At 71.7% G+C, this 57,306-nt stretch carries 53 protein-coding genes, 2 tRNA genes and 1 pseudogene (2 of these 56 running past the window's edge); 40 read left to right on the top strand and 16 right to left on the bottom strand.

The window, feature by feature from the left end:
• Positions 1–167: the start of a hypothetical protein gene (locus N801_RS02475; protein ID WP_156996418.1), read on the bottom strand. 1,153 nt of this gene lie to the left of the window's left edge; the window shows 167 of its 1,320 coding nt (coding positions 1–167); the start codon lies at positions 165–167; its stop codon lies off the left edge, out of view.
• Between the two features lie 67 nt (positions 168–234).
• Here N801_RS02475 and N801_RS02480 point away from each other — a divergent pair, with 67 nt between their 5' ends.
• The 4 genes from N801_RS02480 to gatB all read left to right on the top strand — a co-directional run bounded on the left by N801_RS02480 (position 235) and on the right by gatB (position 4,237).
• A complete protein-coding gene (locus tag N801_RS02480; protein ID WP_156996420.1) occupies positions 235–786 on the top strand; it encodes a hypothetical protein in 552 nt (183 codons plus the stop codon).
• Between the two features lie 10 nt (positions 787–796).
• Positions 797–1,093 carry an Asp-tRNA(Asn)/Glu-tRNA(Gln) amidotransferase subunit GatC gene (gene gatC / locus N801_RS02485; RefSeq protein ID WP_035932487.1) on the top strand — a complete coding sequence of 99 codons (297 nt, stop codon included), beginning with the start codon at positions 797–799 and terminating at the stop codon, positions 1,091–1,093.
• Between the two features lie 86 nt (positions 1,094–1,179).
• Positions 1,180–2,712: an Asp-tRNA(Asn)/Glu-tRNA(Gln) amidotransferase subunit GatA gene (gatA, locus tag N801_RS02490; RefSeq protein ID WP_035932489.1), complete on the top strand. Its 1,533-nt coding sequence runs from the start codon at positions 1,180–1,182 to the stop codon at positions 2,710–2,712.
• A 1-nt stretch (position 2,713) separates the two neighbouring features.
• Positions 2,714–4,237, top strand: a complete 1,524-nt coding sequence (gene gatB, locus N801_RS02495; RefSeq protein ID WP_035932615.1) for an Asp-tRNA(Asn)/Glu-tRNA(Gln) amidotransferase subunit GatB — start codon at positions 2,714–2,716, stop codon at positions 4,235–4,237.
• A gap of 144 nt (positions 4,238–4,381) precedes the next feature.
• On the opposite strand, the gene N801_RS02500 is transcribed toward gatB, so the two are convergent.
• Together N801_RS02500 and N801_RS02505 are read right to left on the bottom strand one after the other, a co-directional pair.
• Positions 4,382–5,017 (bottom strand): DUF937 domain-containing protein, encoded by a 636-nt coding sequence (locus tag N801_RS02500; RefSeq protein ID WP_035932491.1) that lies wholly within the window; start codon positions 5,015–5,017, stop codon positions 4,382–4,384.
• A 108-nt stretch (positions 5,018–5,125) separates the two neighbouring features.
• Positions 5,126–6,295 (bottom strand): PQQ-dependent sugar dehydrogenase, encoded by a 1,170-nt coding sequence (locus N801_RS02505; protein ID WP_035932493.1) that lies wholly within the window; start codon positions 6,293–6,295, stop codon positions 5,126–5,128.
• Between the two features lie 106 nt (positions 6,296–6,401).
• Between N801_RS02505 and N801_RS02510 the strand changes: the two genes are divergently transcribed.
• On the top strand, positions 6,402–7,331 hold the full coding sequence (locus tag N801_RS02510) for a 2-hydroxyacid dehydrogenase (RefSeq protein WP_035932495.1): 930 nt from the start codon (positions 6,402–6,404) through the stop codon (positions 7,329–7,331).
• A 31-nt stretch (positions 7,332–7,362) separates the two neighbouring features.
• On the top strand, positions 7,363–7,893 hold the full coding sequence (locus tag N801_RS02515) for a SixA phosphatase family protein (RefSeq protein WP_035932498.1): 531 nt from the start codon (positions 7,363–7,365) through the stop codon (positions 7,891–7,893).
• 35 nt (positions 7,894–7,928) lie between these two features.
• Here the strand turns inward: N801_RS02515 and N801_RS02520 are convergent, their stop codons facing one another.
• Entirely contained in the window at positions 7,929–8,372 is a 444-nt protein-coding gene (locus tag N801_RS02520) for a MarR family winged helix-turn-helix transcriptional regulator (RefSeq protein ID WP_052112532.1), read from the bottom strand.
• A gap of 127 nt (positions 8,373–8,499) precedes the next feature.
• Between N801_RS02520 and N801_RS02525 the strand changes: the two genes are divergently transcribed.
• From N801_RS02525 to N801_RS02550, 6 genes are all read left to right on the top strand, one after another.
• Positions 8,500–10,593, top strand: coding sequence for an MMPL family transporter (locus N801_RS02525; RefSeq protein ID WP_084108081.1), 2,094 nt, complete (start codon positions 8,500–8,502; stop codon positions 10,591–10,593).
• A 43-nt stretch (positions 10,594–10,636) separates the two neighbouring features.
• Entirely contained in the window at positions 10,637–12,343 is a 1,707-nt protein-coding gene (ilvD, locus tag N801_RS02530; RefSeq protein ID WP_035932501.1) for a dihydroxy-acid dehydratase, read from the top strand.
• Positions 12,344–12,576: 233 nt separating this feature from the next.
• Complete coding sequence (locus tag N801_RS02535; protein ID WP_035932504.1) at positions 12,577–14,403, top strand: acetolactate synthase large subunit; 1,827 nt, start codon at positions 12,577–12,579, stop codon at positions 14,401–14,403.
• On the top strand, positions 14,403–14,915 hold the full coding sequence (gene ilvN, locus N801_RS02540) for an acetolactate synthase small subunit (protein WP_035932505.1): 513 nt from the start codon (positions 14,403–14,405) through the stop codon (positions 14,913–14,915). The genes N801_RS02535 and ilvN overlap by 1 nt, the downstream gene beginning before the upstream one ends.
• A 54-nt stretch (positions 14,916–14,969) precedes the next feature.
• A complete protein-coding gene (ilvC, locus tag N801_RS02545; RefSeq protein WP_035932506.1) occupies positions 14,970–16,001 on the top strand; it encodes a ketol-acid reductoisomerase in 1,032 nt (343 codons plus the stop codon).
• A gap of 117 nt (positions 16,002–16,118) precedes the next feature.
• Positions 16,119–16,343 (top strand): hypothetical protein, encoded by a 225-nt coding sequence (locus N801_RS02550; protein ID WP_156996422.1) that lies wholly within the window; start codon positions 16,119–16,121, stop codon positions 16,341–16,343.
• Between the two features lie 181 nt (positions 16,344–16,524).
• Here N801_RS02550 and N801_RS02555 read toward each other — a convergent pair whose 3' ends face one another.
• Positions 16,525–16,863: a hypothetical protein gene (locus tag N801_RS02555; protein ID WP_035932509.1), complete on the bottom strand. Its 339-nt coding sequence runs from the start codon at positions 16,861–16,863 to the stop codon at positions 16,525–16,527.
• A gap of 183 nt (positions 16,864–17,046) precedes the next feature.
• Here N801_RS02555 and N801_RS02560 point away from each other — a divergent pair, with 183 nt between their 5' ends.
• Entirely contained in the window at positions 17,047–21,213 is a 4,167-nt protein-coding gene (locus N801_RS02560; RefSeq protein ID WP_035932511.1) for an nSTAND1 domain-containing NTPase, read from the top strand.
• Positions 21,214–21,485: 272 nt separating this feature from the next.
• On the opposite strand, the gene N801_RS02565 is transcribed toward N801_RS02560, so the two are convergent.
• Positions 21,486–22,268 carry an SDR family oxidoreductase gene (locus N801_RS02565; protein ID WP_035932620.1) on the bottom strand — a complete coding sequence of 261 codons (783 nt, stop codon included), beginning with the start codon at positions 22,266–22,268 and terminating at the stop codon, positions 21,486–21,488.
• A gap of 63 nt (positions 22,269–22,331) precedes the next feature.
• Between N801_RS02565 and N801_RS02570 the strand changes: the two genes are divergently transcribed.
• The 12 genes from N801_RS02570 to N801_RS02630 all read left to right on the top strand — a co-directional run bounded on the left by N801_RS02570 (position 22,332) and on the right by N801_RS02630 (position 35,419).
• On the top strand, positions 22,332–22,682 hold the full coding sequence (locus N801_RS02570) for a hypothetical protein (protein WP_035932513.1): 351 nt from the start codon (positions 22,332–22,334) through the stop codon (positions 22,680–22,682).
• Positions 22,683–22,800: 118 nt separating this feature from the next.
• Complete coding sequence (gene serA, locus N801_RS02575; RefSeq protein WP_035932514.1) at positions 22,801–24,387, top strand: phosphoglycerate dehydrogenase; 1,587 nt, start codon at positions 22,801–22,803, stop codon at positions 24,385–24,387.
• Positions 24,388–24,465: 78 nt separating this feature from the next.
• Positions 24,466–24,822 (top strand): HU family DNA-binding protein, encoded by a 357-nt coding sequence (locus tag N801_RS02580; protein ID WP_169744199.1) that lies wholly within the window; start codon positions 24,466–24,468, stop codon positions 24,820–24,822.
• Between the two features lie 502 nt (positions 24,823–25,324).
• Positions 25,325–26,389 carry a 3-isopropylmalate dehydrogenase gene (locus tag N801_RS02590; protein ID WP_035932517.1) on the top strand — a complete coding sequence of 355 codons (1,065 nt, stop codon included), beginning with the start codon at positions 25,325–25,327 and terminating at the stop codon, positions 26,387–26,389.
• Between the two features lie 48 nt (positions 26,390–26,437).
• Positions 26,438–27,535 (top strand): branched-chain amino acid aminotransferase, encoded by a 1,098-nt coding sequence (locus N801_RS02595; protein ID WP_035932520.1) that lies wholly within the window; start codon positions 26,438–26,440, stop codon positions 27,533–27,535.
• Positions 27,536–27,718: 183 nt separating this feature from the next.
• A complete protein-coding gene (locus N801_RS02600) occupies positions 27,719–29,254 on the top strand; it encodes an amino acid permease (protein ID WP_052112525.1) in 1,536 nt (511 codons plus the stop codon).
• 22 nt (positions 29,255–29,276) lie between these two features.
• Complete coding sequence (locus N801_RS02605) at positions 29,277–30,005, top strand: FadR/GntR family transcriptional regulator (RefSeq protein WP_035932522.1); 729 nt, start codon at positions 29,277–29,279, stop codon at positions 30,003–30,005.
• 22 nt (positions 30,006–30,027) lie between these two features.
• Positions 30,028–31,413 (top strand): glutamine synthetase family protein, encoded by a 1,386-nt coding sequence (locus N801_RS02610; RefSeq protein ID WP_052112526.1) that lies wholly within the window; start codon positions 30,028–30,030, stop codon positions 31,411–31,413.
• Position 31,414: 1 nt separating this feature from the next.
• Positions 31,415–32,788: an aldehyde dehydrogenase family protein gene (locus tag N801_RS02615; protein WP_035932523.1), complete on the top strand. Its 1,374-nt coding sequence runs from the start codon at positions 31,415–31,417 to the stop codon at positions 32,786–32,788.
• 11 nt (positions 32,789–32,799) lie between these two features.
• On the top strand, positions 32,800–33,567 hold the full coding sequence (locus N801_RS02620) for a 3-oxoacyl-ACP reductase (RefSeq protein WP_035932525.1): 768 nt from the start codon (positions 32,800–32,802) through the stop codon (positions 33,565–33,567).
• Between the two features lie 3 nt (positions 33,568–33,570).
• A complete protein-coding gene (locus N801_RS02625) occupies positions 33,571–34,305 on the top strand; it encodes a gamma-glutamyl-gamma-aminobutyrate hydrolase family protein (RefSeq protein WP_035932526.1) in 735 nt (244 codons plus the stop codon).
• A 4-nt stretch (positions 34,306–34,309) separates the two neighbouring features.
• Positions 34,310–35,419, top strand: coding sequence for an MBL fold metallo-hydrolase (locus tag N801_RS02630; RefSeq protein WP_245618175.1), 1,110 nt, complete (start codon positions 34,310–34,312; stop codon positions 35,417–35,419).
• Here the strand turns inward: N801_RS02630 and N801_RS02635 are convergent.
• Entirely contained in the window at positions 35,395–36,012 is a 618-nt protein-coding gene (locus N801_RS02635; protein ID WP_211254658.1) for a hypothetical protein, read from the bottom strand. The two genes, N801_RS02630 and N801_RS02635, sit on opposite strands and share 25 nt — an antisense overlap.
• Complete coding sequence (locus tag N801_RS02640; protein WP_156996424.1) at positions 36,002–36,265, bottom strand: hypothetical protein; 264 nt, start codon at positions 36,263–36,265, stop codon at positions 36,002–36,004. Before N801_RS02640 ends, N801_RS02635 begins: the two co-directional genes overlap by 11 nt.
• Before the next feature lie 188 nt (positions 36,266–36,453).
• Between N801_RS02640 and N801_RS02645 the strand changes: the two genes are divergently transcribed.
• Positions 36,454–37,782, top strand: coding sequence for a DUF2786 domain-containing protein (locus N801_RS02645; RefSeq protein ID WP_052112528.1), 1,329 nt, complete (start codon positions 36,454–36,456; stop codon positions 37,780–37,782).
• A 13-nt stretch (positions 37,783–37,795) separates the two neighbouring features.
• On the opposite strand, the gene focA is transcribed toward N801_RS02645, so the two are convergent.
• From focA to N801_RS02660, 4 genes and pseudogenes are all read right to left on the bottom strand, one after another.
• Positions 37,796–38,665: a formate transporter FocA gene (gene focA, locus N801_RS02650; protein ID WP_035932530.1), complete on the bottom strand. Its 870-nt coding sequence runs from the start codon at positions 38,663–38,665 to the stop codon at positions 37,796–37,798.
• A gap of 24 nt (positions 38,666–38,689) precedes the next feature.
• A complete protein-coding gene (locus tag N801_RS21465) occupies positions 38,690–39,340 on the bottom strand; it encodes a molybdopterin-dependent oxidoreductase (protein ID WP_342666889.1) in 651 nt (216 codons plus the stop codon).
• 224 nt (positions 39,341–39,564) lie between these two features.
• A pseudogene (locus N801_RS21470) lies at positions 39,565–40,203 on the bottom strand (cytochrome b/b6 domain-containing protein); the annotation flags it as partial.
• A 159-nt stretch (positions 40,204–40,362) separates the two neighbouring features.
• Positions 40,363–40,824, bottom strand: a complete 462-nt coding sequence (locus N801_RS02660) for a YdeI/OmpD-associated family protein (RefSeq protein WP_035932533.1) — start codon at positions 40,822–40,824, stop codon at positions 40,363–40,365.
• A gap of 377 nt (positions 40,825–41,201) precedes the next feature.
• Here N801_RS02660 and cimA point away from each other — a divergent pair, with 377 nt between their 5' ends.
• Positions 41,202–42,818 (top strand): citramalate synthase, encoded by a 1,617-nt coding sequence (gene cimA, locus N801_RS02665; RefSeq protein WP_035932534.1) that lies wholly within the window; start codon positions 41,202–41,204, stop codon positions 42,816–42,818.
• Between the two features lie 37 nt (positions 42,819–42,855).
• On the top strand, positions 42,856–43,311 hold the full coding sequence (gene arfB, locus N801_RS02670; protein ID WP_035932535.1) for an alternative ribosome rescue aminoacyl-tRNA hydrolase ArfB: 456 nt from the start codon (positions 42,856–42,858) through the stop codon (positions 43,309–43,311).
• A 33-nt stretch (positions 43,312–43,344) separates the two neighbouring features.
• Here the strand turns inward: arfB and N801_RS02675 are convergent, their stop codons facing one another.
• A complete protein-coding gene (locus N801_RS02675) occupies positions 43,345–44,217 on the bottom strand; it encodes a hypothetical protein (protein WP_035932538.1) in 873 nt (290 codons plus the stop codon).
• A 119-nt stretch (positions 44,218–44,336) separates the two neighbouring features.
• Between N801_RS02675 and N801_RS02680 the strand changes: the two genes are divergently transcribed.
• The 8 genes from N801_RS02680 (at position 44,337) to N801_RS02715 (ending at position 51,430) form a co-directional block, all read left to right on the top strand.
• Positions 44,337–45,173 (top strand): SGNH/GDSL hydrolase family protein, encoded by an 837-nt coding sequence (locus N801_RS02680; RefSeq protein ID WP_035932540.1) that lies wholly within the window; start codon positions 44,337–44,339, stop codon positions 45,171–45,173.
• A 29-nt stretch (positions 45,174–45,202) separates the two neighbouring features.
• A complete protein-coding gene (locus N801_RS02685; RefSeq protein WP_035932541.1) occupies positions 45,203–45,976 on the top strand; it encodes a fumarylacetoacetate hydrolase family protein in 774 nt (257 codons plus the stop codon).
• Between the two features lie 72 nt (positions 45,977–46,048).
• Positions 46,049–47,794 (top strand): DEAD/DEAH box helicase, encoded by a 1,746-nt coding sequence (locus N801_RS02690; RefSeq protein WP_035932631.1) that lies wholly within the window; start codon positions 46,049–46,051, stop codon positions 47,792–47,794.
• 100 nt (positions 47,795–47,894) lie between these two features.
• The gene (locus N801_RS02695; protein WP_035932542.1) at positions 47,895–48,242 is read left to right on the top strand and encodes a YciI family protein; all 348 of its coding nucleotides are present in this window, start codon (positions 47,895–47,897) and stop codon (positions 48,240–48,242) included.
• Between the two features lie 7 nt (positions 48,243–48,249).
• Positions 48,250–49,524: an RNA polymerase sigma factor gene (locus tag N801_RS02700; protein WP_035932544.1), complete on the top strand. Its 1,275-nt coding sequence runs from the start codon at positions 48,250–48,252 to the stop codon at positions 49,522–49,524.
• A gap of 12 nt (positions 49,525–49,536) precedes the next feature.
• The gene (gene gltX, locus N801_RS02705; protein WP_035932545.1) at positions 49,537–51,066 is read left to right on the top strand and encodes a glutamate--tRNA ligase; all 1,530 of its coding nucleotides are present in this window, start codon (positions 49,537–49,539) and stop codon (positions 51,064–51,066) included.
• Between the two features lie 116 nt (positions 51,067–51,182).
• A tRNA-Gln gene (locus tag N801_RS02710) sits at positions 51,183–51,254 on the top strand.
• A gap of 100 nt (positions 51,255–51,354) precedes the next feature.
• Positions 51,355–51,430: transfer RNA gene (locus N801_RS02715), tRNA-Glu, on the top strand.
• Between the two features lie 61 nt (positions 51,431–51,491).
• Here N801_RS02715 and N801_RS02720 read toward each other — a convergent pair.
• Positions 51,492–52,235, bottom strand: coding sequence for an IclR family transcriptional regulator (locus tag N801_RS02720; RefSeq protein WP_035932547.1), 744 nt, complete (start codon positions 52,233–52,235; stop codon positions 51,492–51,494).
• A gap of 133 nt (positions 52,236–52,368) precedes the next feature.
• On the opposite strand from N801_RS02720, the gene leuC reads away from it, so the two are divergent.
• The 3 genes from leuC (at position 52,369) to N801_RS02735 (ending at position 55,523) form a co-directional block, all read left to right on the top strand.
• Positions 52,369–53,808 (top strand): 3-isopropylmalate dehydratase large subunit, encoded by a 1,440-nt coding sequence (gene leuC / locus N801_RS02725; RefSeq protein ID WP_035932549.1) that lies wholly within the window; start codon positions 52,369–52,371, stop codon positions 53,806–53,808.
• 1 nt (position 53,809) lies between these two features.
• Positions 53,810–54,397: a 3-isopropylmalate dehydratase small subunit gene (gene leuD / locus N801_RS02730; protein WP_035932550.1), complete on the top strand. Its 588-nt coding sequence runs from the start codon at positions 53,810–53,812 to the stop codon at positions 54,395–54,397.
• 388 nt (positions 54,398–54,785) lie between these two features.
• Positions 54,786–55,523 (top strand): HU family DNA-binding protein, encoded by a 738-nt coding sequence (locus N801_RS02735; protein WP_035932551.1) that lies wholly within the window; start codon positions 54,786–54,788, stop codon positions 55,521–55,523.
• 62 nt (positions 55,524–55,585) lie between these two features.
• Here the strand turns inward: N801_RS02735 and N801_RS02740 are convergent, their stop codons facing one another.
• Positions 55,586–55,801: a hypothetical protein gene (locus N801_RS02740; protein ID WP_035932553.1), complete on the bottom strand. Its 216-nt coding sequence runs from the start codon at positions 55,799–55,801 to the stop codon at positions 55,586–55,588.
• Between the two features lie 9 nt (positions 55,802–55,810).
• On the bottom strand, positions 55,811–56,434 hold the full coding sequence (gene cofC, locus N801_RS02745; protein ID WP_035932555.1) for a 2-phospho-L-lactate guanylyltransferase: 624 nt from the start codon (positions 56,432–56,434) through the stop codon (positions 55,811–55,813).
• A 122-nt stretch (positions 56,435–56,556) separates the two neighbouring features.
• Here cofC and N801_RS02750 point away from each other — a divergent pair, with 122 nt between their 5' ends.
• Positions 56,557–57,306: the 5' portion of a lysophospholipid acyltransferase family protein gene (locus N801_RS02750; protein ID WP_035932557.1), read on the top strand. The gene runs 87 nt beyond the window's last position; the window shows 750 of its 837 coding nt (coding positions 1–750); its start codon is at positions 56,557–56,559; the stop codon falls past the right edge of the window.

Below are 57,306 nucleotides of genomic sequence, written 5' to 3' on the forward strand. Positions count from 1 at the left end.
TCGACCGAGCCCGAGACGGCGGTGGGCAGGCCGAGCAGCTTGAGCAGCTCGCCGTACGCCTCGCTGTCGGGGTACCCCGCGTCGCTCATCGCGCGCAGGTTGGACTGGATGCCCCCCACCGCGTTGGCGTGCTGCCGGATCTGTCCGGTGTCCACCTGGAATGTCATGTGTGCGTGCTCTCCTCTGGCCCCCGGCCGGTCCGCGGTCCCCCGTCCGTCGGACCATACTTGCGGGGTGCCCACCTCTCAATGGGGAGGACTCCCCGTCCCCGTCGTCGTCCGTCCACCGCGGTGGATGCGATGGCTCGGGCCGCCGCTCCTCGCGGCCACGTGGCTCGCCGGGCTGTCGCCCGTGGTCCTCGCGATCCGGGAGGGGGACTGGCAGGCCCCGGTGCGGGACTCGGGACTCGGCGCCGCCGGCGCGAGTGTCGGCTGGGTCGTCGTCGCGGTCCTGCTCGTGACCATCCCCTTGGCCGTCCGGGTCCTCCTCACCTACCGCACGGTGCTGGACGCCGGGGGTGTGGACGCTCCCTTCGGTCGTGGGCGGCACGTCCTGGCGGACCTCGAACGCGTGCGCTGGGTGCCGCAGGGCGGGCCGGTCAACGCCGCCCACCGCCCCGAACGCTTCGAGGTGAGCGCCTCGGGCGCCGGGCTCGTCGCGCGGGTGACCCGCCAGGAGGCGGACTGGGAGTCCGCGCTCGCCGTCCTGCGTTACTGGTCGAGGGCGCGTCCGGAGATCGTCGCGGACGAGCAGACCGCTCAGGTCCTCGCCGACGCCGGGCCATAGACTGCGACCCATGGCTGACCTCACCCGCGACGACGTGGCCCACCTCGCCGGTCTCGCCCGCATCGACCTCTCCGACGCCGAGCTCGACAGGATGGTCGGCGAGCTCGGGGTCATCCTCGAGTCGGTCGCGACCGTCCAGCAGTCACCGATCGAGGGTGTCGAGCCGATGAGCCACCCGATGCCCATCGTCAACGTCACGCGCCCCGACGTCATCCGCCCCAGCCTCGCGCCGGAGGACGCGCTCGCCGCGGCGCCCGAGTCCGAGCAGCAGCGCTTCTCCGTCCCGCGCATCCTCGACGAGGACTGAGACGCGACGTATGCCGTGAGGTGAGCTCCCGGCATACGACCGCTTTGCAGCACCACGCCTTCCCACAGCGACACGCAAGGACCGATGTGACCACCGACCTGACCCGCGCCAGCGCCGCCGACCTCGCCGACCTCCTCTCCCGGGGGGAGACGTCGTCGGTCGAGGTGACCACGGCCCTGCTCGACCGGACCGAAGCGGTCGACGGCGACGTCCACGCCTACCTCCACGTCGACCGTGACGGGGCGCTCGCCAGCGCCCGCGACGTCGACGAGCGGCGGGGCCGCGGCGAGGACCTGCACCGGCTCGCGGGCATCCCGATCGCCGTCAAGGACGTCATGGCCACCAAGGGTCTGCCGACGACCTGCGGCAGCAAGATCCTCGAGGGCTGGATCCCGCCCTACGACGCGACCGTCGTGAGCCGCCTCAAGCACGCCGGCATGCCGATCCTCGGCAAGACCAACATGGACGAGTTCGCCATGGGGTCCTCGACCGAGCACTCGGCCTACGGCCCGACGCGCAACCCGTGGGACCTCGACCGCATCCCCGGCGGCTCCGGCGGTGGCTCGAGCGCGGTCGTCGCGTCGTTCCAGGCGCCCTTGGCGATCGGCACCGACACCGGTGGCTCGATCCGCCAACCGGCCGCAGTCACCGGCACGGTCGGGACCAAGCCCACCTACGGTGGCGTCTCCCGCTACGGCCTCGTCGCCCTGGCGTCGTCCCTCGACCAGGCCGGGCCGTGCACGCGCACCGTCCTCGACGCGGCGCTGCTGCACGAGGTCATCGGCGGCCACGACCCGATGGACTCCACCTCGATCGACGCGCCCGTCCCGGCCGTCGTGGAGGCCGCGCGTCGCGCCGACGTCTCCGGCATGAGGATCGGCATCGTCCGCGAGCTCACCGGCGAGGGGTTCCAGCCCGGGGTGCGGGCCCGCTTCGACGAGTCGGTCCAGCACCTCGTCGACGCCGGGGCCGAGGTCGTCGAGGTCTCCTGCCCCAGCTTCACCGCGGCGCTCGCTGCCTACTACCTCATCCTGCCGAGCGAGGCGTCCTCGAACCTCGCGAAGTTCGACGCCATGCGCTTCGGCCTTCGTGTCCTGCCCGAGGGCGTCGACGACCCGAGCGCGGAGCAGGTCATGGCCGCCACCCGTGACGCCGGCTTCGGCGACGAGGTCAAGCGCCGGATCATCCTCGGCACCTACGCCCTGTCGTCGGGCTACTACGACGCCTACTACGGCTCGGCCCAGAAGGTCCGCCGCCTCATCGCCGACGACTTCACCCGCGCCTTCGAGACCGCCGACGTGCTCGTGTCGCCGACGGCTCCCACGACCGCCTTCCGGTTCGGGGACAAGCTCGACGACCCGATGGCCATGTACCTCAACGACATCGCGACGATCCCCGCGAACCTCGCCGGGGTGCCGGGCATGTCCGTGCCGAGCGGGCTCGCCGACGAGGACGGGCTGCCCGCCGGCTTCCAGATCCTCGCGCCCGCCGCCAAGGACGAACGCCTGTATGCCGTCGGCGCAGCCCTCGAGCAGCGCCTCCTGTCCTCGTGGGGCGGGCCCCTGCTCGACCGGGCCCCCGAGCTGTCCACCGCCGGCACGACGACGAAGGGTGCGTGACATGAGCGCCACCACGACCGACGCGGTCATCTCCTACGACGAGGTGCTCGAGCGCTACGACCCGGTCATGGGCCTCGAGGTCCACGTCGAGCTCGGCACCCTGACGAAGATGTTCTGCGGGTGCGCGACCGAGTTCGGCGCGGAGCCCAACTCGCAGGTCTGCCCGGTGTGCCTGGGCCTGCCCGGCGCCCTGCCGGTCGTCAACGAGAAGGCGGTCGAGTCGGCCATCCGGATCGGCCTCGCGCTCAACTGCGAGATCGCGCAGTGGTGCCGCTTCGCCCGGAAGAACTACTTCTACCCGGACATGCCGAAGAACTTCCAGACCTCGCAGTACGACGAGCCCATCGCGTTCGAGGGCTTCCTCGAGGTCGATCTCGACGACGGCACGACGTACCGCGTCGAGATCGAGCGCGCCCACATGGAGGAGGACACCGGCAAGTCGCTGCACGTCGGCGGCTCGACCGGGCGCATCCACGGCGCCACCCACTCGCTCGTCGACTACAACCGCGCCGGGATCCCCCTCATCGAGATCGTCACCAAGCCGCTGCGCGGTGCGGGGGAGCGGGCGCCCGAGATCGCGCGTGCCTACGTCGCCGCCCTGCGCGACCTGCTCAAGGCGCTCGACGTCTCGGACGTCAAGATGGAGCAGGGCTCGATGCGCTGCGACGTCAACCTCTCGCTCATGCCCAAGGGGACGGACGCCCTCGGCACTCGTTCGGAGACCAAGAACGTCAACTCGCTGCGCTCGGTCGAGCGGGCCGTCCGCTACGAGATGTGCCGTCACGGCGCGATCCTCGACGGCGGCGGCAGGGTCGTCCAGGAGACGCGTCACTGGCACGAGGACACGGGGGTGACGACGTCGGGGCGCGAGAAGTCCGACGCCGACGACTACCGCTACTTCCCGGAGCCGGACCTCGTGCCCGTCGCCCCCACGCGCGAGACCGTGGAGGCCCTGCGCGGGACGCTGCCGGAGCCGCCCGCGCAGCGCCGCAAGCGACTCCAGTCCGACTGGGGCTTCGCCGACCTCGAGATGCGTGACGTCATCAACGCCGGGCTGCTCGAGCTCATCGGCGAGACCGTCGAGGCCGGTGCCACCCCGGCCGGCGCCCGCAAGTGGTGGTCGGGCGAGATCGCCCGCCGCGCCAACGCCGCTGCGGTCGACGTGTCCACGTACGCCGCGGAGCACGCGATCACCCCGGCGCAGGTCGTCGAGCTCGAGTCGCTCGTGACGTCCGGTCGGCTCAACGACTCGATGGCGCGCCAGGTCCTCGAGGGAGTCCTCGACGGCGAGGGCACGCCGACCACCGTCGCCGACGCCCGCGGGCTCCAGCTGGTCCAGGACGACTCCGCCCTCGAGGCCGCCGTCGACGAGGTCATCGCCGCCAACGCCGACGTGGCCCAGAAGGTGCGCGACGGCAAGGTCCAGGCCGCCGGCGCCCTCATCGGTCAGGTCATGAAGGCGATGAAGGGCCAGGCCGACGCCGGCAAGGCCCGCGAGCTCATCCTCGCCAAGCTCACCCCCTGACCGACTTATTGCGCATTCCGGCCCCGCGACACCGACTCATTGCGCATTCCGTTGTACGGAATGCGCAATGAGTCGGTCGCGTACGGCCGGAATGCGCAATAAGTCGGCGGCCCCGGGTGGTGGGGCCGGGTGGGGGGGGTGGGGTCAGCGGCGGCCGCCGCCGAGGAGGCCGCCGAGGACGTCGAGGATCGAGCCTCCGCTGGACTGCTGGCTCTTCTGACGGGTCTGCTCCGGAGCCGGGATCTGGGTTGCCGTGCCGCCCCCGAGGGCGCCGCCGAGGACGTCCTGGAGCATCGAGTCGAGCGACCCGGGCCCGCCCTGGGTTGCCCCGCCGGTGGGCGCCGGCGCCTGCTGGGCCGTGCCGCCGCCGAGGCCGCCCCCGCCGCCCTTGAGCACCTTGTTGGCGAGGTAGGACAGGACGATCGGCGCGAGGATGGGGATGAGGCGCTTGACGAGGCCGCCACCGGCGCCGCTGCCGCCGAGCGCGGAGTACACCTGGTCCTCGTTCGGGCCGAAGATGTTCGAGGCGATCTTCCGGCCGTCGCCCTCGTCGACCTGGCCGAGGTCGACCCCGCCCTCGAGGAGGTCGTCGTCGTGCTGCCCGAGCGCCTCGACGATCGAGCTCGCACCGCCCGGGTCCTGGGCGTTGGCGTGGAGCCCGCCGAGCAGGGCCGGCAGCGCCGCCTGGGCGGCCTGCTGCACCTCCTGCGGGTCGGCCCCGACCTGCTGCGCAAGCTGGTCGAGGGGCAGGCTCTGGAGGATGTCGTCGATCGCAGCCATCGTGGGGCCACCTCTCGTCGGGTCGGTGGGCCCTCGCGGCCCCCGCTGTCCTCAACGTACCCACGGTGGGCGCCGGTCGGTGGCTTACGACGGGAGGCCCGGTCGGCCTCAGCCCACCGGCACCCGCACGACCCGGTCGTCACCGGGGCGCGGGTCGCCCCGGAAGGTGTTGTTCGACAGGATCCACAGGGTGCCGTCGGGGGCGGCGACCACGTCGCGCACCCGGCCGTAGCGCTCCCGGAGCAGCCTGACCGGCTCCCCCCGGCGCCGCGGACCGTCGACGCCGACCTTCCACAGCGACTCGCCGCGCAGGGCCGCGAGGTAGACGGCGCCGTCGGCACCGACCGCGATCCCGCTCGGGGACGCGTCCGACGTCGCCCACTGGGCGATGGGTGCCACGAACTCGTCGGTGCTGTCGTCGGTCCCCTCGGCCTCCGGCCAGCCGTAGTTGCCTCCGGGGGTGATGACGTTGAGCTCGTCCCACGTGTTCTGGCCGAACTCGCTCGCGTACATCGTGCCGTCGCCGCCCCACGCGAGGCCCTGGACGTTGCGGTGCCCGAGGCTCCACACCGGGCTGGCGCCGAACGGGTTGCCGGGAGCAGCCTTCCCGTCGGCCGTCACCCGCAGGATCTTGCCGCCGAGGTTGCCGCGGTCCTGCGCGCGGTCCGGCTGGGCGGCGTCGCCCGTGCCGACGTAGAGGAAGCCGTCCGGTCCCCATGCGATCCGGCCGCCGTTGTGGTTTCCCGCCTTGGGTATGCCGGTGAGCACCGGTGTCATCCCACCGAACCCGTCGGCGTCGAGGGTCGTCCGGACCACGCGGTTGTCGCGGTCCGCGGTGAAGTAGAGGTGCACCACCCGGTCGGTCGCGAAGGACGGGGAGACGGCGACGCCGAGGAGCCCGCCCTCCCCGCCGGCGTCGACGCCGTCGACCTCGCCGACGGTGGAGCGACGTCCCTCGGGTGTGACGCGCACGACCTCCGCGGCGTCGCGCAGGGTGACGAGGGCGTCACCATCGGGCAGGAACGCGATGGACCACGGCACGTCGAGGCCGGTGACGACGTCCGAGGGCGAGCCTGCCGGGACCGGAGGACTCGCGGTCGGCGAGCCCGAGGCTGACCCCGAGGCCGAGGCCGAGGCTGAGGGCGAGGCCGTGGGCGTCGACGTGGCCGTGGCGGCCGACGGTGGGGGCTCCTCGTCGGACGACGCCGAGCATGCGACGAGGGCGAACGACAGACCGAGCGCGACGAGGGCGGGCGGCGGCGGGGGACGGGACGGCATACCCGATCGTCTCCCGAAGGCAGGGCGATGGCCATGCCGGTGGAGGAGACTCACAGGATGGCCGTCCCCGGCAGGAGCTCCGGCAGGGTCGCCTAGGGTCGGGGACATGCTCGTCGTCTCCTTCCCGGACCCCGCCCTTCGTGACGCCGTCGGGGAGGTTCCCGGCGTCGAGAGCGTGCTGTGGGACCCCGCGGGCGAGGCGACGCCCGACCCGCGGATCGAGGTCGTCGTCGCGCCCTACCTCGGCGCCGCCGACGCACTGGCGGCGGTGCGACAGCTGGACGGTTGCCGCCTCGTGCAGCTCCAGTCCGCCGGGTTCGACGGCGTGCTCGAGGTCGTTCCGGAGGACGTCGCCGTGGCGAACGCGGCCGGGGTCTACGACGCGGCGACCGCCGAGCTCGCGGTCGGGATGGTGATCGCATCACTGCGAGGTATCCCCGACGCGGTGCGCTCCGGTGACGAGCGGCGGTGGGCACCGCTCGGACAGCGCCCGTCGCTCGCCGACCGGCACGTGCTCATCGTCGGGTACGGGTCGGTCGGGTCGGCGATCGCGCGACGTCTCGCCCCCTTCGAGGTGTCCCTGACCGCCGTGGCCTCGCGGGCCCGCGACGGTGACGACCTCGTCGGGCCGGTGCGCTCGGTCGACGACCTGGCGGAGCTCCTGCCGGGGCACGACGTCGTCATCGTCATCACCCCCCTCACCGCGGCGACGCGGCACCTCGTCGACGACGCCTTCCTGTCGGCGATGCCCGATGGTGCGCTCCTCGTCAACGTCTCCCGCGGCCCGGTCGCGGACACCGACGCGCTGGTGCGTCACGCGGGGCGTCTCAGGCTCGCCCTCGACGTCACCGACCCGGAGCCGCTGCCCGACGGCCACCCGCTGTGGGGCGCACCGGAGGTCCTCATCACGCCGCACGCCGGCGGCAACACGACGGCGCTCCTGCCGCGCATGTCGGCCCTGCTGCGCGGGCAGCTGTCCCGTGTGGCCGCGGGGGAGGAACCGCGTCACCTCGTCAGGGCGATTGTCAAGACCTGACAACGGGACCCGGCAGGGGCAAGATCAAGCCATGACCGTTGCTGCTGAGGACCGGACGCTCGTGCTCGTGCGCCATGCCAAGGCCGAGCAGGGCGGGACCGAGGCGGACCACGATCGGGAGCTGACCCCGCGGGGTCACCGTGACGCCCGGGCCGCGGGGACGTGGTTGACCGCGCACGGCATCGGCGTGGACGAGGTGCTCTGCTCGACGGCGGCCCGGGCGCAGCAGACCTGCGAGGACGTGTGGAGCGCGGGCTGCTCCGAGGCCGACATCCACCACGACCACCGGATCTACAACGCCTCTGCCGAGCGACTGCTCGACATCGCCCGTGAGGCCGACTCCGACGCGAACGTCGTCATGGTCGTCGGGCACGCACCGGGCATTCCCGCCCTCGCCTCGATGCTCGCGGAGGGGGACGGCAGCGAGCAGGCGCACGACCTCATGAGCCAGGGCTTCCCGACGGCGGGGGTGGCGGTGCTGCGCTTCTCGGGCCACTGGAGCGACCTCGCGCCCGGGGTGGCCCGGCTCGACCGCTTCCACGTCGCCCGCGCGGACGGCTGACGTCGCGTGAGCGCGTGTGACGTCGCGGGACCCGCTCAGGTGACCGCGCGCATCGCCTCGATGGCGCCACGCAGGTAGCGCTCGACGACCACCCGCCCGTCGTCGTCGAGCGAGCCGTCGACCTCGGCCAGCTTGGCGAACATCGGCGCGAGCAGCGTGAACACCTCGCGGCGACCCGACTCCGTGACGACGACCTCGGTGCGGCGTCCGTCGGCGGCGTGGGGTCGACGCTCGGCGTGGCCGCGGGCGACGAGCCGGTCCACGACCCCCGAGGAGGCCGCGGACGTCACCCCGAGCGCCTTGGCGAGCTCGACCGGTCCCATGGGGGAGGCGACGAGGTGGCGCAGGGAGTGCAGCTCGGAGACCGAGAGCCCCGCCTTGCGGGCCACGTCGTGCGGCACCTGCGCCGCGAGGTCGACGAGCTCCTGGAGGGCGTCCAGCGACGAGGACTGCCGGTAGGCCGGGACGACGGAGGTCACCGTCGTCGGCTCCACCTCGGGTCGCGAGGCAGGGTTTGCATCGGGCGGCCGGGATTCCGTAATATCACTCACCTACTTAGTCACTTGGTGAATCACCCGTTGATGAACCCTACCAAGGAGTGCCCGCATGGCCACCCTCGCTCGCCTCATCACCCGGCGGTGGGTCGCCGGGCTGCTCGCGCTCTTCGCCCTGCTCGCGGCGGGTGCCTCCATCGGTGTGGTCGGTCAGGCCGAGCTGGGCCCGACGGCCACCGCCTCGCTCCCGCTGGAGTCGGACAGCAGGGCGGCAGCCGAGCTGAGCGCCGAGCTTCCCGAGGCCGAGGGCTCCGCGGCGCTCGTGCTCTACAGCAGCGACGAGGCCCTGAGCGCGGACGCGCTCGCGTTCGTCCAGGAGCGCGCGCGCACGCTGCCGGGGGCGACCGGCGCGCCGGCGGTCGTCGCCGAGGACGGCACCGCGGCAACGGTGTTCGTGCCGGTCGTCGCCAACGACGCCACCCAGACCGCGGACGTCGTGGCCGAGCTGCGGACGGCCGCCAAGGCCGATCTGCCCGACGGACTGGCCGCCCAGGTCACCGGGCCGGCCGCGATCCAGGCCGACCTCGCCGCGGTGTTCGACGGCGCCAACTTCCGGCTCCTCGGGGCCACGGCGGGTGTCGTCGCCCTCCTCCTCATCATCACCTATCGCAGCCCGGTGCTCTGGCTCGTCCCGCTCACCGTTGTCGGCGTGGCCGACCAGCTCGCGGCCGTGCTCGCCACCCGGACCCTCGCCGCGTTCGACGTCCAGTGGGACGAGTCGACGATCGGCATCCTCTCGGTGCTCGTCTTCGGTGCCGGGACCGACTACGCGCTCTTGCTCATCTCGCGCTACCGCGACGAGCTCCGCGTGCACGCCGACCGCCGCGCGGCGATGGCCAAGGCGCTCACGCGCACGGCCGAGGCCGTCCTCTCCAGTGCCTCCACCGTCGTCATCGGCCTGCTCACCCTGCTCCTGTCCGCCTTCCCGACGACCCGAGGGCTCGGGCTCGCCTGCGCGGTCGGTGTCGTCGTCGCCGCCGCCTTCGTGCTCATCGTGCTGCCGGCCGCCCTCGTCGTCTCCGGTCGGTGGATCTTCTGGCCCAAGGTGCCCCTCGAGGGTCAGCCCAGCCTGGCCGACTCGAAGTCCCTGTGGCGGCGGATCGGCGACACGGTCGCCCGGCGTCCGGCCGTCTTCGCGACGGTCACCGTCGCGCTGCTCGCCCTCGCGGCGACCGGCATGACCCAGATCCGCACCGGGCTCGACGGCGCGGACCAGTTCCTCCAGAAGCCCGAGGCGATCTCCGCCGGGGAGCGCCTGGCGCAGTCGTTCCCCGCTGGGTCGGCCGACCCCACGACCGTCGTCTCGCGCGGCACCGACCCGGCCGCCCTCGCCTCCACCGTGTCCGCCGTCGACGGGGTCTCCTCGACCCGAGAGGTGGCGAGCGCCGGCGGCGTGAGCGAGATCCAGGCCGTCCTCGACGCAGAGCCGGGCTCCGACGCGGCCGCGGCCGCCGTGACGGCGATCCGCGCCGCGGTCGCCGACACCCCCGACACCCACGTCGGTGGGACGGAGGCCGAGGCGCTCGACGCGGCCGAGGCGTCCAACCGCGACCGGTTCCTCATCTTCCCGCTGATCCTCGGGCTCGTCCTGCTCGCCCTCGGGCTGCTGCTCCGGTCGGTGGTCGCGCCGCTCATCCTCGTCTCGACCGTCGTCGCGACCTACCTGTCGAGCCTGGGCCTCTCGTGGGTGCTGTTCACCCAGGTGCTCGGCTTCGACCGGCTCGACGACGGGGTGCCCCTGCTGGCCTTCGTGTTCCTCGTGGCGCTGGGTGTGGACTACAACATCTTCCTCGTGACCCGGGCCGCCGAGGAGGCCCGAGGACACGGCGCCAGGGAGGGCATGCTCCGGGCGCTCTCGGCCACCGGTGGCGTCATCACGAGCGCCGGCATCCTGCTCGCCGCGGTGTTCGCGGTGCTCGGCGTGCTCCCGCTCGTCGTCCTCGCCCAGCTCGGGGTCATCATCTGCATCGGTGTCCTCCTCGACACCCTCGTCGTGCGCACCGTCCTCGTGCCGGCCATCGCGCTCGTCCTCGGCGACCGCTTCTGGTGGCCGCGTCGCGTCGGTGGAGCCGACCGGTCGGATCGCTCCGCCCGGGGCACGGCCGATCCGGAGCCGGAGCCGGAGCTGGTCGCGGCCGGGAGATGAGATCGGCGTCCCAGCCCATGGACGCCCGTCCTAGAGTTGGCGCATGAGCGACACCCCCGACATCGACATCAAGCCCCGCAGCCGCGACGTCACCGACGGCCTCGAGAAGACCGCGGCCCGGGGCATGCTGCGAGCCGTCGGGATGGGCGACGACGACTGGGTCAAGCCGCAGATCGGCGTGGCCAGCTCGTGGAACGAGATCACCCCCTGCAACCTCTCGCTCGACCGACTGGCCAAGGCGGTCAAGGACGGCGTGCACGCCGGGGGCGGCTACCCCCTCGAGTTCGGCACCATCTCGGTCTCCGACGGCATCTCGATGGGTCACGAGGGCATGCACTTCTCGCTCGTCTCGCGCGAGATCATCGCCGACTCGGTGGAGACGGTGATGAACGCCGAGCGCCTCGACGGCTCCGTGCTCCTCGCGGGGTGCGACAAGAGCCTGCCCGGGATGCTCATGGCCGCGGCCCGCCTCGACCTCGCCTCCGTGTTCCTGTATGCCGGCACGATCCTTCCCGGGATCGCCAAGCTCTCCGACGGCTCCGAGCGAACCGTGACGATCATCGACGCGTTCGAGGCCGTGGGCGCGTGCGCCGCCGGGAAGATGTCGCGCGAGGACGTCGACGCCATCGAGCGCGCGATCTGTCCGGGCGAGGGTGCCTGCGGCGGGATGTACACCGCCAACACGATGGCCTCGGTCGCCGAGGCGATGGGCATGTCACTGCCCGGCTCCGCCGCGCCCCCCGCCACCGACCGTCGCCGCGACGGCTTCGCCCGCAAGTCGGGTGAGGCCGTGGTCGAGCTCCTGCGCCGCGGCATCACCGCCCGCCAGATCATGACCAAGCAGGCGTTCGAGAACGCCATCGCCGTCGTCATGGCCTTCGGTGGCTCGACCAACGCCGTGCTCCACCTCCTCGCGATCGCCCACGAGGCGGAGGTCGACCTCACGATCGGCGACTTCCAGCGGATCGGGGCGCGGGTGCCGCACCTCGCCGACGTCAAGCCGTTCGGGCAGTTCGTCATGACCGACATCGACCGGGTCGGCGGCGTGCCCGTCGTCATGAAGGCGCTCCTCGACGCCGACCTCATCCACGGCGACTGCCTCACGGTCACCGGCCGCACCGTCGCCGAGAACCTCGCCGACATCCGCCCGCCGGACCCCGACGGCCACGTCGTGCGCGCCATGTCCGAGCCGATCCACAGGACCGGTGGGCTGACGATCCTCCAGGGTTCGCTCGCCCCCGAGGGCGCCGTCGTGAAGTCGGCCGGCTTCGACACCGACGTCTTCGAGGGCACCGCCCGCGTCTTCGACGGCGAGCGCGCCGCGATGGACGCCGTCGAGCAGGGGCATCTCCAGCCGCAGGACGTCGTCGTCATCCGCTACGAGGGTCCGAAGGGTGGGCCCGGCATGCGCGAGATGCTCGCGGTCACCGGTGCCATCAAGGGTGCGGGTCTCGGCAAGGAGGTCCTGCTCCTCACGGACGGCCGCTTCTCCGGTGGCACCACCGGCCTGTGCGTGGGCCACGTCGCGCCCGAGGCGGTCGACGAGGGCCCCATCGCCTTCGTCCGTGACGGGGACGGCATACGCCTCGACGTCGCCAACGGCACGCTGGACCTCCTCGTCGAGGACGCCGAGCTGGACCGGCGTCGCGCCGAGGGCGTCACCCACCCCGAGCCGAAGTACACGAGGGGCGTCCTCGCCAAGTACCGCAAGCTCGTCGGGTCGGCGAGCAAGGGCGCGGTCTGCGACTGAAAGCGCCCCGGAATGACCGGATGGTGGGATGTGGCGTCTCACACGTTGACACGGCAGGGGTGCCGGGGGAGAGTCGTCCCGTGGTCACGATTCTCGTACTTCCCCCGGCGCCCGGCCCGGCCTGAGACGGTCGGCCAGGTGCCTCCCTCCGTCGTCCCCACCCGGGGACGGGAGGGTTTTTTTGTGGCCACGAACAACCGCGACACCCATGACGACGCAGAGATGGTGACGACGTGAGCGAGACCCAGGCAGCGCCGACCCCGGCGCGGCTCGCCGAGCAGGCACGAGCCAAGGCGCCGATCGAGGTGACCGGGGCCCAGAGCCTCGTCCTCTCGCTCGAGTCCATGGACGTCGACACGGTCTTCGGCATCCCCGGAGGGGCGATCCTCCCGGCCTACGACCCGCTCCTCGACTCGGTCAAGGTGCGCCACATCCTCGTCCGCCACGAGCAGGGTGCCGGGCACGCGGCGGAGGGCTACGCCAGCGCGACCGGCCGGGTAGGCGTCTGCATGGCGACCTCGGGCCCCGGCGCGACCAACCTCGTCACCGCCCTCGCCGACGCCCACATGGACTCGGTCCCGATCGTGGCCATCACCGGCCAGGTCGCGAGCGCCTCGATCGGCACGGATGCCTTCCAGGAGGCCGACATCCGCGGCATCACGATGCCGATCACCAAGCACAACTACCTCGTCACCGACGCGGCGCAGATCCCGCGGGTCATCGCCGAGGCCTTCCACATCGCCGCGACCGGCCGGCCCGGCCCGGTCCTCGTCGACATCAGCAAGGACGCCCTGCAGGCGAAGACGACCTTCGCGTGGCCGCCGCGGATCGACCTGCCCGGCTACCACCCCGTCACCCGGCCGCACACGAAGCAGATCCGCGAGGCGTCCAGGCTCATCGCCGCGTCCGAGCGACCCGTCCTCTACGTCGGCGGCGGCGTCATCCGCGCCGACGCGTGCGAGGAGCTGCGCCAGTTCGTCGAGCTCACCCGGATCCCCGTCGTCACCACGCTCATGGCCCGTGGCGCGCTGCCGGACAGCCACGAGCTGCACCTCGGCATGCCGGGCATGCACGGCTCGGTCGCCGCCGTCACCGCCCTGCAGAAGGCCGACCTCCTCATCACCCTCGGCGCCCGCTTCGACGACCGCGTCACCGGCCAGCTGTCGACGTTCGCGCCCGAGGCCAAGGTCATCCACGCCGACATCGACCCCGCCGAGATCTCCAAGAACCGCAAGGCGGACGTGCCGATCGTCGGTTCGTGCAAGGACGTCCTCGTCGACCTCATCCAGTCGGTCGACGCCGACATCGACGCCGGCCGCGGCGGCGACTATGCCCGGTGGCGCGAGCGGACCCTGGGCTGGAAGCGCGACTTCCCGCTGGGCTACACCTCCACGGAAGGCGGCACCCTCGCACCGCAGTACGTCATCGAGCGACTCAGCGCGATCGTGGGGCCCGAGGCCGTCTACGTCGCCGGGGTCGGGCAGCACCAGATGTGGGCGGCCCAGTTCGTCCAGTACGAGCGTCCCCGTGCCTGGCTCAACTCCGGTGGCCTCGGGACGATGGGGTATGCCGTCCCGGCCGCCATGGGTGCGCAGGTCGGCGAGCCCGAGCGCACCGTGTGGGCGATCGACGGCGACGGGTGCTTCCAGATGACCAACCAGGAGCTCGCGACCTGCGTCATCAACAACATCCCGATCAAGGTCGCCGTCATCAACAACAGCAGCCTCGGCATGGTCCGCCAGTGGCAGTCGCTCTTCTACAACGAGCGCTACTCCAACACCGACCTGCACACGTCCCACGAGGGCACGAGGATCCCCGACTTCGTCAAGCTCGCCGACGCCTACGGGTGCGCCGGGCTCAGGTGCGAGAGGCCGGAGGACGTGGACGACACGATCCGGCAGGCGATGGCGATCAACGACCGACCGGTCGTCGTCGACTTCGTCGTGCACCGCGACGCGATGGTGTGGCCGATGGTGCAGGCCGGCGTGAGCAACGACGCGATCCAGGTCGCCAAGGACACGGCGCCTCAGTGGGACCGCGAAGAGGAGGTGGGCAGCTGATGTCGCAGCACACGCTCTCGGTGCTCGTCGAGAACAAGCCCGGAGTCCTGGCCCGCGTCGCCGGCCTGTTCGCCCGGCGCGGCTTCAACATCCAGTCGCTCGCAGTGGGGGAGACCGAGCACGTCGAGATCTCCCGCATCACCGTCGTCGTCGACGTCGAGGACCTGCCGCTCGAGCAGGTGACCAAGCAGCTCAACAAGCTCGTCGAGGTGCTCAAGGTCGTCGAGCTCGACGCGGCCTCGGCCGTGCAGCGGCAGGTCATGCTCATCAAGGTCCGGGCCGACGCGGCGACGCGCAGCCAGGTCCTCGAGCTCGTCCAGCTCTTCCGCGCCAAGGTCGTCGACGTCGCCACCGAGTCGGTGACCATCGAGGCCACCGGCCCCGGCGAGAAGCTCACCGCCCTGCTCGGGGTCCTCGAGCCCTACGGCGTGCGCGAGCTCGTCCAGTCGGGCATCGTCGCCATCGGTCGCGGCCCCCGCTCCATCACCGACCGCGCGCTGCGCGGAGCCTGACCACCACACGCACGCACCCGGCATACACACGCACACAAGGAGAAGAGCGACACCATGGCTGAAATGTTCTACGACGACGACGCGGACCTGTCGATCATCCAGGGGCGCAAGGTCGCCGTCATCGGATACGGCAGCCAGGGCCACGCCCACGCCCTCAACCTGCGCGACAGCGGGGTCGACGTCCGCGTCGGTCTCGCCGAGGGCAGCAAGAGCCGCGCGAAGGCCGAGGCCGAGGGCCTGACCGTGAGGACCGTGGCCGAGGCCACCGCGGAGGCCGACCTCGTCGTCATCCTCACGCCCGACCAGGTGCAGCGCACGGTCTACGCCGACCACATCAAGCCCAACCTCAAGGACGGCGCCGCGTTGCTCTTCGGGCACGGCTTCAACATCCGCTTCGACTACATCCGGCCCGAGGCCGGGTCCGACGTCCTCATGGTCGCCCCCAAGGGGCCCGGACACCTCGTGCGCCGCGAGTACGTCGACGGTCGTGGAGTGCCGGTGCTGCTCGCCGTCGAGCAGGACCCGTCGGGCACCGCCTGGGACCTCGCGAAGTCCTACGCCAAGGCCATCGGCGGACTGCGCGCCGGCGGGATCAGGACGACGTTCACCGAGGAGTGCGAGACCGACCTCTTCGGTGAGCAGGCGGTCCTCTGTGGCGGCGCCAGCCAGCTCGTGCAGTACGGCTTCGAGACGCTCACCGAGGCCGGCTACCAGCCCGAGATCGCCTACTTCGAGGTCCTCCACGAGCTCAAGCTCATCGTCGACCTCATGGTCGAGGGCGGCATCGCCAAGCAGCGCTGGTCGGTCTCGGACACGGCCGAGTACGGCGACTACGTCTCGGGCCCCCGCGTCATCGACCCGTCGGTCAAGGAGAACATGCAGGCCGTCCTCGCCGACATCAAGAACGGCGCGTTCGCCAAGCGCTTCATCGACGACCAGGACGCCGGTGGGCCCGAGTTCACGGCCCTGCGCGAGAAGGGTGCCCAGCACCCGATCGAGGCCACGGGCAAGGAGCTGCGCAAGCTCATGGCCTGGGTCAAGACCGACACCGACAGCGACTACGTCGAGGGCTCCGCCGCGCGCTGAGCACCGCCCCGCGCACGGCACGACGAACGCTCCCCACGATGTCCTTCGTGGGGAGCGTTTCGTCGTGCGAGGCACGAGCGAGCGAGTGGCGCCGGCCCCCGCTCACGCCGGGTGGGCGTGACCGTGTCGACGGGCGGAGCCGGCGGCCACCAGACCTCCGACGACGGCCATCCCGCCGAGCGCTCCGAGGGCGACCTGGAGGTACTCGACCGCGTCGTCGTCAACGGTGGGGCTGTCGGACCCGACCGGCTGACCGCGTCGGAGACGGGGGTGGACGGCTCCGGGCTCGGGTACTGCAGGATCGAGCCGTCGGGACGAGTGTCCCTGGCCCCGAGGAGCTGACCCTGGTCCTGCCGGGCGTGGGCCGGACCGACGGTGATGATCGCAGCGAGGACCGTGGTGCCCAGGGCTCCAGCGCTGCGCCGTGACGTGGTGGTGAGGTGCATGAGGCGTGTCCTTTCGTGGGGAACGGGCGATCCGGCCGGCTGCCGGACCGGGTGCCGTGGCAGGTGAACGGGTCGGGTCACGCCGGGTGGGCGTGCCCGTGCCGGCGGCCGGAGGTGGCGGCCACGAGACCTCCGACGACCGCCATCCCGCCCAGGGCGCCCAGGGCGACCTGGAGGTACTCGACGGCGTTGTCGTCGAGCGCGACGGTGGTCGGGCGGGGGTCCGTCGGGGCGGCATCTCCCGTGGTCCCCGCGTTCTCGTTCTCCCACACCCTGAGCTCGGCCGGTGTGATGGCGCCGTCGTCGAGCAGGTTCGGCTCGGCGTGGGCGGGAACGACGGTGATGAGCCCGGCGAGGGCGACGGTGGCGAGGGCTGCTGCGGCTCGGCCGACAATGGTGCTGGTGCTGGTGCGCATGGTGCGTCCCTTCCTGGGTGACCGGTGAGCCGGTCCTGGGCCTGCCCGTCGGGTGGCTTGCGGACCATCGGAGCGGGTGCTGATACCGGACGGGCATCGGGTGTCGGACGCCACTCGAGAGCCGATATCGGCTGGGTATCGGGTCCGTTGACAGGTGCCCTCGTGAAGCGGACATTGAGGCGCATGGGCATCGCCGTGCTCGGACCGCTCCTCGTGGACGACCACGCGGTCCTCTCCCCGCGAGACCAGGTCGTCCTCGAGGCACTGGTGGCCACCGGGGGGACGGCGTTGAGCGCGGGGAGCCTCGCCGAGGCACTCTGGGGCGAGAGCCCACCGGCGTCGTGGCGCAAGCTCATCCCCAGCAGCATCCTGCGGATCCGCAAGGTGCTCGGCAGCGCAGCGATCGAGACGACGTCCCACGGCTACCGGCTCGCCGCGCACGGAGACACGGTCGATGCGGTGCGGTTCGTCCACCTCGTCGAGAGGGGCCACCAGCTCCTGACCGCCGGTGACCCCGATCGCGCCCGCCACGTACTGCGGGAGGCCCTGGGTCTGTGGAGGGGGCGGGCGCTCGCCGAGGTCCTCGACTGGGAACCGGGCCGCTTCGAGGCGGAGCGGCTCGACGAGGTGCGGCGGGAGGCGGAGGAGGCGGTGCTCGACGCCAGCCTCCGAGCCGGTCGGCACGCCGAGACCGTCGCCGAGGCGCGCAGCAGGGTCGCCCAGGAACCGCTCCGGGAACGGCGCTGGGCCCTGCTCGCCCTCGCCCAGTACCTCGCCGGCGACCAGGCCGACGCCCTGGAGACGTTGCGCCAGGCGAGGCGACGCCTGGCCGACGAGCTCGGCCTCGATCCCGGCGCCGAGATCGCGCGGCTCGAGGACGCGATCCTGCGCCAGGACGCCTCGCTCGTGGCCGCGGTGGCCCTGCCCGAACCAGCCCCCGAGTGTCCCTACCCGGGGCTGCGCGCGTTCGACGTCGACGACGGCGAGGTCTTCTTCGGCCGTAGGGCCGAGCTCGACCAGTGCCTGTCCCGGCTGACCGAGCAGGGAGTGCTCGTCGTCGCCGGCCCGTCGGGCAGCGGGAAGTCCTCGCTGGTGCGCGCAGGTGTCGTCGCGTCGTTGCGGAGCACCCACCAGAGGGTGGAGGTGCTCGGGCCGGGTCCCGACACGCTCGTCGGGCTCCGCGACCTCGTCGGCGCGCGGTGGCGGGGCGCCGTCGTCGTCGACCAGCTGGAGGAGGTGCTCGCTGCCTGTGGACCCGGCGAGCGGGACGACCTCGACGACGCCCTCCTCCGGCACACGGAGAGGGGGCCGCTCATCATGACCCTGCGGGCGGACCACCTCGCCGACGTGGCCGGGCACCCTGGAATGTCGCGGATCGTCGAACGCGGTCTCTACCTCCTGGGGCCCATGACGGCGGACTCGCTGCGAGCGGCCATCGAGGGGCCGGCGAGGGAGGCAGCGCTCATCCTCGAGCCGGGTCTCGTCGACGTGCTGCTCGGCGAGGTTCTCGACGCCCCGGGTGCGCTGCCCCTCATGGCTCACGCCCTCGAGCAGACGTGGCAGCGACGTGAGGGGCGAACCCTCACGATCGCGGGCTACCGCGACTCGGGTGGCATCGACGGGGCCGTCGCCCAGACGGCTGAGGGCGTGTTCGACGGACTCGGCGACGACGACCGCACGGTGCTGCGAGACCTCCTGCGCCGGCTCGTGTCCGTGACCCCGGACGGGGACCCCGTCCGGGTCTGGGTGCCGGTGCGGCGGCTGCCCGAGGACGGGAGTCGGGGTCTCGTCGAGCTGCTGGTGCGGGCTCGGCTGCTCGCGGTCGACGACGACGCCGTGGCGGTCGCCCACGAGTCCCTCGCCCGAGCGTGGCCCCGTCTCCGGGCCTGGCTCGAGGAGGACGTGGAGGGCCGGCACGTCCTGCGCCACCTCAGCGCCGCCGCGGACAGCTGGGACGGGCTCGGGCGACCGCAGAGCGAGCTGTACCGCGGGGTCCGCCTCAGGAGGACCCTGGAGTGGCGTGCTCGAGGGCCCGAGGCCCTCACGCCGACGGAGCAGGCGTTCCTCGACGCCTCGCGGGAGGCTGAACGCGTCGCGAGGCACCGCGAGGCGATGGAGGAGGCCCACCGCCGCCGTCGCGACCGCACGACCCGGGCGCTCGTCGCCGGCATCGTCACGCTGGTCCTCGTCGCGGCGACGGCCGGGGGAGTCGCGGTGCTGCAGCGCAACCGCGCCGGTGATGCCGCCGTCGCCCGGTGGGCCACGACCGCGGCGGCCGCCGCTCACGAGTCGAGCGACCCGACGACCGCCCTCCTGGCCGGGGTGGAGGCCGTTCGCCTCCGGGACGGTGCGGACACCCGCGGCGCCCTCCTCCGCGCCCTCACCCGGTGGCCGGGACTGCTGCGGTCGCGCGTCGTGCCTGCCACCCACGCCATCGCGGTGGGGGTGGACGGGCACGTCATCGTCGGAGGGGAGCGCGTCAGCGTCCTCGACCCCAGCTCGCTCGCGGAGGTGGCGAGCGTCGAGGGCGCGGCGCACAGCCTGCAGCCCCTCGTCGACGGGCGGCGCCTGCTCACCGGCACCGAGAGCGGGACGGTGTCGATCGTCGACCTCGGCACCGGAGAGCGCGTCACGCTCCTCGCCGAGCAGGGCACCCCCGTCTGGGGTGCCCAGACGAGCGTCGTCGGGGGCGTCGTCGCGGTTGCCCTGTACCGCCAGGACGGGGGAACGAGTGAGGTCGCCATGTGGCGGGGGACCACGCGTCTGCCGTCCCTTCCCCGACGACCCCTCCACGACTTCGCGCTCAGCCCGAAGGGCGACCGGGTCTACTCGCGGGTCACCTCACCGGAGGCGATCGTGGTCCACGACGTCGCGACCGGGCGCCAGCTCGCGTCCCGAACGTTGGCGGAGATGGGGATCGACCTTCCGCGGAAGGCCGATGAGGCCGATTCCCTGGCCGTCAGCCCGGACGGCGGCGTGCTGGCGCTGGGGGGCGACGAGGTGACGCTGCTCGACGCCGGGAGGTTGAGCGTGCGGAATCGACTCCGCAACCCGTCCGAGGGGATCGTCGGCCTGGCCTTCTCTCCCGACGGGAGGGTCGTCGCCAGCGGGTCCGCCGATCGCACCGTGACGCTGTGGGATGTCACAGGGGTGCGCCGCGAGCGGATCGAGGGGCTGTCCGAGGGGGTGAGCGACCTCGCCTTCAGCCGCGACGGTCGCACGCTCCACGTGCTCACCGCCGACCACCGGCTGAGCGCGTGGGACCTCTCGGGCGAGCGCCAGCTCATCCATAACCTCCGCCCCGGTCTGCCCGTGGGCAGCATCGAGGGTGAGCTCGTCGTGCCCGCGCCGGACGGCGAGGTGGTCGCGTACATGTCGTCCACGGCCGGGGCGGACGATCGAGCGGAGAGGATCGACTTCCTCGACGTGACCACGGGTCGGCTCCTCGAGCCGGTGCTCGGCACGTACCAGAACTGGGGCGTCTGGCGGCCGCCGGATGCGGAGCGGCTCGCGGTCCCGGGTGACCGCACCATCCGGGTCTGGGACTGGCGACGTCGTGCGGTCGTCGTCGAGAAGGAGGTGGGAGAGGGGCCGATCGAGGCGCTCGCGTACACCCCGGACGGCGCTCGCCTCGTCGTCGGGGAGCGGTCGGGCCACGTCTTCCAGGTGGACGCCTCCACCCTGGATCGCGTCGGCGCCCGGGTCACGATCGAAGGCGACCTGCACGAGGTGATCTGGGCAGGCGAGGATCGGGCGCTCGCGGTGCTGGGCCGGGGCTCCGCGATCGTGCTGTCCCTCGTGGACCTGCGCGCCGGGACCACGGTCCAGACCAGGACCGTGGGCGTCGACGTGACCCATGCCGACGTCTCCCCCGACGGTCGGCTCCTCGCGGTGGGCGGGGCAGAAGGCGAGGTCGGTCTGGTCGACCTCGACACGGGCGCCTGGTCGAAGGAGCCGGTGCGTGAGCACCAGGGAGCCATCCTTCGGGTCGACTTCTCCTCCGACGGCGACCTGCTCGTCAGCAGCGGTGGGGACGGCCGGGTCCGCCTGTGGCACGGACGGACGGGGGAGGCCAGGGAGGGGACGACCATCGGGCGCGTGGGGATCCCGTCGTCGGCCGTCTTCGAACCGGACGGCCACACCGTGGTGCTGGCGGCGGGGGACGGCACGGTGCGTCGGTGGGACACGCGAGTGTCGAGCTGGCAGCGCCTGGCCTGCGAGAAGGCCGGCCGCAGCCTGACCCCGGACGAGTGGGCCCTGATCTTCGGTGGGCAGGTGCCCTACCACGCCACCTGCTCCCGGCCGAGGGTCAGCCGCTCGAGGACCCATCGACGAGGTCGGACACCATGACCGGGGTGCTGAGCACCCGGTCGCCACGCTGGCAGGTGACCTTGACCGTCATACCCGGTCGTCGGCGTGACAACGGGAACGATGCGTGCCGCTGGAGGTCCAGCCACGTGACCCGCATCGAGTCGACGGCGATGTCGCACCCCCTGCGCGTCGCAGTCCGCGCGCTCGTAGGTCGCGCCCTCGGTCGTCACCGCCGCGAACCGGCTCATCCGCTGCCGCACACCGTCGGCGTCCTCGACGCGCGATCCCCGGCGCGAGCACGTGGTCGTCGTTCATGGCGGTGAGTGCATCCGGCGGGGGAGCGGGCGGGGCTGCGCCGCCAGCCAGTCCTCGAACGAGCGCCCCCCGGTCTCGGCTCCCGGTCCCGGGAGGTTGCGACCCTGCGAGAAGCCGCGCATGACCTCGCCGACCGGCGGGATGCGCACGACCCGCGGTGGGGTCCGCCCGTCGTGGGCCGCCACCAGCGCCGAGATCTCGCGGGCGCCGTATGCCGTCGGCCCGGCGAGCTCGGGCGCCCGCACGAAGCCGCTCGGGGCGGTGCCCGTGGCGTGGTCGGCGAGCCGCTCCGCCACCCAGTCGATGTCGACGGGCTGGCTGCGCATGTCGCCCAACGAGAAGCTCGTCGACCCGAGCCGGAGGGCGGAGCCCAGCAGGGCGGCGAGGGGGTGGAACTGGGTGGCCCGCACGATCGTCGTCGGGACTCCGGACCGCTCGAGCGCCGTCTCGGAGTCGACCTTGGCCCGGTAGTAGGGGTACGGGACGCGGTCGCACCCGACGATCGAGATCGACACCACGTGGGCGGGCGAGCCGAGGTGACGCAGCGACGCACCGATCCGCGCGGCCCCGGCGACGTCGACGGTCTGCGGCCTCGTCGGCGAGCTGGCCGCGTGGACGACCGCGTCGGCCCCGGCGAGCGCCGCGTCGAGGCCCTCGCCGGTCGACAGGTCGACCCCGGTGCGACGGCTGGCGGCGACCGCGTCGTGGCCTCGTCCGCTCAGCACCCTGACCACGCGGGCCCCCAGGTCGCCGGATCCACCGGTCACGACGATGCGCATGCCAGCAGTGTCCCAGCGCCGATCCGAGGCGTCGAGCACCGCCGGGCTCGCCTATCCTCAGGTGTGACCGACACGATGGCGAGCTGGCCGGCGGGCCTGCTCTGGGTCGGTCTCTTCGCCCTGGGTGTCGTGCGCGGACTCGGCTACTACGCGATCGGTCGGGTCGCGACCTCGCGTGCCGCACCGGACGGACGCGTCGCTGCGGCGCAGGAGCGCGTGCGCCGGTTCGGGGCCCGCTCGGTGCTCGTCACCTACCCGGTCTACGGGCTCGCCGGCGCCACCCAGGTCGCCAACGGCGCCGCCCGGATAGGCCCGGCGCGCTTCCTCGCGGTCCTCACGCCGGTGTCCGCCTGCTGGGCCGCGCTGCAGACCGTCGTGGGCGTCGCCGTGTGGCAGGCCCTCCTCGGCGGCTGATCACAGGCAGGGTCCGCATGCCGGGCCGGACCATCCACATTCTGGGCACCGGCCGTAGACTCGCCTGCGCACAACGCCGTGCAATTCGCCCATCCGCGTCCCGCCGAAGGAATCGCACGTGACCAGACCCGTCGTCCTCATCGCCGAAGAACTCTCGCCCGCCACGATCGACGCCCTCGGACCGGACTTCGAGGTCCGCACCGTCGACGGCGCCGACCGTTCCCTGCTCCTGCCGGCGCTCGCCGACGTCGACGCGGTGCTCATCCGCTCGGCGACCAAGATGGACGCCGAGGCCATCGCCGCAGCGAAGAACCTCAAGGTCATCGCGCGCGCCGGGGTGGGCCTCGACAACGTCGACGTCCCCGCCGCCACCCAGGCCGGCGTCATGGTCGTCAACGCCCCGACCTCCAACATCACCAGCGCGGCCGAGCTCGCCGTCGGCCTGCTCCTCGCCACCGCCCGCAACATCGCCCCGGCCAACCAGGCCCTCAAGGGCGGCGCGTGGAAGCGCAGCAAGTACGGCGGCGTCGAGCTCCTCGACAAGAAGGTCGGCGTCGTCGGCTTCGGCCGGATCGGCCAGCTCGTCGCCGAGCGGCTCAAGGGTTTCGGCGTCGAGATCCTCGCCTACGACCCCTATGTCTCGGCACAGCGCGCCGGCCAGCTCGGTGCGCGCCTCGTGAGCCTCGACGAGCTGCTGGCCGAGTCGGACTTCATCACCGTCCACCTGCCCAAGTCGCCCGAGACCCTCGGTCTCATCGGCACCGAGGCGCTGTCCAAGGTCAAGCCGACCGTGCGCATCATCAACGCGGCCCGCGGCGGCATCGTCGACGAGGACGCCCTCGCGCAGGCCCTGCGTGACGGCCGGGTCGCCGGCGCCGGCATCGACGTCTTCGCGACCGAGCCGACGACCGAGAGCCCCCTGTTCGAGCACGAGTCGGTCGTCGTCACGCCGCACCTCGGCGCCTCCACGGACGAGGCGCAGGAGAAGGCCGGTGTCGCCGTCGCGAAGTCGGTCCGGCTCGCGCTCAGCGGCGACCTCGTCCCGGACGCCGTCAACGTCTCCGGTGGCGCCGTCGCCGAGGAGGTCCGCCCCGGCATCGACCTCGTCGAGAAGCTCGGTCGCATCTTCACCGGTGTCGCCGGCTCGGTCCCGGTGCAGCTCGACGTCGACGTCCGCGGCGAGATCACCGCGCACGACGTGTCGATCTGGGAGCTCGCCGCCCTCAAGGGCATCTTCACCGACGTCACGTCAGACCCGGTGACCTACGTCAACGCGCCGCTGCTCGCCAAGGAGCGCGGCTGCGAGGTGCGCCTGCTCACCGACGCCGTCTCGGAGGACTTCCGCAACGTCACGACGCTGCGCGGGACGCTCGCCGACGGGACGACCGTCTCCGTCGCCGGGACGCTCACCGGACCGAAGCTGGTCCAGAAGCTCATCGGCGTCAACGGCTTCGACATCGAGGTCCCGATCAGCGACCACATGGCCTTCTTCTCGTACAAGGACCGCCCGGGTGTCGTCGGCGTCATCGGGCGGCTCCTGGGTGAGGCCGACGTCAACATCGGCGGCATGCAGGTGGCCCGCGACGACGCCGCCGGGCTCGCCCTGGTCGCCCTCACCGTCGACAACGAGATCCCGTCCGCCGTCGTGCACGCGATTGCGTCCGAGGTCGACGCGGACGTCCGCGTGGTCGACCTCGTGCAGTGAGCGGCCCTGTGTCACAAGGTCACTGACCGACGGACAGTATGCCGTGTGCCCACCGGCCAGGGCCGGGCCGCGTGGTGCGTGTCGCGCGTCGGTTTCGGGTGGCTCGCCGTCCGTGATACTCGTTGTTCCTCAGACAGACACGTCCCAGGAGGATTTGTGAACCGTACGGATCTCAAGAACAAGGTCGCCGAGAGCGCCGGCGTCAGCGCGGCCGAGGCCGACCGCGCCATCGACGCCGTGCTCGGTGCCATCACCGACGCGCTCGTCGCCGGTGACAAGGTTTCGCTGCCGGGCTTCGGCATCTTCGAGACGCGCGAGCGCGCTGCTCGCACGGGCCGCAACCCGCAGACGGGTGAGTCGCTCGACATCGCGGCCAGCACGTCGGCCGCGTTCAAGCCGGGCGCGGAGCTCAAGCGCAAGCTCGCCAAGAGCTGACCCAGCAGTCCCGTCACGGATGCCGCGCGACCACCTCGGTGGGAGCGCGGCATCCGTGCGTCCGGAGGGCGCGCAATGAGACCGCGTCTCACGCTGTGGTCACTGTCTTCCGGATAGTAGGACGTCCTCATAACCTCGACACATGCAGCGGCAGGTACGTCTCATCGCCAGCCGCGGCGAGGTCCGGTAGTCAGCTCCCTCGTCGCGGAGACCCCGTGACGTCCGCTGACCGGTTCGCCCTCACCCCCGGGCTCGAGCCGACCGACCCGCCCCCCACGAGATGTCGAAGGACTGAGTTTCATGAGCGAAGAAGCCCAGCAGGCCCGCCGGGCCCTGCAGGAGTCGATGGACCTGCGCGACCAGGACCACACGGACGCGTGACCCACGGCTGACCTCGGTCAGCCCGTGAACAGGCCCCCGGACCCTCGGTCGGGGGCCTGTCGCATGCCCGCATGGTGAGCACCCGATCCCGAATGTCGAGATGCCTTCCTAGAGTGGGCCCATGAGCGATCACAGCGCAGCGGACATCGACCTCGCCGTCATCGCCGGGGACGGCATCGGGCCCGAGGTGGTCGCCGAGGGCCTCAAGGTCCTCGAGGCGGTGACCGCCGGGAGCGGCACGAAGGTGAGCTCGACGGCATACGACCTCGGCGCGACGCGCTGGAACGCGACCGGCGAGACGCTGCCCCACAGCGTCCTCGACGAGCTCCGCGGCCACGACGCCATCCTGCTCGGCGCCATCGGTGACCCGAGCGTCCCGAGCGGTGTCCTCGAGCGCGGCATCCTCCTGCCGCTGCGCTTCGCTCTCGACCACTTCGTCAACCTCCGTCCCGCGAAGCTCTACCCGGGCGTCGAGAGCCCGCTCGCGATCGAGCGGGTCGCCCCGGACGGAATCGACTTCGTCGTCGTGCGTGAGGGCACGGAGGGCCCCTACGTCGGCAACGGCGGCTCGCTGCGCGCCGGCACCCCCCACGAGATCGCCACCGAGGTGAGCGTCAACACCCGCTTCGGCGTCGAGCGCGTCGTGCGTGAGGCCTTCGCCCGGGCCCAGGCGCGCCCTCGTCGTCACCTCACGCTCGTGCACAAGCACAACGTCCTCACCCACGCCGGCCACCTGTGGCGGCGCACGGTCGACGAGGTCGGGGCCGAGTTCCCCGACGTCGAGACGGCCTACCAGCACGTCGACGCGGCCACGATCTTCCTCGTGACCGACCCCGGCCGGTTCGACGTCATCGTCACCGACAACCTCTTCGGCGACATCATCACCGACATCGCGGCCGCCATCGCCGGCGGCATCGGCCTCGCCGCGAGCGGCAACATCAACCCGACGGGGGAGTCGCCGAGCATGTTCGAGCCGGTCCACGGCTCGGCCCCGGACATCGCCGGGCAGGGCGTCGCCGACCCGACGGCGACGATCCTCTCCGTCGCGATGCTCCTGGAGCACCTCGGTCGCACCGACGAGGCGGCCCGGGTCGAGGCGGCGGTCGCCGCCGACCTCGCGCAGCGGGGCAGCGCCGCCCGCACGACGAGCGCCATCGGTGACGCCGTCGCCGCGCGCCTGTCATAGGCTCGGAGCCGGCCGCACCGAAGCCCCCTTGCGTGGAAGGACCCGCTGATGACCGACCTCTCGTTCACGACCCTGCGCCGTGAGGACCCGGTGTCCGACGAGCGTCGCGCCGAGATCCACGCCAACCCCGGGTTCGGCGTCCACTTCACCGACCACATGGTCACGGCGACGTGGACCAAGGACGGCGGGTGGCAGGACGGGAAGGTCGTGCCCTACGGGCCGATCCAGCTCATGCCGAGCGCGGCCGTCCTGCACTACGCGCAGGAGATCTTCGAGGGCATGAAGGCCTACCGCCACGCCGACGGCTCGGTGTGGACGTTCCGCCCCGAGGCCAACGCGGCGCGCATGGCCCGCAGCGCCCGCCGGCTGGCCCTGCCCGAGCTGTCCGAGGCCGACTTCATCGGTTCGCTCAAGGCCCTGCTCGAGGTCGACGAGGCGTGGGTGCCCCCGGCCGACGGCAGCGAGGCCAGCCTCTACCTCCGCCCGTTCATGTACGCCTCGGAGGCGTTCCTCGGGGTGCGCCCGGCCAACGTCGTCACCTACTCCGTCATCGCCTCGCCCGCCGGTCCCTACTTCCCCGGTGGCCTCAAGCCGGTGACGCTCTGGATCTCGCAGGACTACGCGCGGGCCGGGGCGGGTGGGACCGGCGCCGCCAAGTGTGGTGGCAACTACGCCTCGTCGCTCGCCGGGCAGCTCGAGGGCATCGAGCACGGCTGTGACCAGGCGGTCTTCCTCGACTCGGGCACCCATCAGCTCATCGAGGAGCTCGGTGGCATGAACCTCTTCTTTCTCACCAAGGACGGTGAGCTCGTCACCCCGGAGCTGTCCGGCTCGATCCTCGAGGGCATCACGCGCAGCTCCATCCTCGAGCTCGCCAAGGACCTCGACCTCACGCCCGTCGAGCGCAAAGTGCCGATCCAGGAGTGGAAGGACGGGGTGGTCTCCGGCGACATCGTCGAGATCTTCGCGTGCGGCACGGCCGCCGTCGTGACGCCGGTCGGCGAGCTGCGCTGGGAGGGGGGCACGGCCCCGGCGGTCGGTGGACCCGAGGGTGGCGCAGTCACCCGGGCGATCCGCGCTCGCCTCCTCGACATCCAGTACGGCCGCGCCGAGGACACCCGCGGCTGGATGACCCGCTTGGTCTGACCGCCGCTCGATGGGTGCGGCTCGGGAGGATGAGGCGCGGCGCAGAAGGTGGGTGCCACCGCGTCGGCGTCAAAAGGTTCATGAACAGACCATTGACGTCGGCGTGCGCTGTGGTGTTCTCTGTGCACCATTGATGTTTCGGGATCACCGGGTCCGGAAACAGACCTTTGATGGGGAGTGCGCATGGCGACTCAGCGGGAACAGGACGACCTGACGACCGGGCACCAGAGCGACGAGGACATGCTGGCCGCGCTCGGCTACAAGCAGGAGCTCACCCGCTCCATGAGCGGCTTCAGCAACTTCGCCGTCTCCTTCTCGATCATCTCGATCCTCGCCGGCTGCATCACGAGCTATCTCATCGCGATGAACGCCGGCGGACCGATGGCGATCTCCATCGGCTGGCCCCTCGTCGGGGTGTTCGTCGTCTGCGTCGCCCTCGCGATGGGGGAGATCTGCTCGGTGTACCCGACCGCCGGCGGTCTCTACTTCTGGGCAGGTCGTCTCGCCCGGACGAACAAGCGGGTCTGGGCCTGGTACGTCGGGTGGTTCAACTTCCTCGGCGAGGTGGCCGTGACGACCGCGGTCGACTACGGCGCAGCCGTGACCTGGATGGCCTTCCTCAGCCTGGTGTTCGGGTTCGAGGTGAGCGCGACGACGACGTTCATCGCCTTCGTCATCATCCTGCTCCTGCACGGGCTGCTCAACGCCTTCGGCGTCAACCTCGTCCGACTGCTCTCGAGCGTCTCGGCGTGGTGGCACCTCGCCGGCGCGGCGATCATCGTCCTCCTGCTGGCCTTCGTCCCCGACCAGCACCAGAGCGCGGAGTGGGTCTTCACCGAGTTCAAGAACGAGACCGGCTGGCAGAGCGGCATCTACGTCTTCCTCATCGGACTGCTCATGGCGCAGTACACCTTCACCGGGTTCGACGCCTCCGCCCACGTCGCGGAGGAGACCAAGAACGCCTCGGTCGCCGCGCCGCGGGGCATCGTGAACTCGGTCGTCGTCTCGCTCGTCGCCGGGTGGATCCTCCTCCTGGCGGTGACCTTCGCGGTCCAGGGTGAGGACGGCTGGACCGCGGCGAAGGACTCCGACATCGGCCTGCCGCCGGCACAGATCTTCATCGACGCGACCGGGGAGACCCTGGGCCTGTTCATGCTGTTCATCGCAGCCGTCGCCCAGTTCTTCTGCGGCATGGCGTGCGTGACCTCGTCCTCGCGCATGTCCTTCGCCTTCTCCCGTGACAACGCGCTGCCCGGCTCGCGCCTGTGGGCCAAGGTCAACCCGCGGACCGGCACCCCGACCAACTCGATCTGGCTCGTCACCGTGGCCTCGATCGTCCTCGCCAGCCCGGCTCTCGTCTCCACCACGGCCTACCTCGCCGTCACGTCGATCGCGGTCATCGGGCTCTACATCGCCTACGTCACGCCGGTCTTCCTCCGCCGGATGAACCCGGACTTCCAACCGGGACGGTGGAACCTCGGCCGGTGGAGCGCCCCCATCGGCTGGATCGCCGTGGCGTGGGTGGTGTTCATCGTCGTGCTCTTCATGCTGCCGCCGGCCTCGCCGATCACGGTCGACACCTTCAACTACGCGCCGATCGCGGTGCTCATCGTCATCGGCTTCGCCACGGCGTCCTGGTTCCTGGCGGGTCGGAAGCACTTCATGGTCGACGTGCCCGAGGGCCACGACACGATCCCGCCCGCCGAGATCTTCCGATGAGGTATGCCGTGAGGTCGGCTTCGTGACGGAGTCGCCCCTGGGCGCGGGACGGCTTCCCGAGGCCGTCCTGCGCCCGGCGACGGCGAACGTCTTCGAGACGACGGTCGAGCAGCTGGCGACGGCGATCCGGCTCGGCGTCTTCGAACACGGGCAGCATCTGCCGCCCGAGCGCGAGCTCGCCGAGCGCCTCGGCGTCTCGCGCAGCTCGCTGCGCGACGCGATCGCGGCTCTGCGCACCAGTGGGCTCGTCACCACCCGGCGAGGACGTGGTGGCGGCACGCTCGTCACCTACGTCGCCCCCGTGCCGGGCTCGGCGCGGCCGCCGGTCCGTCGCGGGGTGGCACTGGCTGACGCCCTCGACTTCCGCCGGGTCGTCGAGCCGGGCGCGGCGTGGCTCGCGGCCCGGCAGGACCTCTCCGGGGACCAGCGGTCGTGGCTGGTCGCGTCGGCGGCCGCCGTGCGGGACGCCCCGGACCCCGCCTCGCACCGCATGGCGGACAGCCGCTTCCACCTCGCCGTCGCCACGCTGTCGGGATCGCCGATGCTCATCGAGTCGGTCACCCGGGCCCAGGCGGCCCTCGGTGAGATGCTCGGCGCGATCCCCGTGCTCGAGCGCAACATCAGCCACTCGTGCGACCAGCACGACGCGGTGGTCGGTGCGATCCTGCGGGGGGACGCCGACCGCGCGCGGGCGGCCATGGAGGAGCACTGCGACGCCACCTCCGCCCTGCTCAGGGGACTGCTCGGATGAGCCCGATCGAAGGAGAGAACACATGAGCGGATCGATCCACGCCAGTGGACCCCGGCAGTTCACGCTCGACGACCTGAGGGCGGGCTCGTCCACCGGTGAGATCGACACGGTCGTCGTCGCCTTCACCGACATGCAGGGCCGGCTCACCGGCAAGCGGTTGCACGCGGCCTACTTCCTCGACCACGTCCTCGACGGTGCGGTGGAGGGGTGCAACTACCTCCTCGCCGTCGACGTCGACATGAACACCGTCGACGGCTACGCCATGTCCTCGTGGGAGAAGGGCTACGGCGACTTCGAGTTCGTCCTCGACCTCGACACCCTGCGGCGCACGCCCGGCCAGCCGCACTCCGTGACGATCCAGTGCGACCTCGCCTGGCTCGACGGCTCCGGACCCGTGCGCCAGTCGCCGCGCGACATCCTCAAGGCCCAGGTCGCGCGCGCCACCGAGCTCGGCTGGCAGGCGATCGCCGGCACCGAGCTGGAGTTCATCGTCTTCGACGACAGCTACGCGTCGGCGTGGGACCGGCGCTACGTCGGGCTCACCGGCGCCAACCGCTACAACGTCGACTACTCGATCACGGGCGGGACGGAGGTCGAGCCGGTCCTGCGCGAGATCCGCAACGAGCTGTATGCCGCAGGCGTCACCGTCGAGGGTGCGAAGGGGGAGTGCAACCTCGGGCAGCACGAGATCGGCTTCCTCTACGACGAGGTCGTCCGCACCTGCGACAACCACGTCATCTACAAGACGGCGGCCAAGGAGATCGCGGCCAGGCACGGCAAGTCGCTGACCTTCATGGCGAAGTACGACGAGCGCGAGGGCAACTCGTGCCACATCCACCTGTCGCTGCGGGGCCTCGACGGAGAGGTGGTCTTCGCCGACGACGAGCGCGAGGGCGGGCAGGGCGTGCTGCACGACCAGTTCCTCGCCGGCGTGCTCGCGACGATGCGCGACTTCGCCTACTTCTACGCCCCGAACATCAACTCCTACAAGCGTTTCGCGCCCGGCTCGTTCGCGCCGACCGCCATTGCCTGGGGTCGTGACAACCGCACCTGCGCCCTGCGCGTCGTCGGTCACGGCGCCGGGCTGCGGATGGAGAACCGCGTCCCCGGCGGTGACGTCAACCCGTACCTCGCCGTGGCCGCCATGCTCGCCGGAGGCCTCTACGGGATCGAGCACGAGCTCGAGCTCGAGCCGGCGTTCGAGGGCAACGCCTACGTGTCCGACGTCCCCACGGTGCCGAGGACCCTGCGGGAGGCGCGGACGTTGCTGGCAGAGTCGAGGATCGCACGCGAGGTGTTCGGGGACGACGTCGTCGACCACTACGTCAACGCGGCCGACGTCGAGCTCACGGCCTTCGACGCCGCGGTGACCGACTGGGAACGCATCCGAGGCTTCGAAAGGCTCTGACATGACAACCCATGACGTGATCAACCCGGCGACCGAGGAGACGGTCCGCACGATCGACCTCGTCGGTGTCGAGGAGACCGACGAGGCAGTCGCCCGGGCCGTCGAGGTCGGGCCGCAGTGGCGCGCCATGGCACCCGCCGACCGCGGGCGGCTGCTGCGCCGGTTCAGCGACGTCGTCGACGACCACCTCGAGGAGCTCGCCCGGCTCGAGGTGCAGAACGCCGGCCACACGATCGGCAACGCCCGGTGGGAGGCCGGCAACGTCCGTGACGTGCTCGCCTACTACTCCGCGGCGCCGGAGCGGCTGCTGGGACAGCAGATCCCGGTCGCGGGCGGCATCAACGTCACCTTCAAGGAGCCCCTCGGTGTCGTCTCCGTCATCGTCCCGTGGAACTTCCCCATGCCCATCGCCGGATGGGGGTTCGCCCCGGCCCTGGCAGCCGGCAACACGGTCGTCCTCAAGCCGGCCGAACTGACGCCGCTGACCGCCATGCGCCTGGCCGAGCTCGCCCTCGACGCGGGCGTGCCGGAAGGGGTCTTCACCGTGCTGCCGGGCAAGGGCTCGGTGGTGGGGGAGCGCTTCGTCACCCACCCCGACGTGCGCAAGGTCTGCTTCACCGGGTCGACCGCCGTGGGCCAGGGCATCATGCGAGGCGCCGCCGACCAGCTCAAGCGGGTCACCCTCGAGCTCGGTGGCAAGTCGGCCAACATCGTCTTCGCCGACGCCGACCTCGAGGCCGCCGCCGCGGCCGCCCCGATGTCGTTCCTCGACAACGCCGGCCAGGACTGCTGCGCGCGGACGCGGATCCTCGTGCAGCGTGAGGTCTTCAACGACTTCATGGGCCGCTTCGAGTCGGCGATGCGTGACGTGCGGGTCGGCGACCCGGGGGACGACGCCACCCAGATGGGCCCGCTCGTCAGCGACCGCCAGCGTGAGACGGTGCGGGGCTTCGTCGAGGGAAGTGAAGAGCCCGTCGACGTCGCCTTCCGGGGGACGGCTCCCGAGGGGGCCGGCTGGTGGTACCCGCCCACGGTCGTCCTCCCGCGCTCGACGAGCGACCGGGTGTGGCAGGACGAGGTCTTCGGCCCGGTCGTGGGGGTCATGCCCTTCGACGACGAGGCCGACGCGATCGCGAAGGCGAACGACACGGCATACGGTCTGTCGGGGTCGATCTGGACCCGCGACGTCGGCCGCGCGATCCGCGTCTCGCGCGGCGTCGAGGCGGGCAACCTGTCGGTCAACAGCCACAGCAGTGTCCGCTACTCGACGCCCTTCGGGGGGTTCAAGTCCAGCGGCATCGGACGCGAGCTCGGACCGGACGCGCTCGACGCGTTCACCGAGGTCAAGAACGTCTTCATCAGCACCGAACCGTGAAAGGTCAGCACATGGGAGATCGACTCGCAGGCAGGGTGGCCGTCGTCACGGGCGGGTGCTCCGGCATCGGGCTGGCCACGGTGCGGCGGTTCGCGCAGGAGGGAGCCACGGTCGTCATCGGCGACCTCGACGACGCGCAGGGGCCGGGCATCGCCGAGGAGGTGGGCGGCGCGTACGTCCGCTGCGACGTCACCGACAAGCAACAGGTGGACGCCCTCTTCGCCACCGCGAACGAGCGGTTCGGCAGCGTCGACATCGCGTTCAACAACGCCGGCATCAGCCCACCCGAGGACGACTCGATCCTCGACACCGACCTCGACGCGTGGCGCCGGGTGCAGGAGGTCAACCTCACCTCGGTCTACCTGTGCTGCAAGGCGGCCCTGCCCTACATGCTCGAGCAGGGGAGGGGCTCGATCATCAACACGGCGTCGTTCGTCGCGGTGATGGGTGCGGCCACTTCGCAGATCTCCTACAGCGCATCCAAGGGTGGCGTGCTGTCGATGTCGCGAGAGCTCGGCGTGCAGTTCGCGCGTCAGGGGGTGCGCGTCAACGCGCTCTGCCCCGGGCCGGTCAACACCCCGCTGCTGCAGGAGCTCTTCGCCAAGGACGAGGAGCGGGCCGCGCGGCGGCTCGTCCACGTGCCGATGGGCCGCTTCGCCGAGCCGGAGGAGATCGCGAACGCCGTCCTCTTCCTCGCCTCCGACGAGTCGAGCTTCATCACGGCCAACACCTTCCTCGTCGACGGCGGGATCAGCAGCGCCTACGTCACGCCGCTCTGAGCCATGGCCGACCGACCCGTCATCGGCGTCACCGCCTACGTCGAGCCCGTGTCCCGGGGGGACTGGAGCGGCCAGCACAGTGCCGTGGTGCCGCACGACTACGTCGCCGCGATCGAGCGCGCCGGAGGGATCGCCGTCGTGCTGCCGCCCCGGCAGGACGCCGACGACGCGCTCGTGCGTGAGCTGCTCGCGCGCCTCGACGCCGTCGTCATCGCCGGCGGGGCCGACGTCGAACCCTCCCGGTATGCCGCCCTCCCGCACCCGAGCGTCCAGGACCCCCGCCCCGACCGCGACGAGTTCGAGCTCGCCGTGGCCCGGGTGACTGCGGAGCTGGGGACGCCGGTATTGGGGATCTGCCGGGGGATGCAGGTGATGGCGGTGGCCGCCGGGGGCAGCCTCGAACAGCACCTCCCCGACCGGGTCGGCCACACCGCGCACAGCCCGACGCTGGGCGTCTATGCCTCGCACCACGTGACGGTCGTCGAGGGCACCCGTCTCGCGGACGTCCTCGGCGCCGACGAGCTGGACGTGCCGACCTACCACCACCAGGCCGTTGCCGAGCACCCCGGCTACGTCGCGAGTGCGTGGCACGAGGACGGGACGGTGGAGGCCATGGAGGACCCGAGCCATCCGTTCCGGCTCGCCGTCCAGTGGCACCCCGAGGCCGGGACGGACGGGCGGCTCTTCGACGCGCTGGTGGGCGCTGCGGCCGCGAGCCGGGGGGTTGGGCGACACTGACGTGGTGAGACTTCCCCGACTGACCATCGCCGCTGGCGGCCTCGGGCTGGCCGCGTGGGTGGTCAGGGCGGGACGACCCGTGCCGGACGCCATCGGCGGCAGGGCGACGGGTGCGCGCGCGGCGCGCATGCAGGCCTCGCCCGAGTGGTCGGACGGCCGCTTCCACAACCAGCAGCTCCGCTTCGAGCCGTCGTCGCGCACGCTGTCCGGCAGCGTCAAGGAGCTCATCGCGGGGCGCCAGGAGCGACATCCCGTCGGGGACGTCCCCCTCGTGCGCGGGCCGTTGGCGGTGCAGGACGCCGGCACCCACGTCACGTGGCTCGGTCACTCGACGGTCCTCGTCCAGGTCGACGGGTCCGTGCTGCTGCTCGACCCGGTCTGGAGCGACCGGTGCTCACCCTCGCAGCACGTGGGGCCCCGCCGCCTCCACCCCGTGCCGGTGGCGCTCGGTGACCTCCCGCCGGTCGATGTCGTGGTCATCTCGCACGACCACTACGACCACCTCGACATGGACTCGGTCAGGGAGCTCGCCTCGATCCGACGAGAGACCCGGTTCGTCGTCCCCCTCGGCGTCGGCGCCCACCTCGAGAAGTGGGGCGTGGCGGCCGACCGCATCGACGAGCTCGACTGGCACGAGGAGACGAGCGTCGTCGGCGTGCGTCTCGTCGCCACCCCGGCGCAGCACTTCTCCGGGCGTGGGCTCTCCCGCGACGGCACCCTCTGGTCCTCGTGGGTCATCGAGGGCGAGTCGGGCAGGGTCTTCTACTCCGGTGACACCGGCTACTTCGTGGGGTTCGCCGAGATCGGCGAGCGCTACGGGCCGTTCGACGTCTCGCTCGTGCAGGTCGGCGCCTACGACGACGGCTGGCCCACCATCCACATGACCCCCGAGCACGGGGTCGAGGCGCACCTGGACGTGCGGGCCGGCGTCATGGTCCCGGTCCACTGGGGGACCTTCAACCTCGCGTTCCACGCGTGGAGCGAGCCCGTCGAACGGGTCATCGTCGAGGCCGAGCGCCGGGGCGCCACGGTCGTCGTGCCGAGGCCCGGCGAGCGTGTCGACGTCGCCGCACTGCCCGAGGGCCACACCTACTGGTGGCGCTCGGTCACGTGACCGACGGCTGCCGCGGGCGCCACCGGCGCCACCGGCGCCACCGGCGCCTCCGCGGGACGGCCGGTGTCGCGCACGAGGTAGACCCACGGGAAGGCGCGGGAGCCGACGACCCACCCGTCCTTCTCGTGGCGCGCGAGGGACCCGCTCCACACGATGCGCTTGTGCTCCCACTGGGTGGGGGTTCGGACCATCCGGTGGCGCAACATCCCCACGCCGACCGTGTGCCAGCCCAGTCGGCCGGCCAGCTGCAGCTCCGGCATCTCGTCGAAGGCGGTGACCGGTCCGAGCCACCGCTCCTCGTCGGCGAGGACACCCTCGTCGGCGCGGCCGCCGAACCGCTGCTGCACGGCTTGGCGGCTCATGCCGAGGGCGGCGCCGACGGCGGCCCAGCTGTGCCCGTCCGCACGGGCGGCGCCCACGGCCTGCTGCAGGAGGTCCTTGACCGCGGACTCCGCGGCCGCGGAGTGACGGACGAGCTCCAGCGAGTCCGCCGACGGAGCGGTCGAGAGGATGGCCGTGCCGATGGCGTCGACGACGCGCAGCCGGCTCTCGCGTGCGCCGGCTCCCGAGCCGGCGCCGGGCTCAGCGGCCATCACGGCTCGGCAGCCAGGCGTCGTCGCCGAGCTCGTCCGAGGTCCCCCTGCGGAACGTCGCGGACCCGAGCAGGTAGGCGCCGAGGACCATGAGGGCGACGCAGGCGCCCTGGAAGAGACCCTGGTCGAAGCCGTCCCGCCCCCGGGAGAGGAGGAAGCAGGCGAACCCGAGACCCACGCAGAGCGCCCCACTCGTCAGTGAGGTGGTCCGGCGGGGGCGGATGTCCGGTCGACGCTCTGGGGTCCGAGGCATGCGTCAACCATAGGTTGACGCATGCCTCGCGTCAACCACCCGTTGACGTGTGGCGTGTGGGGTCACCGACATCGTCCACAGGACCGGGCGGGAACGACCTCCGTCCACAGCCTGACGAGCGCCCGTGACCTGTCGGTGCGGTCGCGGTGCATGCTGGGCGCTCGACGGATGACGGACGGAGGACGCGAATGCGAGACGACGGCGGTGCCGCGTGGCAGCGGCAGGGACGTGGCACCGGTGAGGCCACCGTCGAGGACCTCATCGGCCGAGGGCTCCTCGCGCTGGGTGGTCGGCGCAGCCACACGTTCGACGACGTCACCGTGGACCTGGCCCAGCGATGTGCCTCGTCGGACGGGGCCCGACGAGTCGTCACCGCGCTCGTCGCCGGCCTGCGGGCGGCCACGGACGGCGCGTGGCAGCGGGGCTGGCAGCCGTCCGACGTCCACCGGATGGCGGTGCGTCGGCTCTCGACCGCGGAACAGGCGTTCGTCGTCGACGCGATGACCGACGAGCTGGACCGGCACGCTCGGGCCACGGTCGACCCGAGCTGGTGGGGCCAGCTCCACGCACTCGACGGCACCGTCTGGTGGCCCCGATCCGAGACCTGGCTCGACGCGCACCGGCAGCGCGGGGTCGACTGGCTGACTCTGGTCGCGCAGTCGCTGACGGTGATGAACCTGCTCCAGTCGCTCCCCGGCATCGAGAGGCTCACCTGCCTGCCGGGCGAGTTCCGGCCCACGGCGGCGGATGCGGCGGCCTCGGCGACATCGGGGCGGCCGGCGGACGTGGACTCGAGGATCCTCGAGCGGGTGCGCATGCTGCTCGCCAAGGCCGAGTCGACGACCTTCGCGGCCGAGGCCGAGACGTTCACGGCGGGCGCCCAGGCGCTCATGGCGCGGCACAGCATCGACGCGGCGCTGCTCACCGCCGAACGGGGCGGGGCCTCGCTCGAGGGCGGACCGCGCGGACGGCGGATCGGCATCGACACCCCGTACGACGGCCCCAAGGCCTCCCTGCTCACCGCCGTGGCGTCCGCCAACAACTGCCGCATGGTGTGGACGCGCGAGCTCGGCTTCGGCACCGTGGTCGGCTTCGAAGCCGACCTCGAGTCCGTCGAGCTGCTCTTCACGTCACTGCTCGTCCAGGCGAACTCGGCGATGCTGGCCGAGGGCTCGCGAGCGGACCACCGGGGGCGCAGCAGGACCAGGGCCTTCAGGTCGTCCTTCCTCACGGCATTCGCCTACCGGATCGGTGAAAGGCTCCGGCAGGTCACGAGGGAGGCGATGGATGCGGCGGCGCCGGCGGCCACCTCCCGCGGTCAGGCGCTCGTCCCCCTCATGGCGGCGCGCACCGAGAGGGTCGAGCAGACGGTCGATGAGTGGTTCCCCTCCCTGACCCGGCGGAGGACCCAGTCCGTGCGGGACGCCGAGGGTTGGCACGTCGGTCGCGCCGCCGCCGACCGGGCGCGGCTCGACGGCCCGTCCGACCGGTCGCGGGTGGGCCGCGGACGCAGCTGAGGGCCTGCGCCCGTCAGTGGTTCCCCACCCTGCTCCTCCGGCTGGGAAGGAAGTGGAAGATCGTCCAGTAGAGGACACCGATCATCACGCCACCGCCGACGATGTTGCCCAGGGTCACGGGGAGCAGGTTGTCGATGTAGAAGGCGCTCCACGTCAGGTCGGCGTAGGCGGACTGTTCGAGGCCGCTCATGGCCCAGAAGTCCGACCCGGCGTTGTCCTTGATGAGGATGCCCAGGGGGATCATGAACATGTTGGCGACCGAGTGCTCGAAGCCCGTGGCGACGAACAGCGCGATCGGCATGGTGACCGCGATGAGCTTGTCGGTCGTGGTCCGACCGGAGTAGGCGGCCCAGACCGCGAGGCACACCATGAGGTTGCACAGGACGCCGAGCACGAATGCCTCGAAGAACGTGTGGTGCACCTTGTGGAGCGAGGTGTTGAGGACCACGGCACCCCAGGCGCCGTCGGCGTTCTCCCAGGTCCTGCCGAGGTAGATCAACGCGACGATGGTGAGCGCGCCGAGGAAGTTGGCGAGGTACACCACGACCCAGTTGTTCACGAGCTGGCGCCACGTGATGCGGCCGCTCGCGCGAGCCGTGAGGGTCAGCGTCGAGCTCGTGAAGAGCTCGGCCCCGGTGAGCACGACGAGGGCGAGACCGGTGGAGAAGACCAGGCCACCCAGCACCTTGGCCACGCCGTAGGGCATGTCGCCGGCACCGACCTGGCTGGTGGCGAAGAAGACGAAGCCGAGGGCGATGTACCCACCGGCGGTCAGTCCCAGCAGGAACGACCTGAGCAGGCCGCCGGTGGCCTTGCCGAAGGCAGCGTCCTCCGCTGCCTTCGCCATCTGGTCGGGGGTGAGGATCGACGTCGAGTCCGACATGGGGTGACCCTTCGGTGGTGATGGTCAGATGCGGGCGTCCATGTCCTGGTATCCGGAGTCCTCCCGGGTGCCACCCATGCCGTCGCCGACGTCGCGGTAGTCCTTGATCCACGTGACGGACCTGACCCACTTGACCATCTTGTAGCCGTGCATGGACTCCGTGCGCAGCCGCAGGGGCGCGCCGTACATGTCCGGGAGGTCCTCGTCGTTCATGCCCCAGGCCAGGATGGTCTCGTCCTCGAAGGCCATCTCCTTGGTGAGACAGGTGTAGTACGCCTCGACGGGCCGCCCGTCGTGCATGCGCTGCGCGGTGCCGAACGACTCGACCATGACGTAGTTCGCGCCGTCGAGGGCGTCGACCTGCGCGAGGACGTCGCGCAGCCGGACACCGGACCACTTGGCGATCCCGGTCCAGCCCTGCATGCACGTGTGCAGAGTGATCTGGTCCTGCGCCTGGATCTCCCTGAGCTCGGCCAGGGAGAACGACTTCTCCTCCTCGACGAGCCCCCCACCCGAAGGCGGAAGTCGGCGAAGTCGTCCGCCTCGAGCGCCAGCCACTCGGGCGACTGCGCCTGGTCCGGGGGACGCGTGTTGACCCAGTGGAACGGTGAGATGTCGTCCTCGGTGAAGACCTGCTTCGCCCGTTGCGTGGACGTCATCGGGTTGAGCACCCACTTCTTGATCGGCATCTGCAGGCGGTACAGCACCCGCTGGGACTTACGGACGTCCACGAGGGAGAGGTACGAGGCCGCGACCCACAGGGCGACGACGACACCGACCCCGACGACGGTCCGCGTGACGGCCTGCGCGACGAGGGCGGGGTCGTACTCGACGCCCATCATCATGTGGACGAGGTTGTGCTCGGGGTGCACGAGGAAGACGAGGGCGACGTGCATGACGACGAAGCCGACGAACATCGCCATGCCGATGAAGTGGATCGACCGGGCTGCCTGTCGCCCGCCGAAGAGCTTGGCGTACCACGGGTACCGGCCGACGACTGCCGGGGACATCACCGGACCGGTGACGATCATCAGCGGAGCGACGACGAAGACGATGAACGTGTAGCCGAGCATCTGCAGCGCGTCATAGGGCTGGAAGTGCTCGATCGACGGCACGCCGAAGCCGGCATAGATCTTCATCGACTCCCACGCCTCGGGGATGACGTCCCACGACGTGGGGACGATGCGGCGCCACTGGCCCGTGGCGAACAGCAGCACCACGTAGATGAGGCCGTTGACCACCCACGCCATCGTGACGAGCCCGTGCCAGGCCCGGCCGATCCCGATCTTCCCCCGGCCGGGAAGCGAGAGCAGCGGATGGAGTTGGCGCTGGTCGTCCCGAGCGGTGAAGGCCCCCACCTCGAGCGGCACCTTGTCCTTGGTGAACTTCAGCCACTCATTGCCCGGGTGACAGTTGTTGTTCCAGTACAGCCTCGGGTGCGACGCCAGGATCTCGAACCCCGAACGGAGCAACAGCCCGATGAAGAGGAAGTTGAGGAAATGGGTGACCTGCAGCCACCACGGAAAGGCCGTGTCCACGGCGTGCTCCCCGAGTTGTCGGGGCTCTTGAGTGGTTCGCCTGGCGAACCGAGCCCACGTGGGGCCGAACCTAGCCCGTGGGGATGCGAGAGCAGGGAAGCGTCGGTCGGTGGGCGATCCGGACGGAAACGCGCCTGACCGACAGCGGGGGCACCGTGGTCAGCGCCGCTGCCCGGCGCGCACCATCTCGACCGTGCGCGCGATGCGGTCCGCACGTGTCTCGTCGCGCTTGGCCTCCACGACCCAGCGGACGTACTCCTTGCGGTGCGTGTAGGCCAGGCTCGCAAAGGTGGCGTCGGCGACCGGGTCGGCCGCGAGCGCGGCGGCGAGGTCGTCGGGGACCTCGACGGTGCGGGGACCGCTCTCGGTGGCGATGTCCACGGTCACCTCGTCGCCGATCTCGATCCCCGCCTCGGCCCGGGCCGCCTTGCTGAAGCCGATGAGCGACTCGCCACCCATGCGGGCCAGGCGCAGCGGCAGCGACCGGCCGCTGATGGTCACGACGACGGGAAACGTCCTGGCGCCGTCACCCAGGGCGGCCACCTGCTCGTCGCTGAGGACGATCGCGCCGGCCGGCCCGCGTGGCTCGAGCACCGTGGTGAGGTGCAGCGTCTCTCCCATGCCACCGAGCGTAGGGCGGCCGGCGAGCGGGCGGCAGGGGTTCGTCCAGGCCGTCCGGACTGCGAACGCCCGCGATGTGGACAGTGGTTCCCGTATGCCGGTCACGCGTGCGACGCTCTCCCTCGTGACACTCCTGTCCGTGGCCACCGCCACCGTCATTATCGACTAGCGCGACGAACACACCGTTCGTCGCGCAGACCTCCCGCACCCGGGGGGTCTTTTTGTTGGGTCGACGACGGTGAGCCGGAGTGGGCCGGACAGAGGGCCCGGCCGACCACACCCCCGGTCACCGAGCAGCACGCGCGACGTCGAGCATGACACTGGAGCCACACGATCCACCGAACCCGACGCACGAGATCGATCGAGGCGAGACACGAATGAGCGACCTGCACGTCTACGACACCACCCTGCGTGACGGTGCCCAGCAGGAGGGGCTCAACCTCTCCGTCGCGGACAAGCTCACCATCGCGTCGCACCTCGACGACCTCGGGGTCGGCTTCATCGAAGGTGGCTGGCCCGGGGCCAACCCGAAGGACACCGAGTTCTTCGCCCGGGCCGCCACCGACCTCACCCTCAAGAACGCGACGCTCGCCGCGTTCGGGGCGACGCGCCGGGCTGGGGGCTCCGCGGCCACGGACCCCCTCGTGCGGGCGCTGCTCGACAGCCAGGCCTCGGTCGTCACCCTCGTCGCGAAGTCCCACGTCGGCCACGTCGAGAGGGCGCTGCGGACCACCCGCGAGGAGAACCTCGAGATGATCCGCGACACCGTCTCGTTCCTGCGTGGGGAGGGGCGGCGCGTCTTCCTCGACGCCGAGCACTTCTTCGACGGGTATGCCGTCGACCGCGCCTACGCCTTGGAGGCGCTGCGCGCCGCGGCGGAGTCCGGAGCCGAGGTCCTCGCGCTGTGCGACACCAACGGCGGCATGCTGCCGAGCCGCATCGGTGACGTCGTCGCCGACGTCGCGGACGCCCTCGGTGTGGCCGGGGCCACGGGCACGGACACCCGGCTCGGCATCCACTGCCACAACGACACCGGGTGCGCCGTCGCGAACTCGATGGTGGCGGTCGACGCCGGCGCCACCCACGTCCAGGGCACCGTGAACGGCTACGGGGAGCGGACCGGCAACGCCAACCTCGTCACCGTCGTCGCGAACCTCCAGCTCAAGCAGGGCGTCCAGCTCATCGAGCCGCACCGGCTGCAGGAGTCGACTCGGATCAGCCACGCGATCAGCGAGGTGACGAACGTGCCGGCCTACAGTCGCCAGCCGTACACCGGCGCGAGCGCGTTCGCGCACAAGGCGGGGCTGCACGCCAGCGCCATCAAGGTCGACCCGGACCTCTACCAGCACCTCGACCCCAAGCAGGTCGGCAACGACATGCGGATGCTCATCTCGGACATGGCCGGTCGTGCCTCGATCGAGCTCAAGGCGCGCGAGCTCGGACTCGACCTGGACCCGACCGACGCCGCCGACAGTGCTCTCGTCCAGCGGGTGCTGGCCAAGGTCAAGGACCTCGAGCTGCGGGGCTACACGTTCGACGCGGCGGACGCGAGCTTCGAGCTGCTGCTGCGCCGTGAGGTCGAGGGCGCCCTCCCGGACTTCTTCGAGGTCGAGTCCTGGCGGGTCATCACCGACTCGCAGTCGCACGGCGACGCCCTGTCCGAGGCGACGGTCAAGATCACCACCGGCGGCAAGCGCGTCCTGCGCACGGGGGAGGGCAACGGGCCCGTCAACGCGCTCGACCACGCCCTCCGGCTCGCCCTCGCCACGGCATACCCGGAGATCGAGCACCTCGAGCTGATCGACTACCGGGTTCGCATCCTCGATGCCGCCCACGGGACCGACGCGGTGACACGGGTGCTCATCGAGACCAGCGACGGCGAGACCACCTGGGAGACCATCGGTGTCGCCGCCAACATCCTCGAGGCGAGCTGGGACGCGCTCGTCGAGAGCGTCACGTACGGGCTGCTGCGCGCGGCGGTGCCGGTGCGCTGACCGGGGCACGTGGCCCCGTGCGTGCCACGATGAGGGCATGGGCGGACCCGGCAGTGACCTCGTGGTCTCGCCGGGCCCGGGCCTCCCGGGCGGACTGGTGATCGTCGCCGACGAGCTCGCCGAGAGGTTCTCCCGGTCCTCGGGTCCGGGTGGTCAGGGCGTCAACACGACGGACAGCCGGGTCGAGCTGTCCTTCGAGCCGGCCACGTCGCGGTCCCTCACCGAGACGCAGCGCGACCGGGTCGCCGAGGTGCTCGGTCCCGCCCTCGTCAACGGCCGGGTCGTCATCGCGGCGTCCGAGTACCGCTCCCAGCTGCGCAACCGGTCCGCCGCGCGAGAACGTCTCGGCGCCCTCCTGCGAGACGCGCTGGCCCCCGCCCCGCCGTCCCGGCGACCCACCCGGCCGACCCGGGGGTCACAGCGACGACGCCTCGACGCCAAGAAGCGGCGCGGTCAGCTCAAGTCCGGCCGGGGACGTCAGGGACCCGAGTGAGCCCGTCCCGAGGGGCTGGTCACGTGGGGCGCGTCACCGCGTTGCGTCGAGCACGGTGAGCAACCGCCGGCGCAGGACGTTGGAGCGCTGCGCGAACTCGCGCTGGCGCTCGACGTACGCCGCCTTGCCGGCCGCCGTCTCGATCGGCACCGGCTCGACGTCGTGGCCGGAGAGGTCGTAGGGCGAGGCCTGCATGTCGAGCAGGCGGATCTCCATGGCCAGGTCGAAGCAGTCCATGGTGAGGTCGCTCGGCACGAGCGGTGAGAGCTTCGTCGCCCACTTGTAGGTGTCCATGCCCGCGTGCAGGCAACCGGGCTGCTCGAGCTCGACCTGGGCCTCCCGCGTGGGCTGAAGGACGTTGCGGGACACGGCATCCGGGGTGAAGAAGCGGAACGCGTCGAAGTGGCTGCAGGCGATCTGGTGGCGCTCGACGACCTCGTCGGTGCCTGCCTGCCCCAGCCGCAGCGGCACCTGCTCGTGGCGGACGCCGCCCTCCCCGGCGCGGTAGACCATCGCCCACTCGTGCAGGCCGAAGCAGCCCAGCCGTGCCGGCCGTGACACGGTCGCCTCCAGGAGCCGCCGCACGAAGTCGACCGCTCGTCCCCGTGCCGCCACGAACGACTCCACGTCGAGCTCGACGACCTCACCCGCCGCGCGGTAGTGCCGCCACGACGCCCGCTCCAGCGCCTTCGGGCCCTCGAGACGCACGCCGGGTCCCGGGTGCCACCGTCGCAGCCGGCTCGGTGTCACGGAGTAGTAGCGGAAGAGGAAGTCCTCGACGGGGTGGGGCACCCCGCGGTCCCGGCGGGAGAGGTACCCGGCCGTGACGACGTCGACGCGCGCGGCGTGGGCGGCCTCGAGGCTCGTCCACGTCTCGCGGTCGAGGAGGGCGAGGACCGGCGACATGACCGGACCAGCGTAGGCGAGCGGTCCTCCTCCGAACCGCCACCGGACCCGGTCACGGTGTGCGACGATCCGCGGAGGTCCGCACCGTGGCGGGCCGTGAGCGCCCGGGAGCCCCAGTCATGCGTCGAACCCTCACCGTCGTCCTCGCGATGTTCATCGCCCTCGTGGTCCCGTCCGCGGCCGACGCGTCGCCCGCGCGTGGAGCGGTCAACGCCACGAGCTGGTACCTCGCCCTGGGGGACTCGCTCGCCGCCGGCTACCAGCCCGGCGTCGGTGACGACCGCACCGGCGGCTACGTCGGCGGCGTGCTCGACGCCCTCCAGGACACCGCGCCGAAGGCCAGGCTGCGCAACCTCGCCTGCTCCGGAGCGACGACGGCGTCGATGCTCGGCACCGACCGCTGCTCCTACGAGCAGGGGTCGCAGGTGGCCGAGGCGGTCGAGTTCCTCGAGGCCCACAAGGGCAAGGTCGACCTCGTCACCATTGACATCGGTGCCAACGACGTCACCCCCTGCGCACGCCCGAGCGTCGACTTCGCCTGCGCCCTGGCCGCCGTCGGCACCGTCGAGGCCAACCTCACGAACATCCTCGGCCAGCTGCGCGCCGCCACCGGTCCGGACACCGAGATCATCGTCCTCAACTACTACAACCCCTTCCTCGCCGCGTGGCTGACCGGACAAGCCGGCCAGCAGGTCGCCGCCATGACCTCCGGCCTCCAGAGCCTCCTCAACGGCGCGGTGGCGAGAGCCGCCGCCACCGTGGGTGCGGACGTGGCCGACGTCGCCACCGCGTTCCGGTCCACGACCACCACGCCCGTCGCCACCGCGTTCGGGACGATCCCGACGAACGTCGCGACGATCTGCGCCTGGACGTGGATGTGCACGAGGAACGACATCCACGCCAACGACGCCGGGTACGCCGTGCTGGCGACGACGGTCGCGGGCCGCATCGGCTGACGACGAGGCAGGGGTCCTACAGTGAACCCGTGCGCATCGCGAGATTCACGACAGGTGAGGACCCGGCATACGGGTTGGTCGACGGAGCCGGCGAGAAGATCGCCGCGATCACGGGCGACCCGCTCTACCAACGGATCGAGCTGACCGGGGCGACCCACCTCGTCGAGGACGTGCGACTGCTCGCACCGGTCATCCCTCGCAGCAAGGTCATCGGCATCGGCAGGAACTACGCCGAGCACGCCCAGGAGATGGGTGGTGAGGCCCCGGCCGAGCCGTTGATGTTCCTCATCCCCAACACCGCGGTCGTGGGCCCGGGGGACCCCGTCGTCATCCCGGGGTTCACCCAGGAGGTCAGCTACGAGGGCGAGCTGGCCGTCGTCATCGGCCGCCTCGCCAAGGACCTGTCGGTCGAGGACGCGCTGTCGTCGGTCTTCGGCTACACCGTCGCCAACGACGTCACCGCCCGGGACCTGCAGCGGCGCGACGGCCAGTGGGCGCGCGCCAAGGGGATGGACACGTTCTGCCCGCTCGGCCCGTGGATCGAGACCGACCTCGACCCGGGCGCCTGCCGGATCACGACCCGGCTCGAGGGCGAGGTCGTCCAGGACGGTCCGACCTCGGACATGGTCCACGGCGTCGCCGAGCTCATCGCCCACGCCTCCCGCGCGTTCACCCTGCTCCCCGGCGACGTCATCCTCACCGGCACCCCCGCCGGCGTCGGTCCGGTCGTCGCGGGTCAGCGCGTCGAGGTCGAGATCGACCAGATCGGCACCCTGAGCAACCCGTTCGTCAGCGCTGACTGACGGTCACCGCATGGGCGGCACTCGCCGATATGAGGGGTGCGCCACTACGGTCGGGTTGTGAGTGACGAGAACATGACCACCGAAGAGCCCGAGCAGCCGACCTTCTCCGACCTCGGTCTGGACGACCGGGTGGTGCGAGCGCTGAAGGACATCGGCTACGAGACCCCCTCCCCGATCCAGGCGATGACGATCCCCGGTCTGCTCGCCGGGCGGCACGTCGTGGGGCTGGCGCAGACGGGGACGGGCAAGACCGCCGCGTTCGCGCTGCCGATCCTCAGCCGGCTCGACCTCAAGCAGAAGACGCCGCAAGCCCTCGTCCTCGCCCCGACCCGTGAGCTCGCGCTCCAGGTGTGTGAGGCCTTCGAGAAGTACGCGTCGCGCATGCCCGGCGTCCACGTCCTGCCCGTCTACGGCGGCCAGGGCTACGGGGTCCAGCTGAGCGCGCTGCGCCGAGGCGTCCACATCGTCGTGGGCACCCCCGGACGCATCATGGACCACCTCGAGAAGGGCACCCTCGACCTGTCGGAGCTGCGCTTCCTCGTGCTCGACGAGGCCGACGAGATGCTCAAGATGGGCTTCGCCGAGGACGTCGAGACGATCCTGGCCGACACCCCGGCGGAGAAGCACGTCGCCCTGTTCTCCGCGACGATGCCCTCGCAGATCCGCCGGATCTCGAAGAAGTACCTCACCGACGCCCTCGAGATCACCGTCGAGCGCAAGGCGACGACCACGCCCAACATCACCCAGCGCTACCTCATCGTGTCGTACCCGCAGAAGGTCGACGCCCTGACGCGCATCCTCGAGGTCGAGAACTTCGAGGGGATGATCGTCTTCGTCCGCACCAAGAACGAGACCGAGATGCTCGCGGAGAAGCTGCGCGCCCGAGGGTTCTCGGCCGCGGCCATCAACGGCGACGTCGCCCAGGTGCAGCGCGAGCGGACCGTGGCCCAGCTCAAGTCGGGCAAGCTCGACATCCTCGTCGCCACCGACGTCGCGGCCCGTGGCCTCGACGTCGAGCGGATCAGCCACGTCGTCAACTACGACATCCCCACCGACACCGAGTCCTACGTGCACCGCATCGGCCGCACGGGACGCGCCGGGCGCAGTGGCGACGCGATCTCCTTCGTCACGCCGCGCGAGCGCTACCTGCTCAAGGCGATCGAGAAGGCGACGCGCACGACCCTCACCGAGATGCCGCTGCCGACGGTCGAGGACATCAACGCCACCCGACTGGTCCGCCTCGACGACCGGATCACGACGGCGCTGGGCTCGAGCGAGCTCGACGAGTACCGCGACGTCATCGCCCACTACGTCCGTGAGCACGACGTCCCGGAGGCCGATGTGGCCGCCGCGCTGGCGATCGTCCTCCAGGGCGACGAGCCGATGCTCCTCGAGCCCGAGCCGGTGCGCCCCCCGCGGCGCGACCGGGACGACCGGGGACCCAGCCGGGACCGCGACGACCGCGGCGGCGGCAGGTTCGACCGCTCCGGTGGTGGCGCGCGCGGCGAGCGCGGGTCGCGTGGCTCGTCCGGGCCGATGGCGACCTACCGCATCGCCGTCGGGCGCCGGCACAAGGTCGAGCCCCGCCAGATCGTCGGCGCGCTGGCCAACGAGGGCGGGCTCGGCCGGCAGGACTTCGGTCACATCGACATCCGCGCCGACCACTCCCTGGTCGAGCTGCCCGCGACGCTCCCGCCGGGCACCGAGGCGAAGCTGCGCGGCACCCGGATCTCGGGCCAGCTCATCGAGCTCACCGAGTCGCGGGAGCGCAGCAGCCGCCCGGAGAAGAAACCGCACCGCAAGGGCCCGCGCGACTGACCCGAAGGTGTCGTATCCGGGGGAGCCCGTTCGTGGAGAGGATGAACGACACCACAGGCGCCACCCGGGCCGCCGGTCGCTCACCCGGAGGAGAACCACCATGACCCAGTACCTGCTCTCGGTCCACGGCTCCGTCGACGACGAGACGCCCACGGACGAGGTCGTCCAGCAGATGTACGCGGACGTCGGCCGCTTCAACGACAAGGTCCGCGAGGCCGGGAAGTGGGTCTTCGCCGGCGGCCTCGAGCCCATCACGACCGCCACGACGGTCGACGCGACCGGTGAGCGCCCGACCGTCACCGACGGTCCCTACTCGGAGGCCAAGGAGTTCCTCGGTGGCTTCTGGGTCATCGAGGCCGCCGACCTCGACGAGGCCCTCCAGTGGGCGAAGGAGGGCTCCGCCGCGTGCGGCGGCCCGGTCGAGGTCCGCCCCTTCAACCCTGCCTGACCCACGCGTGGGATCCGAGGACACCTCGCCCGTCCTCGGCGCGGACGCCGTCGCCACGGTCGTCCGCGCCGAGTACGGACGCGTCGTCGCCGGGCTCATCCGTCGCTTCGGTGACATCCAGCTCGCCGAGGACGCTCTCGGTGAGGCGATCGTCATCGCGCTGGAGCGGTGGCCGCGTGACGGTGTCCCACCCAACCCCGCCGGGTGGCTCACCACCACGGCGAGCCGCAAGGCACTGGACCACCTGCGCCGCGAACGCGTCCGGGACGAGAAGTACGCCGAGGCCGCCATGCTCACCGACGACACACCCCCGGAGCCCACCGGTCCGGTGAAGGACGACCGGCTCCGGCTCATCTTCACCTGCTGCCACCCGGCCCTGGCCGAGCCGGCGCGGGTCGCGCTCACCCTGCGCCTGCTCGGGGGGCTCACCGTCGCCGAGATCGCGTCCGCGTTCCTCGTGCCCGAGACGACGATGGCGCAGCGGATCACCCGGGCCAAGGCGAAGATCGCCACGGCGCGCATCCCCTACCGCGTCCCGGGCCCCGACGACGTGGCCGACCGCCTCGACGCGGTGCTCGCCGTGCTCTACCTCGTCCACAACGAGGGCTACCTCAGCCGGGGCGGGGAGTCCGCCGACCGCGAGGACCTCGCCCTCGAGGCCATCCGGCTCACCCGGGCGCTGCGGTCGCTGGCCGGTGACATCGGCTCGCCTCCGGAGGTCGACGGGCTGCTGGCCCTCATGCTGCTCAGCCAGGCCCGGCGGCCCGCCCGCATCGACGACGCCGGCCGCCTCGTCACGCTCGACGAGCAGGACCGCGCCCGGTGGGACACGGGGCTCATCGACGAGGGGCACGCCCTCGTGCGTGAGTGCCTGCGGCGCGGGGCACCCGGTCCGTACCAGATCCAGGCGGCGATCCAGGCCGTCCACACGGACGCCCGCGACGTGTCGCTGACAGACTGGGGGCAGGTCGTGGCCCTCTACGACCAGTTGCTCCGGCTGCGCCCCTCTCCCGTCGTCGCGCTCAACCGGGCGGTCGCCCTGGCCGAGCTCGACGGGCCACAGGTCGCCCTGGCCGTCGTCGACGAACTCGAGCTCACGGCATACGCCCCCTGGCACGCGACCCGCGCGGACCTGCTCCGCCGCCTCGGCCGGGACGACGACGCCGGACGGGCGTATGCCGCCGCGATCGCGACCACACCGAACCCTGCCGAGCGTGCGTGGCTGGCCTCACGACGCGACCGCCTCGGTCACGGGTGGGGCGAGGGCCCGGGGACTCCCTAGACTCGGGGCACCATGAGCGAGCAGCCCCCCACCGCAGCCAGCAGCCCCCGACTCCGCGTCGCCCCGTCACCCACAGGTGACCCGCACGTCGGCACGGCCTACATGTCGTTGTTCAACCTCGCGTTCGCGCGTCAGCAGGGCGGACGCTTCCTGCTGCGGATCGAGGACACCGACCGCGCGCGCTTCCGGGCGGACAGCGAGCAGCAGGTCTACGACACGCTGCACTGGCTCGGGCTGACGTGGGACGAGGGCCCCGACCTCGGTGGCCCCTTCGCCCCCTACCGCCAGAGCGAGCGGCTCGACACCTACCGGCCCTACGTCGAGCGGCTTCTCGCCGACGGCAAGGCCTACCACTGCTGGTGTTCCGGCGAGCGGCTCACCCAGATGCGTGAGGTGCAGCAGAAGACGAAGCAGCCCACCGGCTACGACCGGCTCTGCCACGGGAAGACCCGTGAGCAGCGGGCCGAGCTGCCGGGCTTCAGCGAGACGCCGGTCGTGCGGATGTTCATCCCCGACGACGCGCCGCTGACGTTCGACGACCTCATCCGCGGCACCGTCTCGGCCCCGCGCCCCGACGACCAGGTGATTCTCAAGGCCGACGGCTTCCCGACCTACCACCTCGCCGTCGTCGTCGACGACCACGAGATGGGCATCACCCACGTCGTGCGCGGCGAGGAGTGGATCAGCTCGACGCCCAAGCACGTCCTGCTCTACCAGTGGCTCGGACTGGAGCCGCCGAAGTTCGCGCACATGCCGCTGCTGCGCAACACCGACAAGTCCAAGATCTCCAAGCGCAAGAACCCCGCTGCCCGGCTCACCTGGTTCCGGGAGGAGGGCTACCTCCCGGAGGCCCTCGTCAACTTCCTCGCCCTGCTGGCCTACCCGCCGGTGCTCGAGGACGACGGCACCGAGCGCGAGGTCTTCACCTTCCGCGAGTTCAGCGACGGCTTCGACTGGAAGAAGGTCAACCCGGTCGGGCCGATCTTCGACCTCAAGAAGCTCGACTGGCTCAACGGGGTCTACCTGCGCGGGCTCGAGCTGGGTGACTTCACCTCGCGGCTGCTCCCGTTCCTCGAGCGCGACGAGGTGCTCTCCGGCAACCCGTCGCTCGGCGAGCTGGGGCGGCTCAAGGCGGTCGCCGAGCTCATCCAGACGCGGATCGTCCACCTCACCGAGGCCTCGGCCATGGTGCGACCCTTCTTCGTGGCCGACGACGCCCTCGAGATCGCCGACGACGCCCGCGGCCAGCTGGGGGACGGCGCCGGAGACGTGCTCGACGCCGCCGCTCGAGCCCTCGGTGACATCGACGACCACGGCACCGGGGTGCTCGGCACCGACAGTGGCTGGAACGCCGCGGCCATCGAGGCCGCGCTGCGGTCCGCGGTCGTCGACGGGCTCGGCATCAAGCCCAAGTTCGCCTTCGGTCCGCTGCGCACGGCGGTGTCGGGCCAGCGGGTCAGCCCGCCGCTCTTCGAGTCGATGGAGATCCTCGGCAAGACCTCGACGCTGACCCGGCTGCGGGCCCTGCGCGACTCGCTCTGAGGTCACGACCGGCCGGACTTCCGGGCGATTTGGGCGCGAGGAGGTCGGACGGTAGTATCGCTCCTCGGTTCACCGGTGCAGGTGGTCCTCGGACCGCAGCACCAGTGATACCCCCTTGGGGTATGGTGTAATTGGCAACACTACGGTTTCTGGTACCGTCATTCTAGGTTCGAGTCCTGGTACCCCAGCAAGGTCAATGCCCCTGTGGCATAGGCCAATTCGAAGATCTCACCGTTCTGCGGTAGTCTTCAGACCGCTGTCCGGGCTCGACCCGACCAGCACGGCTAGGGCCCCGTTGTGTAGCGGCCTAGCACGCCGCCCTCTCACGGCGGTAGCGCGGGTTCGAATCCCGTCGGGGCTACCAGCATGGAAGTCCCCGTCACCTCACCGGTGACGGGGACTTCCTCATGTGCAGGGTGCGTCGGTCAGGCGGAGTGCTGCTCCTCGGCCGTCTTCGCGTGGCGGGCGAGGACCTCGGTGAGCTTGTTGGCTCCGGCGATGACGGTGGCGGCGTGCAGTCGACCGGGCTGGCGCGAGAGCCGCTCGATGGGACCGGAGATGGACACGGCGGCGATGACGCGGCCCGAGGGGGAGCGGACCGGGGCGGAGACGGACGCGACGCCCGCTTCACGCTCCCCGACGCTCTGGGCCCACCCGCGACGGCGCACGCCCGAGAGGGTGGTCGCGTTGAAGGCAGCACCCTGGAGCCCGCGGTGCAGACGGTCCGGCTCCTCCCAGGCGAGGAGGACCTGGGCCGCGGAGCCGGCGAGCATCGTCAGGCTGGCGCCGATCGGGATGGAGTCGCGCAGCCCCACGGGACGCTCGGCGGCCGACACGCAGATGCGGTGCTCGCCCTGGCGGCGGAACAGCTGGGCGCTCTCGTTGGTGTGGTCGCGCAGCGCGCCGAGGACCGGGCCGGCTGCGGCGAGCAGGCGGTCCTCGCCCGCCGCGGCGGCCAGCTCACCGAGACGCGGGCCGAGCACGAAGCGCCCCTGCATGTCCCGTCCGACGAGGCGGTGGTGCTCCAGCGCCACCGCGAGGCGGTGGGCCGTCGGGCGGGCCAGGCCGGTCGCCGTGACGAGCTGGGCGAGGGTCGAGGGACCGGCCTCGAGGGCGCTCAAGACGATGGCGGCCTTGTCGAGCACGCCGACGCCACTGGTGTTGTCCATGTCTTGATACTGCCGTCCCAAGCCGTGAGACGCAAGTCCTGGCGCGTGGGGCGCGTGCGAACCTCGGATGGAGCGACGTCGACCGTGCTGCGCGCGGCGACGACACAGAACCCGTTTCCTGGAGGTGTTGGCCGTGGGCAGGACCCTGGCAGAGAAGGTGTGGGACGCACACGTCGTGCGTCAGGGTGAGGGCGAGCCGGACCTGCTCTACATCGACCTCCACCTGCTCCACGAGGTGACGAGTCCGCAGGCCTTCGACGGGCTGCGGCTCTCCGGCCGACCGGTGCGCCGCACCGACCTCACCCTGGCGACCGAGGACCACAACGTCCCCACCACCCCCGGACCGATCACCGACCCGATCAGCCTCACCCAGGTGCACACGCTCCGGCGCAACTGCGAGGAGTTCGGCATCCGGCTCTACCCGATGGGGGACGCCGAGCAGGGGATCGTGCACGTCGTCGGCCCGCAGCTCGGGCTCACCCAGCCCGGCATGACGGTCGTCTGCGGCGACAGCCACACCTCGACCCACGGGGCGTTCGGTGCGCTCGCGTTCGGCATCGGCACGTCCGAGGTCGAGCACGTCCTCGCGACCCAGACGCTCCCGCTCAAGCCGTTCCGCACGATGGCCATCACCGTCGACGGCGAGCTCGCCGACGGCGTCTCGTCCAAGGACATCGTGCTCGCCGTCATCGCCAAGATCGGCACCGGCGGTGGTCAGGGCTACGTGCTCGAGTTCCGCGGCAGCGCGATCCGGGCCCTCTCCATGGAGGGGCGGATGACCGTCTGCAACATGTCGATCGAGGCGGGCGCCCGCGCCGGCATGATCGCCCCCGACGAGACGACCTTCGCGTACCTCGAGGGCCGCGACCACGCTCCCCGCGGTGAGGACTGGGACGCTGCGGTGGCCAGCTGGCGCGAGCTGCACACCGACGAGGACGCCGAGTTCGACGCGGAGGTCGTCATCGACGCCTCCGAGCTCACCCCGTTCGTCACCTGGGGGACCAACCCGGGGCAGGGCGCCCCGTTGAGCCACAGCGTGCCGGACCCGGCGACGATGGACGACACCGAGCGCCAGTCCGCCGAGCGGGCCCTCGAGTACATGGGGCTCGTCGCCGGGACGCCGCTGCGCCGGATCGCCATCGACACCGTCTTCGTCGGCTCGTGCACCAACGGCCGGATCGAGGACCTCCGCGCGGCCGCCGCCGTGGTCAAGGGGCGCCGGGTCGCCGACGGCGTCCGCATGCTCGTCGTGCCGGGATCGGCCCGGGTGCGGCTCCAGGCCGAGGCCGAGGGCCTCGACACGGTCTTCACCGAGGCCGGCGCGGAGTGGCGCCTCCCCGGGTGCTCGATGTGCCTGGCGATGAACCCCGACAAGCTGGCGCCGGGGGAGCGCAGCGCGTCGACCTCCAACCGCAACTTCGAGGGCCGCCAGGGCAAGGGTGGCCGCACCCACCTCGTCAGCCCGCTCGTCGCCGCTGCCACCGCCGTGCGGGGCACGCTGTCCAGCCCGTCCGACCTCGAGCCGCTCGAACCGCTCGTGCCGGCAGCCGACCTCGCCCACCAGGAGGCCTGACGTGGACGCCTTCACGACCCACACCGGCACCGGCGTCCCGCTGCGACGCAGCAACGTCGACACCGACCAGATCATCCCCGCGGAGTACCTCAAGCGGGTGACCAAGTCCGGCTTCGAGGACGGCCTGTTCGCGGCCTGGCGCAAGGACGAGACCTTCATCCTCAACGACCCGACGTATGCCGCGGGCTCGATCCTCGTCGCAGGTCCCGACTTCGGGACGGGCAGCTCCCGAGAGCACGCCGTCTGGGCGCTGATGAACTACGGCTTCCGGGTCGTCGTCTCGTCGCGCTTCGCCGACATCTTCCGGGGCAACAGCGGCAAGGCCGGGCTGCTCACGGCCCAGTGCAGCCAGGACGACGTCGAGCTCCTCTGGAAGCTGCTCGAGAACGAGCCGGGGACGTCGGTGACCGTGGACCTGGTGAGCCGGACCATCACGGCCGGCGACGTCGTCGCGGCCTTCGACGTCGACGAGTACACCCGCTGGCGCCTGCTCGAGGGTCTGGACGACATCTCGCTCACGCTGCGTCACGAGCCGGACATCACGGCATACGAGCAGCTCCGACCGGCGTGGAAGCCGGTCACCGGCTGACCGCTTGCCGCGACACGCCGTGTGGGAGTGGGGAGTTCACGCGGCCACGCGCCCGACCTTCCTGTGACGCATGTGACTGTTGTGACTCGCATGTTGCGCGGTCCGACCCATCTCGTCGGGGGGTCCGGGTCGGGCCGTTCCCGTGAAAACTGTTGCAGCACAGAGGAACTGGTGATTCTGCGTCCCCATTCAAGCGCCGATGCCAGCGACGGCACGGTCCACGGTCGCGGGGCGGGCGTCGGTCCGAAACTCCATGTGGGACAACGGAAACCGACCAAGAGGTGATGGACTCACCTCCCGGCTCGGCCTACCGTCGACTCAGGACAGGCACTCGTCTGGTCCACACACATCGTCGGGTCGGTCCCGGCGGCAGACCGATGGAGAGACAGTGAACAAGGGAGAACTCGTCCGGGAGCTCGAGAAGCGTCTCGGCAGCCGCAAGGCAGCGACCGAGGCCCTCGATGCGGTCCTCGACACGATCGTCCGCGAGGTCACCAAGGGCGGCAAGGTCGGCATCACCGGCTTCGGCACGTTCGACCGGGCAGAGCGCGCCGCGCGCACCGGCCGCAACCCGCGCTCGGGAGCCAGCGTCCGCATCCCGAAGTCGAAGGCCCCCCGCTTCCGCGCCGGCGCTGCGTTCAAGGCGTACGTCAAGAAGCCCTCCACCCTTCCGAAGGCGTCCCCGGCAGCCCAGCGGGCGAGCGCGGGCACGGCGGCCACCAAGGCGGCCGCACCCGTCAAGAAGGCCGCCACCGCGACCAGGACGGTGGCCAAGAAGGCGAGCGCCACCTCGACGGCAGCAGCCAAGAAGGCGACCACGGCCGCGTCGACCGCCACCAAGGCCACGGCCAAGAAGGCGAGCACGACCAAGGCGACGGCGACCAAGGCCGCGACCAAGGCGACCCCGGCCAAGACCGCCTCCAAGAAGGCCCCGGCGACGAAGGCGGCCGCCACGTCAGCGCGCAAGACCTCCGCGGCCGCGACGCCGGCCAGGAAGACCGCGACCGCCAAGACCGCGACCGCGAGGACCGCGACCACGAAGACGGCGGCGAAGAAGGCTCCGGCGGCCACGAGCACCGCCAAGACCGCGGCGAAGAAGTCGACGGCCAAGAAGTCGACGCGCTGACGCGTCCTGCACTGCAGAAGGGCCGGCGCCTCACGGTGCCGGCCCTTCTCGCTGCCCGCGGGTCAGCCGATCGTCTCGCCGGGGCCGATCCCGACGATCCACACCCGTGTCACGGTGGCGCCGTCCGCGGCGACGTCGACGCTGACGCGCTGCCCGGGGCGCACGTGGCGCAGGGCGCTGCCGGCGAAGACCTCGGCCGGCCAGGACACGACCCGGCCGTCGTCGAGCAGCGCGGAGCCGGAGCCGTCCTCGGCGAAGGTGTGGATGCTCGCTTGCACGCCCCGACGCTATCGTCCGAGAGCCGCGAGGGTGCGCGGCCCGACCGAGAGGTTCGCCAGGGCGTGGCGCAGCGACACCTCGTCGTCGACGTCGTGGCGCAGGCCGGGCAGGTCGAGGTCGAGACGGTGGTGGCCGAGGGCGAGGTGCCGGGCGGCGCTGCCGGGGCCGAACGCCGGCGCCGGTCCGGCTCGCCCGCTGGCCCCGAGCAGGGCGGTGCCCGTGCCCTCGGCATCGGGGACGAAGAACGTGTCGTGACGGGATCCCTCGTCCAGCACCGCCACCAGCTCGGCCTCGGTGAGGCCGGGATGGTCGCCGAGCAGGATCGCGACCGGCCCCGCCCCCTCGGCCCTCGCCGCCCGGACGCCGGCGGTGCAGGCGGCGTCCAGACCGCCGCCGGGGTCGCCGACGACGGTGAATCCGGCCTGCGCCGCGTATGCCGTCTCGTCCGGGTCGGAGGTCACGACGAGGACGCCGGCCGGCCCGACCACGCGCGCGGCGACGGCCAGGGTGTCGTGGACGATGGCGGCGACGAGGGCGCCGTCGTCGAGGGAGCGCCGCAGCCGCGACTTCGCGCCGCGCCCGCCCTTGACGGGGACGACCAGGCGCCAGCCGGTCACGCTGGGGGACTCCATGCACCGATCCTCCACCGACGGCCCGGCAGGCTCGACAGCACCCCCGGCGGCGACCAAGATGCAGGCAGACCGCTCGGGGCCGTGCGACGATGCCGCCCGCCGCTCATCGACGAAAGGCCCGCATGAGAGCCGGACCGCGCCACGCACCGCCGGCCTACCGGTTCGTGGTCACCGTCCTGCGGCCGCTGCTCATGGCCCTGACCCGGCGGGACTGGACCGGCGCCGAGCACCTCCCGCGCGGACGCGGCTTCGTCGCCGTCTCCAACCACATCTCGCACGTCGACGTGTTCGTGCTCGCGCACTTCCTCAACGACTCCGGGTTCGTGCCGCACTTCCTCGGCAAGGTCGAGGTGTTCGACCTGCCGGTGGTCGGGGCGATCGTGCGAGCCGCCGAGCAGATCCCCGTCCGCCGCGAGACCGGGCAGGCCTCGGACTCCTACGCCGCGGCCGTCGAGGCGATCCGTGCGGGCCACTGCGTCGGGATCTACCCGGAGGGGACGCTCACCCGCCAGCCCGACCTCTGGCCCATGCGGGGCAAGACCGGAGCTGCGCGCGTGGCGCTGCAGACCCGGTGCCCCGTGGTCCCGGTCGCGCAGTGGGGTGCCCAGGAGATCCTCGCGCCCTACAGCCGACGACCGCACCTCCTGCCGCGACACACGATGAGGATCCGGGCCGGCCGGCCCGTCGACCTCGGTGACCTGTACGACCGGCCGGTCACGGCCGAGGTGCTCGCCGAGGCGACCGAGCGGATCATGGCGGCGCTCACCACCGAGCTCGAGGTGCTGCGCGGGAAGCAGGCACCGCCCGGTCGCTACGACCCGCGCTCGCACGGGCTCACCGTCACCGGACCTCCCCGGGCGGCGACCCCGACG

The organism is Knoellia aerolata DSM 18566 (assembly GCF_000768695.1).
GTDB lineage: Bacteria > Actinomycetota > Actinomycetes > Actinomycetales > Dermatophilaceae > Knoellia > Knoellia aerolata.

Coding starts and splice junctions, on each gene's coding strand:
- gltX (WP_035932545.1), top strand. CDS start 49,537: ATGAGCGAGCAGCCCCCCACCGCAGCCAGCAGCCCCCGACTCCGCGTC.
- N801_RS02610 (WP_052112526.1), top strand. CDS start 30,028: ATGAGCGGATCGATCCACGCCAGTGGACCCCGGCAGTTCACGCTCGAC.
- cofC (WP_035932555.1), bottom strand. CDS start 56,434: ATGGAGTCCCCCAGCGTGACCGGCTGGCGCCTGGTCGTCCCCGTCAAG.
- N801_RS02595 (WP_035932520.1), top strand. CDS start 26,438: ATGACCGACCTCTCGTTCACGACCCTGCGCCGTGAGGACCCGGTGTCC.
- ilvD (WP_035932501.1), top strand. CDS start 10,637: ATGAGCGACACCCCCGACATCGACATCAAGCCCCGCAGCCGCGACGTC.
- N801_RS02565 (WP_035932620.1), bottom strand. CDS start 22,268: ATGCGCATCGTCGTGACCGGTGGATCCGGCGACCTGGGGGCCCGCGTG.
- gatC (WP_035932487.1), top strand. CDS start 797: ATGGCTGACCTCACCCGCGACGACGTGGCCCACCTCGCCGGTCTCGCC.
- N801_RS02720 (WP_035932547.1), bottom strand. CDS start 52,235: ATGGACAACACCAGTGGCGTCGGCGTGCTCGACAAGGCCGCCATCGTC.
- N801_RS02560 (WP_035932511.1), top strand. CDS start 17,047: ATGGGCATCGCCGTGCTCGGACCGCTCCTCGTGGACGACCACGCGGTC.
- arfB (WP_035932535.1), top strand. CDS start 42,856: ATGGGCGGACCCGGCAGTGACCTCGTGGTCTCGCCGGGCCCGGGCCTC.
- N801_RS02660 (WP_035932533.1), bottom strand. CDS start 40,824: ATGGGAGAGACGCTGCACCTCACCACGGTGCTCGAGCCACGCGGGCCG.
- cimA (WP_035932534.1), top strand. CDS start 41,202: ATGAGCGACCTGCACGTCTACGACACCACCCTGCGTGACGGTGCCCAG.
- N801_RS02590 (WP_035932517.1), top strand. CDS start 25,325: ATGAGCGATCACAGCGCAGCGGACATCGACCTCGCCGTCATCGCCGGG.
- N801_RS02620 (WP_035932525.1), top strand. CDS start 32,800: ATGGGAGATCGACTCGCAGGCAGGGTGGCCGTCGTCACGGGCGGGTGC.
- ilvC (WP_035932506.1), top strand. CDS start 14,970: ATGGCTGAAATGTTCTACGACGACGACGCGGACCTGTCGATCATCCAG.
- N801_RS02635 (WP_211254658.1), bottom strand. CDS start 36,012: ATGGCCGCTGAGCCCGGCGCCGGCTCGGGAGCCGGCGCACGCGAGAGC.
- N801_RS02695 (WP_035932542.1), top strand. CDS start 47,895: ATGACCCAGTACCTGCTCTCGGTCCACGGCTCCGTCGACGACGAGACG.
- N801_RS02525 (WP_084108081.1), top strand. CDS start 8,500: ATGGCCACCCTCGCTCGCCTCATCACCCGGCGGTGGGTCGCCGGGCTG.
- N801_RS02615 (WP_035932523.1), top strand. CDS start 31,415: ATGACAACCCATGACGTGATCAACCCGGCGACCGAGGAGACGGTCCGC.
- ilvN (WP_035932505.1), top strand. CDS start 14,403: ATGTCGCAGCACACGCTCTCGGTGCTCGTCGAGAACAAGCCCGGAGTC.
- gatB (WP_035932615.1), top strand. CDS start 2,714: ATGAGCGCCACCACGACCGACGCGGTCATCTCCTACGACGAGGTGCTC.
- N801_RS02505 (WP_035932493.1), bottom strand. CDS start 6,295: ATGCCGTCCCGTCCCCCGCCGCCGCCCGCCCTCGTCGCGCTCGGTCTG.
- N801_RS02690 (WP_035932631.1), top strand. CDS start 46,049: ATGACCACCGAAGAGCCCGAGCAGCCGACCTTCTCCGACCTCGGTCTG.
- N801_RS02680 (WP_035932540.1), top strand. CDS start 44,337: ATGCGTCGAACCCTCACCGTCGTCCTCGCGATGTTCATCGCCCTCGTG.
- N801_RS02500 (WP_035932491.1), bottom strand. CDS start 5,017: ATGGCTGCGATCGACGACATCCTCCAGAGCCTGCCCCTCGACCAGCTT.
- N801_RS02625 (WP_035932526.1), top strand. CDS start 33,571: ATGGCCGACCGACCCGTCATCGGCGTCACCGCCTACGTCGAGCCCGTG.
- N801_RS02555 (WP_035932509.1), bottom strand. CDS start 16,863: ATGCGCACCAGCACCAGCACCATTGTCGGCCGAGCCGCAGCAGCCCTC.
- N801_RS02600 (WP_052112525.1), top strand. CDS start 27,719: ATGGCGACTCAGCGGGAACAGGACGACCTGACGACCGGGCACCAGAGC.
- focA (WP_035932530.1), bottom strand. CDS start 38,665: ATGTCGGACTCGACGTCGATCCTCACCCCCGACCAGATGGCGAAGGCA.
- N801_RS02515 (WP_035932498.1), top strand. CDS start 7,363: ATGACCGTTGCTGCTGAGGACCGGACGCTCGTGCTCGTGCGCCATGCC.
- N801_RS02645 (WP_052112528.1), top strand. CDS start 36,454: ATGCGAGACGACGGCGGTGCCGCGTGGCAGCGGCAGGGACGTGGCACC.
- N801_RS02640 (WP_156996424.1), bottom strand. CDS start 36,265: ATGCCTCGGACCCCAGAGCGTCGACCGGACATCCGCCCCCGCCGGACC.
- N801_RS02510 (WP_035932495.1), top strand. CDS start 6,402: ATGCTCGTCGTCTCCTTCCCGGACCCCGCCCTTCGTGACGCCGTCGGG.
- N801_RS02675 (WP_035932538.1), bottom strand. CDS start 44,217: ATGTCGCCGGTCCTCGCCCTCCTCGACCGCGAGACGTGGACGAGCCTC.